Annotated in this window: 45 protein-coding genes and 1 pseudogene (1 of these 46 cut by a window edge); 25 read left to right on the top strand and 21 right to left on the bottom strand. The window is 72.0% G+C overall.

Annotated elements, in window-relative coordinates; all coding sequences use genetic code 11:
* Window positions 1-318: the 3' end of a penicillin-insensitive murein endopeptidase gene (locus tag M1E25_RS01015; RefSeq protein ID WP_251407872.1), read on the top strand. It extends 654 nt beyond the left edge of the window; only the last 318 of its 972 coding nucleotides appear in the window; the start codon falls outside the window, past its left edge; it ends in the stop codon at window positions 316-318.
* A gap of 95 nt (window positions 319-413) precedes the next feature.
* Window positions 414-917, top strand: coding sequence for an NUDIX domain-containing protein (locus tag M1E25_RS01010; RefSeq protein WP_251407868.1), 504 nt, complete (start codon window positions 414-416; stop codon window positions 915-917).
* Between the two features lie 111 nt (window positions 918-1,028).
* Here the strand turns inward: M1E25_RS01010 and M1E25_RS01005 are convergent, their stop codons facing one another.
* Complete coding sequence (locus M1E25_RS01005; protein WP_251407865.1) at window positions 1,029-1,523, bottom strand: hypothetical protein; 495 nt, start codon at window positions 1,521-1,523, stop codon at window positions 1,029-1,031.
* A gap of 363 nt (window positions 1,524-1,886) precedes the next feature.
* Window positions 1,887-2,300: an ATP-binding protein gene (locus tag M1E25_RS01000; protein ID WP_251407862.1), complete on the bottom strand. Its 414-nt coding sequence runs from the start codon at window positions 2,298-2,300 to the stop codon at window positions 1,887-1,889.
* Between the two features lie 408 nt (window positions 2,301-2,708).
* Between M1E25_RS01000 and M1E25_RS00995 the strand changes: the two genes are divergently transcribed.
* Entirely contained in the window at window positions 2,709-4,604 is a 1,896-nt protein-coding gene (locus M1E25_RS00995; RefSeq protein ID WP_251407859.1) for an NAD-binding protein, read from the top strand.
* A 62-nt stretch (window positions 4,605-4,666) separates the two neighbouring features.
* Here the strand turns inward: M1E25_RS00995 and M1E25_RS00990 are convergent, their stop codons facing one another.
* From M1E25_RS00990 to iolC, 6 genes are all read right to left on the bottom strand, one after another.
* The gene (locus tag M1E25_RS00990; protein ID WP_372500489.1) at window positions 4,667-5,527 is read right to left on the bottom strand and encodes an ABC transporter permease; all 861 of its coding nucleotides are present in this window, start codon (window positions 5,525-5,527) and stop codon (window positions 4,667-4,669) included.
* Window positions 5,524-8,256, bottom strand: coding sequence for an alpha/beta fold hydrolase (locus M1E25_RS00985; protein ID WP_251407856.1), 2,733 nt, complete (start codon window positions 8,254-8,256; stop codon window positions 5,524-5,526). Before M1E25_RS00985 ends, M1E25_RS00990 begins: the two co-directional genes overlap by 4 nt.
* 173 nt (window positions 8,257-8,429) lie before the next feature.
* Window positions 8,430-9,923, bottom strand: a complete 1,494-nt coding sequence (locus M1E25_RS00980) for a CoA-acylating methylmalonate-semialdehyde dehydrogenase (protein ID WP_251407853.1) — start codon at window positions 9,921-9,923, stop codon at window positions 8,430-8,432.
* Window positions 9,924-9,953: 30 nt separating this feature from the next.
* Window positions 9,954-11,834, bottom strand: coding sequence for a 3D-(3,5/4)-trihydroxycyclohexane-1,2-dione acylhydrolase (decyclizing) (gene iolD / locus M1E25_RS00975; protein ID WP_251407850.1), 1,881 nt, complete (start codon window positions 11,832-11,834; stop codon window positions 9,954-9,956).
* Window positions 11,831-12,763 (bottom strand): 5-deoxy-glucuronate isomerase, encoded by a 933-nt coding sequence (iolB, locus tag M1E25_RS00970; protein WP_251407847.1) that lies wholly within the window; start codon window positions 12,761-12,763, stop codon window positions 11,831-11,833. The genes iolD and iolB overlap by 4 nt, the downstream gene beginning before the upstream one ends.
* 82 nt (window positions 12,764-12,845) lie before the next feature.
* Window positions 12,846-13,796: a 5-dehydro-2-deoxygluconokinase gene (gene iolC, locus M1E25_RS00965; RefSeq protein ID WP_251407844.1), complete on the bottom strand. Its 951-nt coding sequence runs from the start codon at window positions 13,794-13,796 to the stop codon at window positions 12,846-12,848.
* Window positions 13,797-14,085: 289 nt separating this feature from the next.
* On the opposite strand from iolC, the gene M1E25_RS00960 reads away from it, so the two are divergent.
* Together M1E25_RS00960 and M1E25_RS00955 are read left to right on the top strand one after the other, a co-directional pair.
* Window positions 14,086-15,006, top strand: coding sequence for a sugar phosphate isomerase/epimerase family protein (locus tag M1E25_RS00960; RefSeq protein WP_251407841.1), 921 nt, complete (start codon window positions 14,086-14,088; stop codon window positions 15,004-15,006).
* A 248-nt stretch (window positions 15,007-15,254) separates the two neighbouring features.
* Complete coding sequence (locus M1E25_RS00955; RefSeq protein WP_251407838.1) at window positions 15,255-15,458, top strand: helix-turn-helix transcriptional regulator; 204 nt, start codon at window positions 15,255-15,257, stop codon at window positions 15,456-15,458.
* A 126-nt stretch (window positions 15,459-15,584) separates the two neighbouring features.
* Here the strand turns inward: M1E25_RS00955 and M1E25_RS00950 are convergent, their stop codons facing one another.
* Window positions 15,585-16,355, bottom strand: coding sequence for a DedA family protein (locus M1E25_RS00950; RefSeq protein WP_251407834.1), 771 nt, complete (start codon window positions 16,353-16,355; stop codon window positions 15,585-15,587).
* Window positions 16,356-16,538: 183 nt separating this feature from the next.
* On the opposite strand from M1E25_RS00950, the gene M1E25_RS00945 reads away from it, so the two are divergent.
* Window positions 16,539-16,829 carry a heavy-metal-associated domain-containing protein gene (locus M1E25_RS00945; RefSeq protein ID WP_251407831.1) on the top strand — a complete coding sequence of 97 codons (291 nt, stop codon included), beginning with the start codon at window positions 16,539-16,541 and terminating at the stop codon, window positions 16,827-16,829.
* A gap of 19 nt (window positions 16,830-16,848) precedes the next feature.
* Window positions 16,849-19,245, top strand: a complete 2,397-nt coding sequence (locus M1E25_RS00940) for a heavy metal translocating P-type ATPase (RefSeq protein ID WP_251407828.1) — start codon at window positions 16,849-16,851, stop codon at window positions 19,243-19,245.
* A 547-nt stretch (window positions 19,246-19,792) separates the two neighbouring features.
* Here M1E25_RS00940 and M1E25_RS00935 read toward each other — a convergent pair.
* Entirely contained in the window at window positions 19,793-21,082 is a 1,290-nt protein-coding gene (locus M1E25_RS00935) for a citrate synthase (RefSeq protein WP_251407825.1), read from the bottom strand.
* A 170-nt stretch (window positions 21,083-21,252) separates the two neighbouring features.
* Complete coding sequence (gene recD2 / locus M1E25_RS00930; RefSeq protein ID WP_251407822.1) at window positions 21,253-23,466, bottom strand: SF1B family DNA helicase RecD2; 2,214 nt, start codon at window positions 23,464-23,466, stop codon at window positions 21,253-21,255.
* A gap of 229 nt (window positions 23,467-23,695) precedes the next feature.
* On the opposite strand from recD2, the gene M1E25_RS00925 reads away from it, so the two are divergent.
* The 8 genes and pseudogenes from M1E25_RS00925 (at window position 23,696) to M1E25_RS00885 (ending at window position 33,915) form a co-directional block, all read left to right on the top strand.
* A complete protein-coding gene (locus M1E25_RS00925; protein WP_251407819.1) occupies window positions 23,696-24,703 on the top strand; it encodes a LacI family DNA-binding transcriptional regulator in 1,008 nt (335 codons plus the stop codon).
* 80 nt (window positions 24,704-24,783) lie between these two features.
* Window positions 24,784-26,265, top strand: a complete 1,482-nt coding sequence (locus M1E25_RS00920) for a sugar ABC transporter ATP-binding protein (RefSeq protein WP_251408243.1) — start codon at window positions 24,784-24,786, stop codon at window positions 26,263-26,265.
* Window positions 26,255-28,245: pseudogene (locus M1E25_RS25860) on the top strand (ABC transporter permease/substrate-binding protein). The gene M1E25_RS00920 and the pseudogene M1E25_RS25860 overlap by 11 nt, the downstream one beginning before the upstream one ends.
* 42 nt (window positions 28,246-28,287) lie before the next feature.
* Entirely contained in the window at window positions 28,288-29,208 is a 921-nt protein-coding gene (locus M1E25_RS00905) for a ribokinase (protein WP_251407810.1), read from the top strand.
* On the top strand, window positions 29,205-29,600 hold the full coding sequence (gene rbsD, locus M1E25_RS00900; RefSeq protein ID WP_251407807.1) for a D-ribose pyranase: 396 nt from the start codon (window positions 29,205-29,207) through the stop codon (window positions 29,598-29,600). The genes M1E25_RS00905 and rbsD overlap by 4 nt, the downstream gene beginning before the upstream one ends.
* A 307-nt stretch (window positions 29,601-29,907) precedes the next feature.
* Window positions 29,908-30,732 (top strand): sugar phosphate isomerase/epimerase family protein, encoded by an 825-nt coding sequence (locus tag M1E25_RS00895; protein WP_251407804.1) that lies wholly within the window; start codon window positions 29,908-29,910, stop codon window positions 30,730-30,732.
* A 231-nt stretch (window positions 30,733-30,963) separates the two neighbouring features.
* Window positions 30,964-31,836, top strand: a complete 873-nt coding sequence (locus M1E25_RS00890) for an aldo/keto reductase (protein WP_251407801.1) — start codon at window positions 30,964-30,966, stop codon at window positions 31,834-31,836.
* Window positions 31,837-32,094: 258 nt separating this feature from the next.
* Entirely contained in the window at window positions 32,095-33,915 is a 1,821-nt protein-coding gene (locus M1E25_RS00885) for a glycoside hydrolase family 3 protein (RefSeq protein WP_251407798.1), read from the top strand.
* A 113-nt stretch (window positions 33,916-34,028) separates the two neighbouring features.
* Here M1E25_RS00885 and M1E25_RS00880 read toward each other — a convergent pair whose 3' ends face one another.
* Window positions 34,029-35,447: a S28 family serine protease gene (locus tag M1E25_RS00880; protein ID WP_251407795.1), complete on the bottom strand. Its 1,419-nt coding sequence runs from the start codon at window positions 35,445-35,447 to the stop codon at window positions 34,029-34,031.
* Window positions 35,448-35,639: 192 nt separating this feature from the next.
* Window positions 35,640-39,500, bottom strand: a complete 3,861-nt coding sequence (locus tag M1E25_RS00875; RefSeq protein WP_251408240.1) for an ABC transporter ATP-binding protein — start codon at window positions 39,498-39,500, stop codon at window positions 35,640-35,642.
* Between the two features lie 485 nt (window positions 39,501-39,985).
* Between M1E25_RS00875 and M1E25_RS00870 the strand changes: the two genes are divergently transcribed.
* Together M1E25_RS00870 and M1E25_RS00865 are read left to right on the top strand one after the other, a co-directional pair.
* Entirely contained in the window at window positions 39,986-40,207 is a 222-nt protein-coding gene (locus M1E25_RS00870; RefSeq protein ID WP_251407793.1) for a hypothetical protein, read from the top strand.
* A 72-nt stretch (window positions 40,208-40,279) separates the two neighbouring features.
* Window positions 40,280-40,465 carry a hypothetical protein gene (locus M1E25_RS00865; protein WP_251407790.1) on the top strand — a complete coding sequence of 62 codons (186 nt, stop codon included), beginning with the start codon at window positions 40,280-40,282 and terminating at the stop codon, window positions 40,463-40,465.
* Between the two features lie 79 nt (window positions 40,466-40,544).
* On the opposite strand, the gene M1E25_RS00860 is transcribed toward M1E25_RS00865, so the two are convergent.
* The 3 genes from M1E25_RS00860 to speB form a co-directional block, all read right to left on the bottom strand.
* A complete protein-coding gene (locus M1E25_RS00860) occupies window positions 40,545-40,853 on the bottom strand; it encodes a helix-turn-helix domain-containing protein (protein WP_251407787.1) in 309 nt (102 codons plus the stop codon).
* Entirely contained in the window at window positions 40,850-41,200 is a 351-nt protein-coding gene (locus tag M1E25_RS00855) for a type II toxin-antitoxin system RelE/ParE family toxin (RefSeq protein ID WP_251407784.1), read from the bottom strand. Before M1E25_RS00855 ends, M1E25_RS00860 begins: the two co-directional genes overlap by 4 nt.
* Before the next feature lie 345 nt (window positions 41,201-41,545).
* Window positions 41,546-42,520, bottom strand: coding sequence for an agmatinase (gene speB, locus M1E25_RS00850; protein WP_251407782.1), 975 nt, complete (start codon window positions 42,518-42,520; stop codon window positions 41,546-41,548).
* Between the two features lie 145 nt (window positions 42,521-42,665).
* Here speB and M1E25_RS00845 point away from each other — a divergent pair, with 145 nt between their 5' ends.
* Window positions 42,666-43,463 (top strand): phosphatase, encoded by a 798-nt coding sequence (locus M1E25_RS00845; protein WP_251407779.1) that lies wholly within the window; start codon window positions 42,666-42,668, stop codon window positions 43,461-43,463.
* A 78-nt stretch (window positions 43,464-43,541) separates the two neighbouring features.
* Here the strand turns inward: M1E25_RS00845 and M1E25_RS00840 are convergent, their stop codons facing one another.
* From M1E25_RS00840 to M1E25_RS00830, 3 genes are all read right to left on the bottom strand, one after another.
* Window positions 43,542-44,429, bottom strand: a complete 888-nt coding sequence (locus M1E25_RS00840; protein ID WP_251407776.1) for an acyl-CoA thioesterase — start codon at window positions 44,427-44,429, stop codon at window positions 43,542-43,544.
* 86 nt (window positions 44,430-44,515) lie between these two features.
* Window positions 44,516-45,673 carry an acyl-CoA dehydrogenase family protein gene (locus M1E25_RS00835; RefSeq protein WP_251407772.1) on the bottom strand — a complete coding sequence of 386 codons (1,158 nt, stop codon included), beginning with the start codon at window positions 45,671-45,673 and terminating at the stop codon, window positions 44,516-44,518.
* Window positions 45,674-45,893: 220 nt separating this feature from the next.
* Window positions 45,894-46,496 carry an SACE_7040 family transcriptional regulator gene (locus M1E25_RS00830; RefSeq protein ID WP_251407769.1) on the bottom strand — a complete coding sequence of 201 codons (603 nt, stop codon included), beginning with the start codon at window positions 46,494-46,496 and terminating at the stop codon, window positions 45,894-45,896.
* A gap of 90 nt (window positions 46,497-46,586) precedes the next feature.
* Between M1E25_RS00830 and M1E25_RS00825 the strand changes: the two genes are divergently transcribed.
* From M1E25_RS00825 to M1E25_RS00810, 4 genes are read left to right on the top strand one after another with little or no spacing between them, the layout of a single operon-like run.
* Window positions 46,587-48,218: a carboxyl transferase domain-containing protein gene (locus M1E25_RS00825; protein ID WP_251407766.1), complete on the top strand. Its 1,632-nt coding sequence runs from the start codon at window positions 46,587-46,589 to the stop codon at window positions 48,216-48,218.
* Window positions 48,219-48,250: 32 nt separating this feature from the next.
* Window positions 48,251-50,341 carry an acetyl/propionyl/methylcrotonyl-CoA carboxylase subunit alpha gene (locus M1E25_RS00820; protein WP_251408237.1) on the top strand — a complete coding sequence of 697 codons (2,091 nt, stop codon included), beginning with the start codon at window positions 48,251-48,253 and terminating at the stop codon, window positions 50,339-50,341.
* Window positions 50,341-51,294, top strand: coding sequence for a hydroxymethylglutaryl-CoA lyase (locus M1E25_RS00815; RefSeq protein ID WP_251407763.1), 954 nt, complete (start codon window positions 50,341-50,343; stop codon window positions 51,292-51,294). The genes M1E25_RS00820 and M1E25_RS00815 overlap by 1 nt, the downstream gene beginning before the upstream one ends.
* 5 nt (window positions 51,295-51,299) lie before the next feature.
* Complete coding sequence (locus tag M1E25_RS00810) at window positions 51,300-52,466, top strand: acyl-CoA dehydrogenase family protein (protein ID WP_285830179.1); 1,167 nt, start codon at window positions 51,300-51,302, stop codon at window positions 52,464-52,466.
* Between the two features lie 75 nt (window positions 52,467-52,541).
* On the opposite strand, the gene M1E25_RS00805 is transcribed toward M1E25_RS00810, so the two are convergent.
* Window positions 52,542-54,233, bottom strand: a complete 1,692-nt coding sequence (locus M1E25_RS00805; protein WP_372500487.1) for a beta-N-acetylhexosaminidase — start codon at window positions 54,231-54,233, stop codon at window positions 52,542-52,544.
* A gap of 143 nt (window positions 54,234-54,376) precedes the next feature.
* On the opposite strand from M1E25_RS00805, the gene M1E25_RS00800 reads away from it, so the two are divergent.
* A complete protein-coding gene (locus tag M1E25_RS00800) occupies window positions 54,377-54,652 on the top strand; it encodes a hypothetical protein (RefSeq protein ID WP_251407760.1) in 276 nt (91 codons plus the stop codon).
* Between the two features lie 39 nt (window positions 54,653-54,691).
* Window positions 54,692-56,503: a glutamine--fructose-6-phosphate transaminase (isomerizing) gene (gene glmS / locus M1E25_RS00795; protein ID WP_251407757.1), complete on the top strand. Its 1,812-nt coding sequence runs from the start codon at window positions 54,692-54,694 to the stop codon at window positions 56,501-56,503.
* Between the two features lie 102 nt (window positions 56,504-56,605).
* Here glmS and M1E25_RS00790 read toward each other — a convergent pair whose 3' ends face one another.
* Window positions 56,606-57,130 (bottom strand): universal stress protein, encoded by a 525-nt coding sequence (locus M1E25_RS00790; protein WP_251407754.1) that lies wholly within the window; start codon window positions 57,128-57,130, stop codon window positions 56,606-56,608.
* A 318-nt stretch (window positions 57,131-57,448) separates the two neighbouring features.
* Here M1E25_RS00790 and M1E25_RS00785 point away from each other — a divergent pair.
* Window positions 57,449-57,671, top strand: a 223-nt coding sequence (locus M1E25_RS00785; protein ID WP_251407751.1) for a hypothetical protein, incomplete at its 3' end; no start/stop codon positions are given.

Raw genomic sequence — 57,671 nt, 5'->3', positions numbered from 1 at the left:
TTCGAGCACGGCGGCGACATCCCGGGGCACGGAAGCCACGAGGTCGGCCTGGACATCGACGTGTGGCCCGTCCGCACCGACTCGGCCCAGTGCACGGGCCCGCGCATCACCTGGGAGTCCACGGCCTACGACCGGGCGGCCACCCGCCGGCTCGTCCAGGAGGTACGCGCCGCAGCGCCCGGCCACATCGCGCTCGTCTTCTTCAACGACCCGCAACTGATCGCGGAGGGCCTGACGCAGCAGTACGCGAACCACGACAACCATCTGCACGTCCGATACTGCGAGAAGATCCACCCCAACTCGCTGTACGACTGCTGAACCGGCGCGTTCCCCTCCCGCCGGCAGCGGCCCGCGCTCCTCGCGCGGACCCGCTGCCGGCTCCGGGCGGCCGCCCCGGTGCGGAGAGGACGACTGTGACCCGGCAGCTCACCGATGACCGGAGCGGGGCCCTCGAGCCCGCGACCGCCTCCATGACGCTCCTGGTGGCCGCGGTCATCGTCCACGACACCGCCACCGACCGCGTGGTGCTCCTCCAGCGCGGCGAGAACGCCAAGTTCGGGCAGGGGCTGTGGGATCTCCCGGCCGGCAAGAGCGACCCCGGCGAGCCCGTCACCGCCACGGCCGTTCGCGAACTGCGCGAGGAGACCGGGCTGATCGTCGCGCCGGGGGCGCTGGAGCTCGCGCAGGTCGTGCACGGTGCCTGGGGTGTCGAGTCGCCCGGCGGTTTCCTCACCGTGGTCTTCGTGGCGCGCAGCTGGGAGGGCGAGCTCCGCAACTGCGAGCCGGAAAAGCACTCCCGGGTGTGCTTGGCCGACACCGCCGCCCTCCCGTCCGCGTTCGTTCCCAGCACCGCCCGTGCCCTGCGCCGCTATCTGGACGGCGAGGGTCCGCGTGCGCTGCTCCACGGGTGGGATTAGCGGGTCGCCCCAGGGGAAGGGCCGGGCGGCCACCCACCCGGGTTCCCGGGCAGTGCGAACGCCCCGGAGCAGTGACCCCTCCGGGGCGTTCGTGGGCAGACGTCGTGGCCGTCAGCCGAGCAGGCCGCCCAGCACGCCGCCGACACCGCCGACGACGCCACCCACCAGGCCGCCGCCGTCCTGCTGTCCGTCGCCGCCGCCGGAGGGCGTCGTGGAGGGCTCCGGAGCCGTGGTCGCCGAGGGTTCGCTCGAGTTGCTCTCGCTGGGCGGGGCGACCTCGGTCGGCTGCTGGGTCTGCTCGTGGCCGAAGTTCGCCGAGGACGTGGAGGTGCTGACCGCCTGCTGCTGGACGGCCTCACGCTTCTCCGCAGCGCTCCGGCTGGACCGGATCTGCTCGGCGCGGTCGTCGATCAGCTTCGGCTCCGCGGCGTGCTCCGTGGACATCGCGGTCGGAATGAGGTCGTCGTGCTGTGCGGACGACGCCGACAGGTCCTCGGCCGCAGCCGAAGCCTCACCCGGCACCGCCTCGTCGGACATGGCCTGCGTGTGGACCGGACCGTCGGATGCGGAGTTGATGCCCAGGGCAAGCGTTCCCGCGACCCCCATGACCGCGGCAGCCTTGACCGCTGCCGAGCCTGCCCTGTTCACACGACCGGAACGCCGATGTCTACCCATGTGCACTTCTCCCGTAATCATTTTTTCGGCTGCGCGGATAGTAAAGCTTGTTCATGTCAAGATGCACGAGCCAGGAACGTGTTGGTTCTGTGTAAGTGATGAGACATAGCGGACCCAACGCCAACATGTCGCACCGTCCACGGAGCGCGGGCGACATACGAACGTGCCGAGCGTCACCGTCCACGCGGCGGACCGCACCCTTCCGGAACGGCCCTTCCGCGAGCACCGGTCCCGGCCGAGGGCGTGTTGCGAAAGCCCCGCCCCAGGGGCGGACGACGCTCGTGGGCAATACACCTAGCCAAGGGCCACGCCCAAGGTGACGACCGCGCCGACCGCGCCGACCGCGATCTCCAGCTGGTCGGTGAGCCGGCGGGTGAGCCACAGGCCGCGACCACCCTCCCCGGCCAGCAGCCCCGGCGGCTCCGGAGGGATGACCTCCTCGGTGAACCCCGGGCCGTTGTCCGTGACCCTGCAGTGCAGCGTGCCCTCCTGCCGGTACAGCACCAGACGGCCCATGCCGCCGCCGTGCTCGACCGCGTTGCACGCCACTTCGTGCACGGCGAGCACGAAGTCGCCGAGCCTCGGCTCCTCCAGCCCCGCCCTCGCGGCGCACTCGGCGATCCGACGACGCACCCCGGGCACGTCGCCCAGTCGGAACTTCGCCTCGAGCAGACACCCGTGGGGCGGTGCTTCCGCGTCCGCGTTCATCGAGAACCACCTCCAGCACGACGTGCCCCACCGGACTCCGACCGTCCGCGGCGTTTCCGGACCGCCGGCGGTCACCCCCTCTCGCACGGGAGCCCGGCCACGGCCGGCGGCACCCGGGGACCCTGCGTACGCGACGTGGCCGATACGCACGTGTGAAGCTACTCCGCGTCATCGAACGGCACCCCATGTCACCGGAATTGCACCGGCGCATATGCATTTCGATCGGTTCAGCGAACAGACTGCTCGCGAGTGGCCGATACGCTTTCGCCGATCGATCAATTGCCGTCGGGGGACGAGGACTTGGGGCAGGATGACCGACGGGATCCGCTGCGGAAGCACTCCGTCCCCGGCAGCCGGCCGTGCGAGGCGAGCTCGTACCGGCGACGACGACCGGACCGCGAGGTGGACGTGACGACCCTCCCCAGCCAACTCCCCCGCCCCGTCCGCAACGGCCACCTGGTGGTGGTCGGCGACGACGCCCTGGCCTTCCGGCTGGCCGAGGAGCTCTCCGGCGTCTACGGCATGCCCGTCACCGTCCTGCTGCGCTCCCTGCGCCGCGACCACGGACCCCGGATCGCCGGGCTGATGCAGGAACGCCCCGGCCGGGTCACGGTGGTCGAGGCCGCGCAGCCGGACGACGACGCACTGCGCGAGGCCGGGATCGCCGACGCCGTCGCCCTGGCCCTCCTCCTCCAGGACGACCGGTCCAACATCCACGCCGCCCTGCGCGCCCGCCGCATCAACCCCGACGTACGGCTGGTGCTCCGGCTGTTCAACCGCAAGCTCGGCCGGCACCTCGAGGAAATGCTGGAGCGGGCGGTCGCCATCCGGGCACCGCATCTGCGGTCCTACGAACTGGACTCCTCCACCACCGTGCTCTCGGACGCGGACACGGCGGCCCCCGCGCTGGTCGCCGCCGCCGTCGTGGGTCACAGCAAGGTCGTGCAGGCCGGCGGACTGCTGCTGCGCGCCAAGGAGCGGCCACTCGGCATCGACGGCAGCAGACCCGCCCTGTGCACCCTCGCGTTGCTCTCCGACTCGGCAGCGGACCCGGGCGGGGAGGACACCGAACCGGCCGGCGAAGGCCCCCACCTGCTGCCCGATCAACAGGCCGTCGACCGCGCCGAGGGGATCCGCGGACGGGTCGTGCTGGAGGCCATCACGCGAGGGCCCGGACAGCCGGCCCCCCGGAGAACACCGTCCCGGCTGCCCCTGCGGGAACTCTTCTCCCGCCGACTGCTCGCCACCCTGGCCGTACTCATCGCGCTCCAGGTCCTGTTCGCCCTCCTGACGTGGCGGGTCTCCGGCGGACCTCCGCTGCGGGCCGCCTACATGGCGATGCTCGATCTGCTGAACATCAACGACCCCGCGATCGGCGAGGGCAGGGGACGGCAGGTCCTCCAGTTGCTTTCCGGACTGGCCGGCATGGCCCTGCTGCCGGTGATGTTCGCCATGGTGCTGGAGAGCCTGGGGGCGTTCCGGGCTGCGTCGTCGCTCCGCTCACCGCCCCGGCGCCTGTCCGGGCACCTCGTGCTGCTCGGTCTCGGCAAGGTCGGCTCCCGCGTTCTGGAGCGGCTCAACGAGCTGGGGATGGACGTCGTCTGCGTGGAACAGGACCCGGAGGCGCGGGGCGTGGCCGTGGCCCGGGCGCGCCGGATACCGGTCGTCATCGGGGACGTGACCGAGGAGGGCGTGCTGGAGTCCGCCAACGTGGCCCGCAGCCGGGCCCTGCTCGCCCTCACCAGCAACGACAGCATCAACCTCGAAGCGGCGCTCTACGCCCGCCAGATCGAGCCGCGACTGCGGGTCGTGATGCGGCTGTTCGACGACGAGTTCGCGACGACCGTCTACCGGGCCATGCGCGACTCGTACCCGGAGGCCCGGACCCGGAGCCGGAGCGTGTCCTCGCTGGCCGCCCCCGCGTTCGCCGGAGCCATGATGGGCCGGCAGATCCTGGGGGCCATCCCCGTGGAGCGCCGGGTGCTGCTGTTCGCGGCGGTGGAGGTCGGGGGGCATCCCGCGCTCGAGGGGCGCACGGTCGAGGAGGCGTTCGAGCCGGACGCCTGGCGGGTGCTGGCGCTCGACCTGGCCGGACCGGAGGACCGCCGCCCGGACCTGGCCGCCGCGCCGGAACCCGTCCACCGCCTGAGGTCGCACCCGCCGGAACTGGAATGGGAACTGCATCCCGGCTACGTGCTCCAGCCCGAGGACCGTGTGGTCATCGCCGCCACCCGGCACGGTCTCGCCCGCCTGCTGCGGCAGCCCGACGGCCGCACCGCCTCGCCGGATCCGACCGCCCCCTGACCAACGGCGACGCGCCCGCCCGGACCGGGGCAGGCGCGTGTCCATGGGTCTCCGGGCAGCCGTCAGGAGACGACGTCCTTGTTCCGGAAGTGCCGGAACGCCAGGGCGAACAGAACGAGCGCGAAGGCCACCGAGACCGCAGCACCCTTGATCATGGCCCCGCGCTCCAGCTCCGGCTGGAGCGCGTTGATCCAGGCGAACTGCCAATGGGCGGGCAGCAGTTCACGCCAGTCGCCGAGCGCCGTCACCGCATCCAGCACATTGCCGACGATGGTCAGGCCGACCGCGCCGCCGACCGCGCCCAGCGGGGCGTCCGTGACCGTGGAGAGCCAGAAGGCCAGTCCCGCGGTGACGAGTTGGCCGACGAAGAGGTAGCCGACGACGAGGGCGATCCTGGCCGCAGCCGTGCCCGCCGGGAGCGAACCTCCGGTGGGCAGGATCAGATCCCCCCAGCCGTAGGCGACCGATCCGGCCACCAGCGCGACCAGCGGCAGCAGCACCATCGCCGCCGCGCTGAACACCAGGGCGACGACGAGCTTGCTCAGGAGCAGGCGCGCCCGCGGCACCGGGGCCGCCAGCAGATACCGCAAGGACGACCAGTTCGCCTCCGAGGCGACGGTGTCGCCGGCGAACAACGCCACCGGAACGACCAGGACGAAACCGGCCGAGACGAACAGGCAGGCCGTGGCGAAGTTGAGGCCCGAGGCGGTCGCCGTGTCGATCAGCGTGATCCGGCCGCGCCCCCGCTCGGGGTCGCCGCCGATCGCGAACGCAGCGATGAGGACGAACGGCAGGGCCGCGAGGACCGCCGCCGTGATCAGCGTGCGGCGCCGCTTCAGCTGGCGGACCGCCTCGACGCGCAGCGGCAGGGTGTTCCGGGCGCGGTAGCCGGGCGCGGAGCCGACTGGTGGGAGCGTGCTCACGCGGATCCTCCGATCAGAGTGAGGAACGCGTGCTCGAGGCGGTGCTCGGTGCCCAGGCGGTCGACCGGGATCTCCAGACGGACGAGTTCGGCGAGGAACGCGTGCGCGCTGACGCCGTCGAGACGGACCAGCATGCCCGTCTCGGTGACGTCGGCGGACGCCACCCCGGGCAGCGCTGCCACCTTGTCCAGGACGACCTGCGAGGGTGGCCCCCCGGCCACCCCCACGGCCAGGGTGTCGCCGCCGTCCCCGGTGATGTCGGTGACCGGGCCGGCGGTGACCAGCCGTCCGCGGTCCATGACGACGAGATGGGTGCAGCACTGCTCGACCTCGGCCAGCAGATGGCTGGAGACGATGACGGTCCGCCCGTCCGCCGCGTACCGGACCAGGACCTCACGCATCTCCCGGATCTGCGACGGGTCGAGGCCGTTGGTCGGCTCGTCGAGGATGAGCAGGTCGGGCAGGCCCAGCATGGCCTGGGCGATGGCGAGCCGCTGCCGCATGCCCTGCGAGTACGTACGCACGGGCCGGTCGACCGCGTCGCCGAGCCCCGCGATCTCCAGAGCCTCCTCGACCCGGGCGTCGGCCGCCGGGCGTCCGGTGGCCTTCCAGTAGAGGTCCAGATTGGCGCGGCCGGTCAGATGGGGCAGCGAGCCCGCCCCCTCGACGAAGGCGCCGACCCGGGAGAGCACGGGGGCTCCGGGGACGACCGGGTGGCCGAAGACCCGGATGTCGCCGCCGTCGGGCCGGATCAGGCCCATCAGCATGCGCAGCGTGGTCGTCTTGCCGGCGCCGTTCGGGCCGAGGAGACCGAGGACCTGTCCGCGTTCGACGCGGAAGGAGAGGTCCTGCACGGCGTAGCGGTCCTCCGAGCGGGCGTAGCGCTTGGTCAGGCCGTCGATGACGAGCGGCACGTCGGCGAGTCCGGGATCGGCGCCCGGCGCTGTGATGCGGCGGCGGCCGGTGAGGAGGATCCCGGCGGCGACCAGGGCGCCGCCGGCCGGGAGGCCCCAGACCCACCAGGGCAGCGACGAGGAGGCGGGGTCGGTGCGGACGCCGGGGGCGGTCGGCACGGTCAGCGCGGGACGGTCGAGCGACACGGAGTACGTGGCGGGCTCGGCGGGCGAGCTGTAGGCGAGGTCGGTCGCTGCCAGGGCGAGGCGCATGCGGTGGCCCGCGGCGAACTCGTGGTCGACCGGGGGCAGCCGCAGTTCGAGGGTCCGGCCCTGTTCGGCACCGCTGATCCTCACGGGTGTGACCAGGTGGGACGGCAGCAGTTGCTGTCCGTTGGGACCGACGTCGTAGACCTTGGCGAACAGCACGGCGCCGTCGGGTGCCTTGACGTGGACGCGAGCCGCGGGCGAACCGGTGAGGCGTACCGCCTGCTTCAGCGGGCGGGACTGGAAGGTGGCGGTCTGGCCGGGGTAGTCGACGGCCACGCCGCCGCCGATGGCCGCCAGCCGGTCGAAGCCGCCGGCGCCGGGCATGCCGGAGATCGCGGGCGGGGTGGCGCCTGCCGGGTTCTCGACGTGCTGCTCGCGTCCGGTGAGCGGGATCGTGCGGGTCGCGGTCCCGTCGAGGCCCGGATAGCGGCTGCCGGTGGCACCGCGCAGGCGCGCCCGTCCGTCGGTGGTGTCCACGCCGCCGCTGCGGGAGACGCGGAAGGGCGGGCCGGTGTCCGCGGTCCGGTCGCCCTTGAGGTAGCGGTCGAACCAGTGGGTGACGCGGGCGCGTACCCGGTCGGTCTCCTGGTCGCCGCCGTCGTGGCCGCCGGCGAGCCAGTCGACGGACACGGGTGCGCCGTTGGACTTGATCTTCTTGGCCATCGCGTCGGCGTTGCTGAGCGGGAACAGCGAGTCGCTCTGCCCCTGGAAGATCAGCGTGGGCACGTCGATGCGGTCGCCGACCGCCGACGGGCTGCGCGCCTCGAGCATGCGGCGGGCCTCGTCGTCGGGCTTCCCGGAGGAGGCGACGCGCTGGTACATGGCGCACAGCGGCTTCTCGAACCGGCCGCAGCCGGTGTCGGTGCGGCTGGAAGGGGCCGGTGCGCCGGCCGCGGTGTTGCCGCCGAGAGCGGTCCCGAAGGAGCCGGTGGTGAAGAAGAAGCCCGCCCACATCTTCTTGAAGACGCCGTTCGGGAAGAGGGCGTCGGCGAGGTTCCAGTAGGTGTTCTGCGGAGCGATCGCGTCGACGCGGTCGTCGTATCCGGCGGCGAGCAGTGAGGCGGCGCCGCCGTAGCTGGCCCCGGTGACGCCGACGCGCGGGTCCCCACGGTGGTCGAGCTGCACCTCGGGCTGCCGGGCGAGCCAGTCGATGAGCCGGCGGACGTCGTTGCCCTCGTTGTGCGGATCGTTGATGCCGATCTTGCCGGTGGATCTGCCGAAGCCGCGGGCGGACCAGGTCAGGACGGCGTAACCGTGCTGGGCGAGCCGGCGGGCCTCGGTGTCGAGGTCCTTCTTGCTGCCCCCGAAGCCGTGGCCGAGGAGGACGGCTGGGCGGCGCCCGGTGTCGCCCGCCGTGTAGTAGGAGGTGTCGATCCGTACCCGGTCGTCGCTGCCGGGCGACTGCGGGAGTGCGAGGCGGCGGCTCTCGACGTTCACGCCGGGGTCGCCGTCGGCGGCCTGGGCCGGGGGGACGGCTGCGGTGCCGACGAGGGCGGCGAGCGCCGCGGCACCGGCGGCCAGACGCCATCGGAAGCCGGGCATACGCCGTCGCATACGGATATCCATGCCCCGGATCCTATGCAGCGGGCCGCGAAGCATTCCTCGGCCCGGGCGTGACCCCGGCCACCCGTACCGGAGGTTTACGGCATCCCGGGCGGGGGCGGAAGCCGGCCGGTGAGGTGCCGGGGGAACCGCCGGTCCCCTGCCCCCCGGCGGAGGGCAGGGGACCGGGCCGCAGCTCAGTGGTTGCGGGGGAAGCCGAGGTCCACGCCGCCGTCGCTGGGGTCGGGCCAGCGGGTGGTGACGACCTTGCCACGGGTGTAGAAGTGCACGCCGTCGTTGCCGTAGATGTGGTGGTCGCCGAAGAGCGAGTCCTTCCAGCCGCCGAAGGAGTGGTAGCCGACCGGCACCGGGATCGGCACGTTGACGCCGACCATGCCCGCCTGCACCTCGAGCTGGAAGCGCCGGGCGGCGCCGCCGTCGCGGGTGTAGATCGCCGTACCGTTGCCGAACGGCGAGGCGTTGATCAGCGCCAGGCCCTCCTCGTAGGTCTCGGCGCGCAGCACGCACAGCACCGGGCCGAAGATCTCGTCGCGGTAGGCGTCGCTGTCGGTGGAGACCTTGTCGAGCAGGCTCAGGCCGATCCAGTGGCCGTTCTCGTGGCCCTCGACGGTGTAACCGGTGCCGTCCAGGACGACCTCGGCGCCCTGGGCGGCTGCGCCCTCGACGTAGGAGGCGACCTTGTCGCGGTGCGCCTTGGTGATGAGCGGGCCCATCTCGGAGGACGGGTCGTTGCCGGGGCCGATCTTGATCTTGGCGGCGCGGTCGCTGATCTTCTGCACCAGCGCGTCGCCGGTGTCACCGACCGCGACAACGGCGGAGATCGCCATGCAGCGCTCGCCGGCCGAGCCGTACGCGGCGGATACGGCGGCGTCGGCGGCCGCGTCCAGGTCCGCGTCGGGCAGCACCAGCATGTGGTTCTTGGCCCCGCCGAGGGCCTGGACCCGCTTGCCGTTGGCGGAGGCCGTCGCGTGGATGTAGCGGGCGATCGGGGTGGAGCCGACGAAGCTGACGGCCGCCACGTCGGGGTGCTCCAGCAGCCGGTCGACGGCGACCTTGTCACCGTGGACGACGTTCAGCACGCCGTTCGGCAGCCCGGCCTCGGACATCAGCTGCGCGACGCGGAGGGCGGCCGACGGGTCCTTCTCGCTCGGCTTCAGCACGAACGTGTTGCCGCAGGCGATGGCCAGCGGGAACATCCACATCGGCACCATGGCAGGGAAGTTGAACGGCGTGATGCCGGCGACGACGCCCAGCGGCTGCCGGATCGAGGACACATCCACCCGGCTGGAGACCTCGGTGGACAGCTCGCCCTTGAGCTGGGTGGTGATGCCGCAGGCCAGTTCGACGATCTCCAGGCCGCGCGCGACCTCGCCGAGCGCGTCGGAGTGGACCTTGCCGTGCTCGGCGGTGATCAGCTCCGCGATCTCGTCGCGGTGTCCGTCGAGCAGCGCCCGGTAGGCGAAGAGCACCTTCGTACGGGCGGCGAGCGAGGACGTACCCCAGGTCGCGAAGGCGGCCTTCGCGGCGGCGACAGCGGCATCGACCTCGCCGGCGGAGGCGAGCGCGACCCGCGTGGTCTCGGCGCCCGTGGCCGGGTCGGTCACCGGGCCGTCGTTGCCCGACGCCCCCTGGACGGTCCTGCCGTCGATCCAGTGGTCGATGGTCTTCATGGGTAACGGACCTTTCTCGCGTCGGGAGGTCTACAGGTGCCGGCGCCGGTCGGCGGCGTGCCGGTCGTACTCCTCACGTGCCTTGGCTGCGGCCGGCCGGGTCGCGGTCTCGGCCACCGGGACATCCCACCACGCCTGTGCGGCGAGCGCGCCGGACACTGTGTCGGTTGTTGCCGTCTCCACATAGACACATGTGGGGCGGTCCGAGGCACGGGCGGCCGCGAGTGCCTCCTTCAGTTCCCCGACGGTACCCGCGCGCAGGACGTCCATGCCGAGGCTGGCGGCGTTGGCGGCGAGGTCGACGGGGAGCGGGTCGCCGGTGTAGCTGCCGTCGGCGGCGCGGAAGCGGTAGGCAGTGCCGAACCGCTCGCCGCCGGTGGCCTCGGACAGGCCGCCGATGGAGGCGTACCCGTGGTTCTGCACGAGCACCACGTTGATGCCGATGCCCTCCTGGACGGCCGTGACGATCTCGGTGGGCAGCATCAGGTACGTGCCGTCGCCGACGAGCGCCCACACCGGCCGGTCCGGCGCGGCGAGCCGGACGCCGATGGCGGCCGGGATCTCGTAGCCCATGCAGGAGTAGCCGTATTCGACGTGGTACTGGCGCGGGGAGCGGGCGCGCCAGAGTTTGTGCAGGTCGCCGGGGAGGGATCCGGCAGCGTTGATCACCACGTCCTCGTCACCGACGACCGTGTCGAGGGCGCCGAGGACCTGCGGCTGGGTGGGCCGGGTGTCGTCCGCGGCGTGGAAGGCGCGGTCGACGACCTCGGCCCACGCCTCCTTGCCGGCGCGGTACTCCGCTTCGTACGCGGGATCGACGCGGTGGCCGGCGAGCGCTCCGGTGAGTGCCTCGAGACCGGCGCGGGCGTCGGCGATCAGCGGCAGCGCGCCCATCTTGTGGGCGTCGGAGGCGTCGGCGTTGAGGTTGACGAAGCGGACTCCGGGTGCGGCGAACAGGGTGTTCGAGGCGGTGGTGAAGTCGCTCCAGCGGGTCCCGGCGCCGATGACGACGTCGGCGGTACGGGCCACGTCGTCGGCGACGGCGGTTCCGGTGTGGCCGATGCCGCCGAGGTCGGCCGGATGGTCGTGGCGCAGCGCGCCCTTGCCGGTCTGGGTGGAGGCGACGGGAATGCCGGTGGCCTCGGCGAACGACGCGAGCGCGGCCTCGGCGCCGCTGTGGTGGACGCCGCCGCCGGCGACGACCAGGGGGCGAGCGGCCCCGCGGATGGCTCGGACTGCGGCGGCGAGCGCGGAACCGTCGGGGGCGGGGCGGCCGATGCGCCACACCCGGTCGGTGAAGAACTCCTCGGGCCAGTCGTAGGCCTCGGCCTGGACGTCCTGGGGCAGCGCGAGGGTGACGGCGCCGGTGTCGACCGGGTCGGCGAGCACGCGCATCGCCCTGAGGGCGGCGGGGATCAGGGCCTCGGGTCGGGTGACGCGGTCGAAGTACCGGGAGACCGGCCGCAGGCAGTCGTTGACGGACAGGTCGCCCGCGTACGGGACTTCGAGCTGCTGGAGGACCGGGTCGGCGGGCCGGGTGGCGAAGGTGTCGCCGGGCATCAGCAGGACGGGCAGCCGGTTGACGGTCGCCAGGGCCGCTCCGGTGACGAGGTTGGTGGCCCCGGGACCGATGGAGGTGGTGACGGCGTGCGCGGAGAGCCGTCCGGACTGGCGGGCGTAGCCGACGGCCGCGTGGACCATGGCCTGTTCGTTGCGGCCCTGGAGGTAGGGCAGGCGTTCGTGGCCGGTCTCGAGGAGGGCCTGGCCGATGCCGGCGACGTTGCCGTGGCCGAAGATGCCCCAGCAGGCGGCGATCAGCCGGTGGCGGCGGCCGTCGCGCTCGGTGTACTGGCGGGCCAGGAACTCGGTCAGGGCCTGGGCGACGGTGAGGCGTCGGGTGGGGGCGCTCATCGGTTCTCCTGCGGGTCCGTGGGGTTCTGGGAGTGCAGCGGCAGCCGGGGGTCGACGTCCTGGCCGGGCCAGGTGGAGCGGATCCAGGCGTGGTCGGGGTGGTCGCGGATCAGCCACTGGCGTTCGGCGCCGGGCCCGGCCATCACGTTGAGGTAGTACATGTCGTGGCCGGGTGCGGCGATCGACGGGCCGTGCCAGCCGTCGGGGATGACGACCGCGTCGCCGCTGCGGACCTCGGCGAGGACGTCGGTGGTGCTGCCGGGCCCGGAGGGGGTGACGCGCTGGTAGCCGGTGCCGGGTGTGCCGTGCGCCTCGGCGATCTCGAAGTAGTAGATCTCCTCCAGCCGGGTCTCCTCGCCGGGTCGTTCCTCGTCGTGCTTGTGCGGCGGGTAGGAGGACCAGTTGCCGCCGGGGGTGAGCACCTCGACCGCGATGAGCCGGTCCGCTTCGAAGACCCCGGCGGCGAGGAAGTTGTGGACCTGCCGGGAGCAGGCGCCGCTGCCGCGCAGTTCGACGGGCACTTCCTCGGCCGGGCCGTAACGGGCGGGGAGCCGGCGCTCGCAGCGGGCGCCGGTGAGTGCGAACCGGCCGCCGGCCTCGGAGCTGACGGACACCCGGGTGTCGCGAGGCACGTAGGCGAAGTCGGTGACGCCGGCGAACACACCCTCCCGGCCCGCGAGTTCGAACGTCTCGCCGTCGGCGGTGACGGTGCAGGACCCGGCCAGCGGGAGTACGGCCCATTCGCTGTCGCCGGTGCCGAAGTCGTGCCGCCCGCCGGGCGGAAGGACGAGGGTCCGCAGGGAGCAGTACTCCCATCCGGCTCCTTCCGGGTCGATGTCCAGGGCGTACGCGCCGCCGGCGGTGGTGCCCGCGGGCCGGTGGTGACGGCTGCGGCGGTGGTGGTCGGACGGTTCGTCGGGGGCTGTCATCGGGCCTCCTGGAGGGTGCGGACGTTCGGGGAAAGGCGGGTGTCCACGGGATGTGCCGCGGGCCGGCCCGGGGGCCAGCGGGTCACCGTTCTCGGAGGAGTTCCTCGACCTCGGCCCGGGTGGGCATGGCGGAGGAGCAGGCGAGGCGGGAGGCCACGATGGCGCCGGCGGCGTTGGCGTACCGCATGGTCCGTTCGAGGCCCCAGCCCTCGCGCAGGCCGAGGCACAGCGATCCGCCGAACGCGTCGCCCGCGCCGAGTCCGTTGACCACCTCGACGGGTACCGGTGGCACCTCGGCGACGGTGCCGTCCCGGTGCACCGCGAGCACGCCCTTCGGGCCCTGCTTGACCACGGCCAGTTCGACGCCTGCGGCCAGCAGTGCCTCGGCGCAGGCACGGGGACGGTGCTCGCCCGTGGCGACGGCGCATTCCTCGGTGTTGCCGACGGCGACGGTGACGTGCGGGAGGGCCGCGGCGTAGTGCGGGCGGGCCTCGTCCGGGCCGCCGTTCCAGAACATGGGCCGCCAGTCGAGGTCGAAGACCGTGGTGCCGGCCTCGGCACGGGCCTCGAGGGCGGTGAGGGTGGCGGTCCGGCTGGGTTCGGCGCACAGGCCGGTTCCCGTCATCCAGAAGATGCGGGCGGCGCGGACGGCGTCCAGGTCGAGTTCGTCCGCCGCGATCTCCAGGTCGGGCGCCTTGGGCTGCCGGTAGAACCAGAGCGGGAAGTCGTCGGGCGGGAAGATCTCGCAGAACGTGACGGGCGTGGGGTACTGCGGAACGGGCGTCACCCAGCGGTCGTCCACTCCGAAGTCGCGCAGGGCCCGGTGGATGTAGTCGCCGAAGGGGTCTGCACCGGTGCGGCTGATGACGGCGGCGTCCAGGCCGAGCCGGGCGGCGGCGACGGCCACGTTGGTGGCCGTCCCGCCGAGGAACTTCCCGAACGTCTCGACCTGCGCGAGCGGCACCCCGGCCTGGAGGGGGTAGAGATCCACCCCGATGCGGCCCATGGTGATGAGGTCCCGTGACCGGCGCATGCGAGCCCTTTCGTTCGGCGGACGGGCGGGCTGTCCGATGGGGACGTGCCCGGCGGAACCCTTCTCGTACCCGCTCCGGGGCCCGCACTCCCCCGGAAACCGTCCGCCCGGGGGAGGGAAAAAGGGCCGGGCCCCTTCCCCGCCCACCGGTCAAGGCGATGTCCCGATCTGCCGATGTCGTTCTTGACAGCGGGTCGAAACGGTGGTCACGCTGCCGCAGACGACGGTTCCTCTCCCCACGGCATCCGGTGCCGCGCCGCGGCGCAGCCCGGCACAAGGAGATCGACGCATGACCGACGGCCGCACTCCCGCCCCCGTTCTCGACCGCATCCGGGTCGGCTCGGCACCCGACTCCTGGGGCGTCTGGTTTCCCGAGGATCCGCTGCAACTGCCCTGGTGGCGCTTTCTCGACGAGGTCTCCGAGGCCGGCTACGACTGGATCGAACTCGGCCCGTACGGCTACCTGCCCACCGATCCGGCCCGGCTGGCCGACGAAACCGGGCGGCGCGGTCTGCAGGTCTCGGCCGGCACGGTGTTCACAGCGCTGCACCGCGGCCCGGACGTCTGGGACGCCACCTGGGAGCACGTCTCACGGGTGGCCGCCCTGACCCGGGCGATGGGTGCCCGCCACCTCGTGGTGATTCCCTCCTTCTGGCGCGACGACAAGACCGCGAAGGTGCTGGAGAGCCCCGACCTGACACCTGAGCAGTGGCGCCATCTGACCGGTGGTACGGAGGAGTTGGGCAGACGCGTGCGGGAGGAGTTCGGGCTGGACATCGTGGTGCACCCGCACGCGGACACCCACATCGACGGCGAGGCGAACGTCGCCCGGTTCCTCGACGGCACCGATTCCGGCCTGGTCTCGCTCTGCCTGGACACCGGCCACTACGCCTACTGCGGCGGCGACAGCGTGCAGCTGATCGAGACCTACGGCGACCGCATCGGCTACCTGCACCTCAAGCAGGTCGATCCGCAGATCCTCGCCGAAGTCGTGCGCGACGGCGTGCCGTTCGGCCCGGCGGTGGCACGTGGAGTGATGTGCGAGCCGCCGCACGGCGTGCCCGCGCTGGAGCCGGTGCTGACCGCGGCCCAGGGACTGGGCGTCGACCTGTTCGCGATCGTCGAGCAGGACATGTACCCGTGCCCGCCGGACCGGCCGCTGCCCATCGCGCGGCGCACCCGGCGGCTGCTGCGCGGTTGCGGCGCCTGAGCAGCCGCCGGGGCGGGTTTGCGGCGGCAGGACGGGCAGAGGTCCGTCCCGCCGCCGTCCCCTGTCACGGCCCGGCCACAGTTGTCACGGTTGCGCGAGTTGCGCGTCACAGAGGCTCGACAGCCCCTGCCCGGCCCCGGGCGGCGTCGTTGGAGCGGGCACAGGCCGAAAGATCATCAGTGGCCCCACCGCGGCTCCCTCGCCGGCTCCACCGGGCCGCTGCCGCGGCGGGCGAGGAGGTTCGTCCCATGACCGACCGGAGTCTGTGGTCGTACAAGGAGATCGCCGCGCACATCCGCGTCCAGCCGGAAACCGTCCGCTCCTACCGGAAGCACGGACTGCTCCCGGCGCCCGATCTCGTCGAGGGCGGCAGGCCGTTCTGGTTCGCGGACACCATCCGCACCTGGGTCACCCGCAGACCGGGCAACCGGGGCCGCCCACCGCTCAGTTGAGACCCTCCGAGTCGGCAGGGGGTGTTTTCCCGCCGCCTGCCGTCGCCCGGCAGCGGGCGGGGAGCGTCGCGGGTCCCGCCGACTGTCCCCGGTGACGCCTTCCACCGGGGCGGCCGACGGCCCGTCTCAGTCGTCCGCCGCCCCGCCGCGCTCGCCGATGCCGAGGGGACGGGCTCCGCCGGGGCCCCGGGAGGGGCCGCTCGCTCCCGGGCCGTCGTCGCGCTTCCGGTCACCGGCGTTCCCGGCGGCTCCGCCCCCGGTGCCTGCGTTCCCCGGGCCGGAGCTCCCCGTACCGGCCCGCCCGGGCGCAGCGTTCTCGGCCGCGGCGGCTTCGGCGGCCTCCCGGCTGCTCACCCGGCGACGAGCGGAGCGCTGCACCAGGAGGCCGGCCCCGGCGACCACCGCCGAAATCGCGAAGCCGATGGACGCAGCGTAGAACCGGTTCTCGGCGACCGCGCTGCCGAGATAGCCGAGGAACACCGAGTACGACGCCCAGATGCTCTCGGCGATCACGGCGCCCACCAGGTAGCGCCGCCGCGGGTAGCCGGTGACGCCTGCGGCGAGACCGCCGATGAGCCGCCCGCTGGGGAGGAACCGCACGGCGATGACGAAGGGCACCCCGTAGCGGTGTATCTGCTCGGTGGTCCAGGCCAGCAGCGTCCGGCGGCGCGTAGTGCGCCGCGCCCATCCGTGGACCGGGCGCCGGAAGCGGCTGCCGAACCAGTGGATGGCCAGATCGCCGAGGACCGCGCTGCCGGCGACGACCAGCAGGACGACGACGATGTTCAGCCGTCCGTGCGACGCGAGGACTCCCGCAGCGACGAGGATTCCGGCGTTGGGCACCAGCGGCGGGGCCGTCGTCGCCGCCAGCACCAGGTACGTCCCGAGCGTCTGCATGGCGGCCGCCCCTCGTCGGTGCGGCGCCGGGCGGTGCCGCGATCCGTATTCCGAGGCTGTCACGGGGGCCACGCCGCAGCAACGCGCATCACGGGAATACCCCCAAGGGGTATAACGTTGAGAGGGTGGAGGCCGCCGGGGAGGCACCCTGGTGGCAGTCGGAACATCCCGAGGAGGACGACCATGACGGCCGAGACGAACGGAACCTGCTGCGGCTCCGGCCAGGGGGAGACCGAGTCCCCCGAGAGCGTTGGCACCGGCAAGGTCCGGGCCGTGTACCGCGTGGCCGGCATGACCTGCGGGCACTGTGAGGGAGCCGTACGGGAGGAACTGGCCGCGGTGGCCGGGGTCAGCGCGGTCGACGCCGTTGCATCCACCGGTCTGGTGACCGTCACGTCCGCCGCGCCCCTGGACGATGCGACCGTGCAGGCCGCGGTCGACGAAGCGGGCTACGAGTTCGTGGGCCGGGGCTGACCCGAGAGGAGGACATCGGATGACCAGCACGATGCCCGGCACGGGCGGGACGAAAAGCGCTGACCGCCCCCGGGTGGAACTTGCCATCGGCGGGATGACCTGCGCGTCCTGCGCCGCCCGGATCGAGAAGAAGCTGAACCGGTTGGACGGCGTGGACGCCACGGTCAACTTCGCCACCGAACGGGCGCGGGTGTCGTTCACGGCACCGGTCGCCGTCGCCGACCTGATCGCCACGGTGGAGAAGGCCGGTTACACCGCCGCCGAACCGGAGCCGGAACCGCAGCCCGAACCCGGCCCCGGGACGGCACCCCGGCCCGGCGGTCCGGTCGCCGAATCCCGGCCGCCGGCCGAGCCGGACGACACGGCCTCCCTGCGGCAACGCCTGCTGGTCTCGTTCGCCCTGTCACTTCCCGTCGTGCTGCTCGGCATGATCCCGGCGCTGCAGTTCGACAACTGGCAGTGGCTGTCACTCACCCTCGCCGCACCGGTCGCCGTCTGGGGCGGGCTGCCGTTCCACCGCGCGGCCTGGGCCAATGCCCGGCACGGCGCCGCCACGATGGACACCCTGGTCTCCGTGGGCACCCTCGCCGCATTCGGCTGGTCCCTGTGGGCGCTGTTCTTCGGCGACGCCGGCATGACGGGCATGCGGCACGGCTTCGACCTGTTCCCGGGGCTCGACGGACGCGCGCAGGGCTCGTCGGCGATCTATCTCGAAGTCGCCGCCGGAGTGATCACGTTCATCCTGCTCGGCCGCTACCTGGAGGCGAAGTCCAAGCGTCGGGCGGGCGCCGCGCTGCGCGCGCTGCTCGAACTCGGCGCCAAGGACGTGGCCGTGCTCCGGCCGGACGGGCGCGAGGAACGCATCCCCGTGTCCCGCCTCGACACCGGGGTGCGGTTCGTCGTCCGCCCCGGGGAGACGATCGCCGCGGACGGCCATGTCGTCGAGGGCGGCTCCGCCGTGGACGCCTCGATGCTCACCGGCGAGTCGGTGCCGGTGGACGTGGCGGCCGGGGACGGCGTGACCGGCGGGACCGTCAACGTCTCGGGCCGGCTGGTCGTGGAGGCCACGCGGGTCGGCTCGGACACCCAGCTGGCGCGGATGGCGCGGATGGTCGAGGAGGCCCAGAACGGCAAGGCCCAGGTGCAGCGGCTGGCCGACCGCATCTCCGCGGTCTTCGTGCCCGTCGTCCTGGTGCTCGCCGCCGCCACGCTGGCCGGATGGCTGCTGGCCACCGGTGAGGCGACGGCCGCGTTCACCGCCGCGGTGGCTGTGCTGATCATCGCCTGCCCGTGCGCTCTCGGTCTCGCGACCCCGACGGCCCTCATGGTCGGCACCGGCCGCGGTGCGCAGCTGGGCATCCTCATCAAGGGTCCGGAGGTCCTCGAATCGACCCGGCGGGTGGACACGGTCGTCCTCGACAAGACCGGCACCGTGACGACGGGGACGATGCACCTGCAGGACGTGATCCCGGCGCCCGGGGTCACGGAGCGCGAACTGCTGCGGTTCGCGGGCGCGTTGGAGCACGCGTCGGAGCATCCGATCGCCCGGGCCATTGCGGCGGGTGCCGCCCAGCGGCTCGCCGCGGGAGACACAGCGCGCTTCGCCGGGGACAACGGCCACGAGTCCGGAACGGGGAACGGCCTGCCCGCCCCCGAGCATTTCGAGAACGTCTCCGGTCTCGGGGTCCGCGGCACCGTCGACGGCCGGAGGGGGCTGGTCGGCCGCCGCGCGCTGGTGACCGGCGACCACGACCCGGCGACGGACACCGGGGCCGCCGCACTGCCCGCCCGGACGGCCGAGGCCTGCGCCGCCGCCGAGCGGGAGGGGCGCACGGCGGTGCTCGTCGCCTGGGACGGCGAGGTGCGCGGTGTGCTGACGGTGTCGGACTCGGTGAAGGACTCCAGTGCCGAGGCGGTCTCCCGGCTGCGCGGCCTGGGCCTCGACCCGGTGCTGCTGACCGGGGACAACCGTGCGGTGGCCGAGTCGGTGGCGCGCGAGGTGGGGATCGAGGAGGTCGTCGCCGAAGTGCTGCCGCAGGACAAGGTGGCCGTCGTCCGCCGGCTGCAGCAGGAGGGCCGGGTGGTCGCGATGGTCGGGGACGGCGTGAACGACGCCGCGGCGCTGGCGGTCGCGGATCTCGGCCTGTCCATGGGCACCGGGACGGACGCCGCGATCGAGGCGGGCGATCTGACGCTGGTCCGGGGCGATCTGCGGGTCGCGGCGGATGCCATCCGGCTGTCGCGCCGGACCCTCGGCACCATCAAGGGCAATCTGTTCTGGGCGTTCGGCTACAACGTGGCGGCGCTGCCGCTCGCGGCGGCCGGTTTGCTCAACCCGATGATCGCGGGGGCCGCGATGGCCTTCTCGTCCGTGTTCGTGGTGACGAACAGTCTGCGCCTGCGAACATTTACATGATCCACATCAATGGCACAACATCCTCACCCAAGGGCCTCGATCTCCCAATCGAGGCCCTTGCCCTCATTGGGGCCCGTATGGCATGAGACGCAGATCACATCGATCCGAACGTAACCATCGTGGGGGGTCGTGAGTCTAACCATGCGGTACCAGGCTCCGGAGGAGTCCGGTACCGGCCAAGCCGGAGTCGTCTTGGGGGACGGCGCCGACTCGCGTGGCCGGGACACGTGCCCGGGGAGCTTTGAGCGGCCCTCCCGCACGCACGCGTCCCGGCAGATCGCAGTGGGCTGCGACCGAAAAGCCCCCGGCCGGATCCCGTGGGGGGAATCCGAACCGGGCCTGGAAGGCGCCTTGCTCCGACCCGTGGGGGGATCGGACGCGAGGCGCCTTCTTCTTGGTGCGCACGCCTCGTCCACCGACCGCACGGCACGACGCGCAGCTCCGCGTTCATCGCGGACCTGCGCGCCCGCGCGCCACTCGGTGCGGACGCGCAAGGGCCCCGGGGCAAGAAGCAAGCCCCGGGGCCCTGGGAGATGCGGTGCGGCAGTCAGCGCTTCTCGACCGGCACGAAGTCGCGCTGGACGACGCCCGTGTAGATCTGGCGCGGACGGCCGATGCGGGAACCCGGCTCCTTGATCATCTCGTGCCACTGGGCGATCCAGCCGGGAAGCCGGCCGAGCGCGAACAGCACAGTGAACATCTCGGTCGGGAAGCCCATCGCCCGGTAGATCAGACCCGTGTAGAAATCGACGTTCGGGTAGAGCTTCCGCTCGACGAAATAGTCGTCCGCCAGCGCGTGCTCCTCGAGCTTCAACGCGATGTCGAGCAGCTCGTCGGACTTGCCGAGGGCCGAGAGGACGTCGTGCGCCGCCGCCTTGATGATCTTCGCCCGGGGGTCGAAGTTCTTGTAGACCCGGTGCCCGAAGCCCATGAGCTTCACGCCGTCTTCCTTGTTCTTCACCTTGCGGATGAAGGTGTCGACGTCGCCGCCGGCGTTGCGGATGCCCTCGAGCATCTCCAGCACCGACTGGTTGGCCCCGCCGTGCAGCGGGCCCCACAGGGCGCTGATGCCGGCCGAGATCGAGGCGAACATGTTCGCCTGCGAGGAGCCGACCAGGCGCACGGTCGAGGTCGAGCAGTTCTGCTCGTGGTCGGCGTGCAGGATCAGCAGCTTGTCGAGGGCGTTCACCACGACCGGGTCGAGGTGGTACTCCTCGGCCGGCACGGAGAACGTCATGCGCAGGAAGTTCTCGACGTAGCCGAGGTCGTTGCGCGGGTAGACCACCGGGTGGCCCACGGACTTCTTGAACGCGTACGCGGCGATCGTCGGCAGCTTGGCCAGCAGGCGGATCGTCGAGAGGTGGCGCTGCTTCTCGTCGAACGGGTTGTGGCTGTCCTGGTAGAAGGTCGAGAGGGCGCTGACGACCGAGGAGAGCATCGCCATCGGGTGCGCGTCACGCGGGAAGCCGTCGTAGAAGCGCTTGACGTCCTCGTGCAGCAGGGTGTGCTGGGTGATCTCGTTCTTGAACGCGTCCAGCTCGTCGGCCGTGGGGAGCTCACCGTTGATCAGGAGGAACGCGGTCTCGAGGAACGTGCTGCGCTCGGCGAGCTGCTCGATCGGGTAACCGCGGTAGCGCAGGACGCCCTGTTCGCCGTCGAGATACGTGACGGCGGACTGGTAAGCGGCCGTGTTGCCGTACCCGCTGTCCAGGGTCACCAGCCCGGTCTGCGCCCGGAGCTTGCCGATGTCGAAGCCCTTGTCGCCGACGGTGCTGTCGACCACCGGGTAGGTGTACTCGCCGTCCCCGTACCGCAGTACTACAGAGTTGTCGCTCACGTCATCCCTCACCGACGTTGTGCCTCTACCTAGAGGTGCCCTGACTGTCTCCAGCTTCCCCCATTCGGCACTCGCGCGTGCACTCGGGGTCGGCCACTGCCGTCATTTCTGGCACGCAGTGCCGCTGTGCGCCTCCCATCCTGCTCCTCCCGGGCCCGATACAGGAAATCTCACGGCCGGACGGCCCCGCCGAGACGGTGGTCGAGAGCCGTGCAGCGGCGGCCTGCGGAGACCGTGCGCACCGCCTGGCCGAGCGCCCGACGCGACCCGACCAGCACGACCAGGCGCTTCGCCCGCGTCACGGCGGTGTAGAGCAGATTGCGCTGCAGCATCATCCAGGCGCCCGTGGTGACGGGGATCACCACCGCCGGGTACTCGCTCCCCTGAGACCGGTGGATGGTGACGGCGTAGGCGTGCGTCAGCTCGTCGAGCTCGTCGAAGTCGTACGGCACCTCCTCGTCCTCGTCGGTGAGGACGGTGAGCCGCTGCTCGTCGTTGTTCAAGGACGTCACGACGCCGACGGTGCCGTTGAAGACGCCGTTCGCCCCCTTCTCGTAGTTGTTGCGGATCTGGGTGACCTTGTCCCCGACCCGGAAGACCCGTCCGCCGAAGCGGCGTTCGGGGAGGTCGGGACGCGCGGGCGTGACGGCCTGCTGGAGCAGCCCGTTGAGGGTGCCGGCGCCGGCGGGACCACGGTGCATCGGCGCCAGCACCTGCACGTCGCGGCGCGGGTCCAGCCCGAACCGGGCGGGGATGCGGCGGGCGGCGACGTCCACCGTCAGACGGCCCGCCTCCTCGGTGTCCTCCTCGGCGAACAGGAAGAAGTCCGGGAGCCCCCGAGTGAGGGGCGGGACGCCGGAGTTGATGCGGTGGGCGTTGGTCACCACCCCCGACTGCTGCGCCTGCCGGAAGATCCTGGTGAGCCGGACCGCGGGCACCGGGCTGCCGTCAGCGAGGAGGTCGCGCAGCACCTCCCCCGCGCCGACGGACGGGAGTTGGTCGACGTCCCCGACGAGCAGCAGGTGGGCCCCCGGCGGGACCGCCTTGACCAGCTTGTTCGCGAGCAGGAGATCGAGCATGGACGCCTCGTCGACCACCACCAGGTCGGCGTCCAGCGGCCGGTCCCGGTCGTAGGCCGCGTCCCCGCCGGGCTTGAGTTCCAGCAGCCGGTGCACGGTGGACGCTTCGGCGCCGGTGAGCTCCGAGAGCCGCTTCGCGGCCCGCCCGGTCGGCGCGGCCAGCACCACTCTGGCCTTCTTGGCACGGGCGAGTTCGACGACCGACCGCACGGTGAAGGACTTGCCGCAGCCCGGTCCGCCGGTGAGGACGGCGACCTTCTGTGACAGCGCCAGCTTCACCGCCTCGCGCTGCTCGGGGGCCAGGTCGGCGCCGGTACGCCCGGCGAGCCAGGTCAGCGCGGCCTCCCAGTCCACGTCGCGGAAGGCGGGCAGCCGGTCCTCCTCGGTACGCAGCAGCCGCAGCAGTTGCCCGGCCAGGGAGATCTCGGCGCGGTGGAAGGGCACGAGGTAGACGGCCGGGACGGTACCGCCGCCCTCGGGGCCCGGGACGTGCTCGCGGACCACGCCCTCCTCCTCGGCGGCGAGTTCGGCGAGGCAGTCGATGACGAGTCCGGTGTCGACCTGGAGCAGTTTCACCGCGTCGGCGATGAGCTGTTCCTCGGGCAGGTAGCAGTGGCCCGCGTCGGCGGACTGCGAAAGGGCGTACTGGAGACCAGCCTTGACGCGTTCGGGGCTGTCGTGCGGGATGCCGACCGCCTGGGCGATCCGGTCGGCGGTGAGGAAGCCGATGCCCCAGACGTCGGCGGCCAGCCGGTAGGGCCGGTTGCGGACGACGGAGATCGAGGCGTCCTCGTACTTCTTGTAGATGCGCACGGCGATGGAGGTGGAGACGCCGACGCCCTGGAGGAAGACCATCACCTCTTTGATGGCCTTCTGTTCCTCCCAGGCGGCGCCGATGAGTTTCGTGCGCTTGGGTCCGAGCCCGGGGACCTCGATGAGGCGCCCCGGCTCCTTCTCGATGATGTCGAGGGTGTCGATACCGAAGTGGTCGACGATGCGCTCGGCGATGCGCGGGCCGATGCCCTTGATCAGACCGGAGCCCAGATAGCGGCGGATGCCCTGGACGGTGGCGGGCAGGACCGTCGTGTAGTTCTCGACCGTGAACTGGCGGCCGTACTGCGGGTGTGAGCCCCAACGCCCTTCCATGCGCAGCGATTCGCCGGGCTGGGCGCCGAGCAGCGAGCCGACGACCGTCAGCAGGTCGCCGCTGCGCCCCGTGTCCACCCGGGCGACCGTGTAGCCGTTCTCCTCGTTGGCATAGGTGATCCGCTCCAGGACTCCCTCGAGCACCGCGACTTGCACCATGTCGTGACGGTACCGCTGTCCTCCGACAGAACGGCGGGCGCCGACGGGGCCGGAACGGCAGCCGCCGGCCCGTGACGTGCGGGCCCCGTGGGGGGCCGGGCCGGGCACAGCGCCTACACGGCCCGCAGGCAGCATCCGGAAGATAACGATCCGGTCAACCGGTCTTGCTCTTCTGCGTGTAATCGATTCCAATCGAGCGCTGTAATCGTTTCCACAAGGGAGTGCGGCGATGGTCGGCATCAAGGACGTGGCGTCCCTGGCTGGGGTCTCCGTCGCGACCGTGTCGCGCGTGCTCAACCAGCACCCCGCCGTTCGCGCCGAGACGCGGGCCCGTGTCCTGACCGCGGTCGACCGGCTGGCCTACCGGCCGAACGCCGTGGCCCGTTCGCTGCGCACCCACCAGACCCGCACCCTCGGGCTGGTCATCAGCGACGTCCTCAACCCCTTCTTCACCGAGCTGGCCCGCTCGGTCGAGGACGAGGCACGGGCCCTCGGCTACAGCGTGATCATCGGCAACGCCGACGAGCAGCCCGAACTCCAGGACCACCACGTCCGCACCCTGCTGGACCGCCGCATCGACGGACTCCTCGTCAGCCCGACCGACGGCGGCTCTCCGCTGATGCTGGGCGCCGCCCGCACCGGTACCCCCATGGTGTTCGTCGACCGCTGGATCCCCGGCGTGGACGTTCCCGTGGTCCGCGCCGACGGGCGGGACGCCATCCGTGATCTGGTCGCCCACCTCCATGCCCTCGGCCACCGGCGGCTGGCCATCATCAACGGCCCCGCCGCAACCACCACCGGCAGCGAACGCGTCGAGGCTTTCCGCGACGCCCTGCACGCGTACGGCCTCTCGCTGCCCGCCGAGTACGTCGGCCAGGGCGACTTCCAGGCGGACAGCGGCCGGAAGGCCACCGGGCGCTTCCTCGACCTGCCCCGGCCGCCCGACGTGGTCTTCGCCGCGGACAACCTGATGGCCCTCGGCGCAATGGACGAGATGTACGCCCGCGGGCTGCGCGTGCCCGAGGACGTGGCGCTCGCCGCCTTCGACGACATCCCCTGGTTCGTCCACACCGATCCGCCGATCACCGCCATCGCCCAGCCCACCGGCGAACTCGGCCGCACCGCCGTGCGGGCGCTGATCGACGTCGTCGAGGGGCGGACCGCCGCGTCCGTCACCCTCTCCGCCCGCCTCGTGGCCCGCCGTTCCTGCGGCGAACGAAGGGAGCAGACCTCGTGAGTATCCCGTGCACCCCCGGCACGTCGCCCGGTTCGCCGGAGCCGGCGAAGAGCCCGGCGCCGCCGGGTGAGCTGCTCCGCATGGAGGGCGCGCGCAAGGCGTTCCCGGGCGTGGTGGCGCTCGACAGCGTCGATTTCGACCTGCGCGCCGGCGAAGTGCACGTCCTGCTCGGCGAGAACGGCGCCGGGAAGAGCACGCTGATCAAGATGCTGTCCGGCGTCCACACCCCGGACGCCGGGCGGATCCTGGTGGACGGCCGCGAGGTCCACATCCGGACCGCGCAGGACGCCGAGCGGTTCGGCATCGCCACCATCCACCAGGAGTTCAACCTGGTCCCCGACCTGAGCGTGGCCGAGAACATCTTCCTCGGCCGTCAGCCGCGGCGGTGCGGCATGATCGACCGCAAGCGGATGAACGCCGAGGCCGCGGAGCTGCTGGCGCGCGTCGGGGTCGACGTCCCCCCGCAGGCGCGGGTCCGGGACCTCGGCATCGCCCGGCTCCAGATGGTCGAGATCGCCAAGGCGCTCAGCCTCGACGCCCGGGTTCTGATCATGGACGAGCCGACTGCCGTCCTGACCACCGGAGAGGTCGAGAAGCTCTTCGGGATCGTCCGCAGGCTCCGCGAGGACGGCGTGGGCATCGTCTTCATCACCCACCACCTCGAGGAGATCGCCGCCCTCGGAGACCGGGTCACCGTGCTGCGCGACGGGCGCAGCGTCACCCAGGTCCCGGCGGACACCGACGAGGACGAGCTCGTCCGGCTGATGGTGGGCCGCAGCATCGAGCAGCAGTACCCGCGGGAGAGCCCCGACACCGGGCCGGTGCTGCTGAAGGTCTCCGGGCTGACCCGGAACGGCGGGTTCGACGACATCTCCTTCGAGGTGCGGGCGGGCGAAGTCGTCGGGCTTGCCGGGCTGGTGGGCGCCGGGCGCACCGAGGTCGTCCGGGCACTGTTCGGCGCCGACCCCTACGACGCGGGCAGCGTCGAGGTCCTCGGCCGGAAGCTGCCGCGGCACGACGTGATCGCCGCGCTGGAGGCCGGACTCGGCCTCGTCCCGGAGGACCGCAAGGGCCAGGGGCTCGTCCTGGATGCGTCCGTCCAGGAGAACCTCGGTCTGGTGACCCTGCGCAAGGCCACCCGCGGCGGTTTCGTCGACCGGGCCGGACAGCGCACCGCCGCCGAACGCGTCGCCGGGCAGCTGGGCGTCCGGATGGCCGGGATCGACCAGCGGATCCGCACGCTCTCCGGCGGCAACCAGCAGAAGGTCGTCATCGGCAAGTGGCTGCTCGCCGAGTCCAAGGTGCTGATCCTCGACGAGCCGACCCGCGGCATCGACGTGGGCGCCAAGGTCGAGATCTACCAGCTCGTCAACCGGCTGACGGAGTCCGGCCACGCGGTCCTGATGATCTCCAGCGACCTCCCGGAGGTGCTCGGCATGAGTGACCGGGTGCTGGTGATGTCCCAGGGCCGGATCACCGGCGAACTGACCCGACAGGAAGCAACCCAGGACGCCGTGATGGCGCTGGCAGTCAAGGATGTGGAGGGCTCCCGTGGCCACTGACACGCTCAAACGCGACACCGGTCCGGGCACGGACCCCGGCAGGGGCGCGGCCGGACGGGCCCTCGTGCGCCGGGTCCTGCTCGACAACGGTGCGCTGAGCGCACTGGTGGTGCTCGTCGCGGCGCTCTCGCTGCTGTCCGGGGACTTCCTGACGACACAGAACCTGCTGAACGTCGGCGTCCAGGCTGCGGTCACCGCCATTCTGGCGTTCGGTGTCACCTTCGTCATCGTCTCGGCCGGCATCGATCTGTCCGTGGGCTCGGTGGCCGCGCTCTCGGCGACCGTCCTCGCCTGGTCCGCGACCTCCGAGGGGCTGCCGGTGTGGCTGGCGGTGCTGCTGGCCGTCGGCACCGGCACAGCCTGCGGCCTGGTCAACGGTGCCCTGATCTCGTTCGGCAAACTGCCGCCGTTCATCGCCACGTTGGCGATGCTGTCGGTCGGCCGCGGTCTCGCGCTGGTCATCTCGCAGGGCAGCCCGATCACGCTGCCCGACTCGGTCTCCGCGCTCGGCGACACCCTCGGCGGCTGGCTGCCGGTCCCGGTGATCGTCATGGTCGCCATGGGCGTCGCCACGGCCGTGCTCCTCGCCCGTACCTATCTCGGGCGTTCGATGTACGCCATCGGCGGCAACGAGGAGGCGGCGCGGCTGTCCGGCATCCGCGTCAAGCGCCAGAAGCTCGTGATCTACGCCCTCTCCGGCGGCTTCGCGGCGGTGGCGGGCATCGTCCTGGCCTCGCGGCTGGCGTCGGCGCAGCCGCAGGCCGCCATGGGCTACGAGCTCGACGCGATCGCAGCCGTCGTCATCGGCGGCGCGAGCCTGTCCGGCGGAGTCGGCAAGGCCTCGGGGACGCTCATCGGCGCCCTCATCCTCGCCGTGCTGCGCAACGGACTGAACCTGCTGTCCGTGTCGGCGTTCTGGCAGCAGGTCGTCATCGGCGTGGTCATCGCGCTGGCCGTACTGCTCGACACCCTGCGCCGCCGCACCGCCTGAGACGCACCCTGCCCGCCCGTCATCACCTGACCATCCCGACTGCAAGGAAGCAGCCCATGAACACCATGAAGACCACGGTCGCCTTCGCCACCGTCGCCGCCCTCGCCCTCACCGGCACCGCCTGCAACTCGGCCTCCGGCGGCGGCTCGGACCTGAAGATAGGCATGTCGGTCTCGACCCTGAACAACCCCTTCTTCGTCCAGCTGAAGGAGGGCGCACAGGCCGAGGCGAAGGCCGCCGGGGCGGAACTCACCGTCACCGACGCCCAGAACGACGCGTCGCAGCAGGCCAACCAGTTGCAGAACTTCACCAGCCAGAACGTGAAGTCGGTCATCGTGAACCCGGTGGACTCCGACGCCGCCGGCCCGGCGGTGAAGGCCGTCAACAACGCGAACATCCCGGTCGTCGCGGCCGACCGCGGGGTGAACAAGGCGGAGATCGCCACCACCGTGGCCTCCGACAACGTCGCCGGCGGCAAGCTGGCGGCGAAGGAACTGGCCGCGCAGCTCGGCGGCAAGGGCAAGGTCGTGGTCCTGCAGGGGCAGGCCGGCACATCCGCCGCCCGTGAGCGCGACCGGGGATTCACCCAGGGCATCAAGGAGTTCCCGGGCATCAAGGTCGTCGCCAAGCAGCCCGCGGACTTCGACCGGGCCAAGGGCCTGGACGTCATGACCAACCTGATGCAGTCCAACTCCGGTGTCACCGGCGTCTACGCGCAGAACGACGAGATGGCGCTCGGCGCGGCCAAGGCCCTCGGCAGCAAGGCCGGCAAGTCCGTCAAGATCGTCGGTTTCGACGGCACCCCGGACGGGCTGGCCGCCGTGAAGTCCGGCAAGCTCGCGGCCACCATCGCGCAGCAGCCGAAGGAGCTGGGGAAGCTCGCCATGCAGAACGCCCTGAAGCTCGCCAAGGGCAAGAAGGTGAACAGCGAGGTCAAGGTTCCGGTCAAGGTCGTCACCGAGAAGAACGCCGCCGAATTCTCCTCCTGACCGCCCGCCACCGCTGCGAGGCTTCGGAAAGGAGAACCGCGGATGCAGGACTACGACCTGGTGGTCGTGGGCTCGGCCAACGCCGATCTCGTGGTCGGCGTCGAGCGACGCCCGGGAGCCGGTCAGACGGTGCTGGGCTCGGACCTGGCCGTCCATCCCGGCGGCAAGGGCGCCAACCAGGCCGTCGCCGCCGCCCGGCTCGGCGCCCGGACGGCGCTGCTGGCCCGGATCGGCGACGACGCACACGGGCGGATGCTGCTGGACGTCCAGCGCCGCGCCGGCGTCGACACCGCCGGTGTCCTGGTCGGCGGGGCCCCGACCGGTGTGGCGCTGATCGTGGTCGACCCGTCGGGGGACAACAGCATCGTGGTCTCCCCCGGGGCGAACGCCCGTCTCGGCCCCGGCGACGTCCGGGCGGCCGGTGCGATGCTGCGTGCCGCCCGGGTGGTGTCGCTGCAACTCGAGATCCCGCTGGAGAGTGTCGCCGAGACGGTGCGGACGGCTGCGGCGGTTGATACCCGGGTGGTGCTCAACCCGTCGCCGCCGGCCCCGCTGCCGGACGACGTCCTCGCCGCCTGCGATCCGCTGGTGGTCAACGAGCACGAGGCGAAGGCGCTGCTCGCCGGAGATCCGGCCTCGGACGACGACTCTCCCGAGGCGTGGGCCGAGGCCCTGCTGGCCCGGGGCCCTCGCTCCGTCGTGGTCACCCTGGGCGCGGCGGGCGCACTGGTCGCACGGGCGGACGGCGGCGCCGGCACGGTGACGGTGCCCAGCCCCGCCGTCCGGGCGGTGGACACCACGGGTGCGGGCGACGCCTTCACGGGCGCGCTGGCCTGGCGGCTGGGCGCCGGTGACGACCTCGAGACGGCCGTGCGGTTCGCAGTCCGCGTGGGTGCGGCCGCGGTGAAGCGGACGGGGGCGCAGCAGTCCTTCCCCACGCTCGACGAACTGGAGGACCGGTGAAGAGGACCGGAATTCTCAACCGCCACCTGTCCGGTGCGCTGGCCCTGCTGGGGCACACCGACCGCGTGATGGTGTGCGATGCGGGGCTGCCGATCCCGGACGGCCCGGTGGTCGTGGACCTCTCGTTCCGCTCGGGGGTGCCGTCCTTCTCCGAGGTGCTGGACGGGTTGCTCGACGAGCTGGTGGTGGAGGGCGCGACCGCCGCCCGGGAGATCACCGGCCGCAACCCCGAGGCCGCCGCTCTGCTGGCGGGCCGTTTCCCGGACGGGCTGCTCGAGCTGGTCCCGCACGAGGAGCTCAAGGCGTCGACGCGCGGCGCCCGGCTGGTGGTGCGGACGGGGGAGACCCGGCCGTACGCGAACGTGCTGCTGCGCTGCGGCGTGCCGTTCTGATCCGCCACCGTGGCGGAAGCCGTTCGGGGCCCGGTCCGTGGACCGGGCCCCGCGGCGTCCCCCAACCTTGCAGGCCATCCCTGGATCCCCCCCCGGGACTCCCCCACGGAGTGCCTGACTCCCCCTGTACGACACAGGCCGGGACGGAAGGGTTGCATCCGGTTTCGCGACGTTACCGATCCGTTACCGAAGGTGCGACGTTGCAGCACAGACGGCCGCCGGCCTCCCCGTCGTGGCCCGCATGCGGATCGGTTCCGCGGGTACCACTTGTCCCAAGCGAAACGTGAGGCAACGTGAGGCAGGGCACATGAAACTCGCCTTCTCCACCCTGGGAATGCCCGGAACGCCGGCCGACGAGGTGGCACGCCTGGCCGCCGCCACGGGCTACCACGGCGTCGAGCTGCGCGCCCATCCCGACGAGCCCGTGCACGTGGGCCTCTCCCCCGACGAACGCCTCGAGGTGACGGCCGCCTTCAAGTCGGCCGGCGTCGAGATCCTCGCCCTCGCCGGGTACACCCGGGTCGGGGCCCCCGGTCCCGACGACGAGGTGATCGAAGACCTGCACGAACACCTGGCACTCGCCCACGACTTGGGCGCGCGGTACGTGCGGGTGTTCGCCGGCGGCGGCGACGCCCCGGCCGAGGATGTCGACGTGATCGCCGCACGCCGGCTCGCCGCCGCCGCGCCCCGTGCGACCGACCTGGGCGTGCGGCTGCTCCTCGAGACGCACGACTCCCACAGCCGGGGAGTCGACGTCGCCCGCGTCCTCGGACTGGTCGGGCACCGCGCCGTGGGCGCCCTCTGGGACGTGATGCACCCGTGGCGATCCGGCGAGGACCCCTCCGCGACGTACGCGGTCCTGGCCCCGCACCTCGGCTACGTGCAGGTGAAGGACATCGCGTCGGCCGACGACACCACCCCGCTGCCGCTCGGCTCGGGCGTCCTGCCGCTGGCCGAGTGCGTGGAGCTGCTCAGCAGGGCGTTCTACGGCGACAATCCCACGCCGGAGCCGCAGGAGGGCTGGCTCAGCTGGGAGTACGAGAAGGCGTGGTACCCCGAGGCGCCCGCGCTGGCGGACCTGCTGGGGCCCGCCCGCGAGCACCTGTCCCGGCTGATCGCCGAGTCCGCCTGACGCCGGAAACCCCTGGCGCCGCGGGACCCGGAGGGGTCGTCGATCACGGGTCGTGCGGGGACAGGCCCCGCACGACGTCGTCCGGCGATGCCCCTCGGGCGAACCTGTGCCGCCATCCGGCTCAGCTCGGGGTGGTACCGCTCCTTCCAAGGGGCACCCTGGTCCGCCGGGGCCGATGAGTCGCAGGCGATCCGATGTCTGCGCACCCCGGGGACGAGTGGGGCCGAGCGGATGGACTGGACAGCCGTCGGGAGCGTGCGGATCGGACCGGATCGGAGGGTGCGGCGCGTCGGGTTCGGCGGCGCCTGGCTGACGGGCCCGGGAACCCACGGGCCGCCGCCCGACCGCGCCGCGGCGCGCGAGGTCGTGCGCCGCGCGGTCGACGCCGGCGTTCAGCTCGTCGACACCGCCGACTGCTACGGCCCCGGAATCAGCGAGACGCTCATCGCCCAAGCCCTCTTCCCGTATCCGGAGGACGTGGTGGTGTCCACCAAGGGCGGGCGCATCGCGCTCGGTGGCAACAGGTGGCGGGCCGACGGGCGTCCCGAGCACCTGCGCGAGGCGTGCGAGGGCAGTCTGCGGAGACTGCGGCGGGAGGCGATCGACCTCTACCAGTTGAACGCCGTCGACCCCACCGTGCCCCTCGAGGAGTCGCTGGGCGCGCTCGTCGACCTGCGGGACGCCGGGAAGATCCGGGCGATCGGCGTGTGCAACGTCTCCGTGAGCGAGTTCGTCCGGGCCCGCGCCGTCACCGCCATCGCCTCGGTGCAGGACCGCTACGACCTCCTGACCCGCGAGAACGAGGACGTCCTCGACGTTTGCACGGCCGAGGGGACCGTCTTCCTCCCTTGGTTCCCACCCGCGAACGAGCTGCGCGCCCGGCCGGACTCGGTGCTCGACCGGATCGCCTCGCGCCACGGTGCCTCGGCCGCGCAAGTGGCCCTGGCCTGGTTGCTGCGGCGTTCGCCGGTCACCGTGCCGCTGCCGGGAACCTGGAACCCCGAGTGGTGGGAGGAGGACCTGAGTTCCCTGCACCTGCGCTTGACGGAGGCCGAGGTGCGCGAACTCGGCGGCAGCACGCGCCGTTCTCCGCGCCGCGGCTGAGGCTCGCAACGGTCCGGCGCAGCATGCGGCGCCGGAGTGTTCAGGAGCGGCTGAACGACGATCAGACCGCTGTGACCACGGCTCCGACGAGGGCGCGGCGATCCGGCGCACACCATTGACTGGCATTTACTTTCCGGATATCCGTTGCCCGTTGGAAGTTTTTTTCAGTTCCCCGACCGGAAGAGCACGGGCGCCGACCCCGAAGGACGACCCCGGCACCCGCCGCTCCACGGCCCTTCCGCACGGTAAGGAGCGCAAGTGCACTACCCGACCTCGCGCAGATCCCTGCTCACCGCAGGTGCGGCCCTCGTCGCCGCGGCTGCCGTCACCGGCCAGGCGCACGCCGCGCCCGCACGGCCGGACCGCGACCGACTCCGCGGGCTCATCTCCCGGATGAGCCTGGAGGAGAAGGTCGGCCAGCTGTTCGTGATGCGGGTCTACGGCCACTCCGCCACCGACCCGGACCCGGCCGACGTGGCCTCCAACCAGCAGGAGATCGGCGTCGCGAACGCCGCCGAGCTGATCGAGAAGTACCACGTCGGCGGCATCATCTACTTCGCCTGGGCACACAACACCCGCGACCCGCACCAGATCGCCGATCTGTCGAACGGAATCCAGCGGGCGGGCCTCGCCCAGCCGACCCCCCTGCCGCTGCTGATCTCCACCGACCAGGAGCACGGCATCGTGTGCCGGGTGGGCGAGCCCGCCACGCTGCTCCCGGGCGCGATGGCCCTGGGCGCCGGCGGCTCCCGGTCCGATGCCCGGACCGCCGGGCGGATCTCGGGCGCCGAACTCGCCGCGATGGGCATCAGGCAGGACTACGCGCCGGTGGCCGACGTCAACGTCAACCCGGCCAACCCCGTCATCGGCGTGCGCTCGCTGGGTGCCGATCCGCAGGCCGTCGCCGGTCTGGTGGCCGCCCAGGTGCAGGGCTACCAGAGCTCGCAGGTCGCCGCGACCGCCAAGCACTTCCCCGGGCACGGGGACACCGCGACCGACAGCCACTACGGCCTGCCGAAGATCACCCACACCGCCGAGGAGTGGGAGCGGCTCGACGCCCCGCCGTTCCGCGCCGCCATCGAGGCCGGCATCGACTCGATCATGACGGCACACATCCTCGTCCCGTCCCTCGACCCGGCCGAGGACCCCGCCACCCTCTCCAAGCCGATCCTCACCGGCATCCTGCGCGAGAAGCTCGGCTACGACGGCGTCGTCGTCACCGACTCGCTCGGTATGGCGGGCGTCCGCCAGAAGTACGGCGACGAGCGGGTCCCGGTACTGGCCATCAACGCCGGCGTCGACCAGCTGCTCAACCCGCCGGACCTGGCGGTGGCCTGGAACGCGGTGCTCGACGCGGTCAAGGGCGGCGAGATCAGCGAGGAGCGGATCGACGAGTCGATCCTGCGCATCCTCGAACTCAAGTGGCGCCGGGGCCTGTTCAGGGCTCCCTACGTCACCCACGCCGGGGTGGACCGCACGGTGGGCACCGCCTCGCACCGGGCGTCGGCGGCACGGATCGCCGAACGCACCACGACCCTGCTCGTCAACGACGGCGACCTGCTTCCCCTGTCGCGGCGCAGCCACGGCAACCTGCTGGTCGTCGGCGTCGATCCTGCCGCCCCGTCGGGCACCGGCGGCCCGCCGACCGCCGTGCTCGCCGCCGCCATGACCGAACTGGGCTTCGCCGCTACGGCGTTGCCGACCAGCACCGGTGGGCAGCCGAACCCGACCCAGGCGAAGATCGACGAGGCGGTGGCGGCTGCCGAGGGCCGCGATGCGGTGATCGTCACCACGTACAACGTGAGCGCCACGTCCTCCCAGCGCACCCTGGTCTCGTCGCTGGCCGCGACCGGTGTGCCGGTGATCCACCTGGCGATCCGGAACCCGTACGACATCGCCCGCCTGCCGGGGGTGGCCGCCTCCCTTGCGAGCTACTCCTGGACCGACGTCGAGGTTAGGGCGGCCGCCCGTGTCATCGCCGGGAAGGCCGACCCGCGTGGCCGGCTGCCCGTCCCGGTCCAGCGCGCGGACGATCCCTCGCAGGTCCTCTATCCGATCGGCTACGGCCTGCGCTACTGATCGGCCTCTGCGACGGCGGCACCCGGCGCCGCGACGCGCACGGCCCCCGCGGGAGCGATCCCGCGGGGGCCGTGCGCGTGTCCGCCGGGCGGCGGTGTCACCGGGTCAGGAGGTCACGGCCGGACGCCGATCCGCTCGAGGCGGTCCTTGTCCAGCCCGGCGTCGTAGGCGGCCAGCGGCCTCGGGGCGGTGTCCCCGCGACGGACGGCGGGCGGCGTGACGCCGGCCCACTCCAGCACCCTGGCGGTGGCCGCGGCGCGCTCCTCCGCCGTCAACTGGTCGATCTTGGCACCGTGGTTGGCGCCCGGGGCGGTGTAGACGTAGGAGTCCTCGCTCCCCTTTCCGAGGCGGAACGGCTCGGCGCCCCACGGGTCGTTCTCCCCGTAGACGAACAGCATCCGCTCGCTCTTGTGCCGCACCCAGCGGTCGACGTCCTTCATGACGCCCTGACGCCACTTCATCGGGATGTCGCGCGGCACGTACGAGCGCGGCTGGTAGATCCCCGGGTAGCGCAGCAGCCCGTCCAGGTGCGGGGTCGCGAACTCCGGCGAACCCAGTTCGGTACCGGCCTGGTAGTAGTACGGCGTGTACGGCGACAGGCCCTGGTCGGTGTAGAAGGAGAACCCGGAGATCGAGTCGACGTAGTCGTAGATCTCGTCGGTGGTGGCGGTCGGCTTCGGCACCTCGGCGCAGTCGGCCTCCGGGCTGTACTGCCAGAACGCCCACACGAGGTCGAGGACGACGTTCTCGTAGGCCTTGTCGGCGCTGCCGACGGTGCGGAACGTCGAGCCGGTCTCGCGCGCCCAGGCCTCGTACCGGTCCACGATCTCGTCGCGGCGCACCAGGGCCTCGCGCTGGATCGCGTTCAGGGCCGAACGGCACTCCTTCGTCGAGACGTGGGCGAAGAACTCGTCGTAGGCGGAGTCCTCGCGGTTGTCCACGTCGTTCGGGGCGACGTACGCGACGGTGGCGTCCATGTCCTGCGGGTGGAAGCGGCGGTAGTACGTGGCCGTCATGCCGCCCTTGCTGCCGCCGGTGGCCAGCCATTTCTGCCCGTAGATGCGCTTGAGGGCCGTGAAGATGCGGTGCTGGTCGTCGGCGGCCTGCCGGATGTCGAGCTTCGACCAGTCGGCCGGCTGCGGCCGGGACGGTGTGAAGAACCGGTACTCCAGGGAGACCTGGTTGCCGTCGACGATCCGGGTCGGCTCACTGCGGCTCGGGTTCGTGGAGACGTTGTACCCGGAGGTGAAGAAGACCGTGGGCCGGTCCGTGGACTTGTGCAGCAGCGTCAGACGCTGCTGGAAGGTGCCCTTGGACGGATGCCGGTGATCGACCGGCTGGGTGTACGCGAGAACGAAGTAGCGGTAGCCGTCGACCGGCTTCTCCTCGATCAGACTCATCCCCGGGATCGCGAGGATGCGGTCCTTGATGTCCGGATCCGTTGCGGTGGCGGCACCGGCGGACGCGCCGCCGACGCCGATGGTGCCTATCAGCAACGCGAATGACAGCAGCCATCTGAGCACCTTGCGCATCAGTTCTCCCCTGCTCAGGCAAAGTTGCCGCGAACCTATCCGCAGGGATCGGGCGCCCGCCAGCCCCGGGCGCCCATTGGGGTCAGTGGAACATCAACCGTTACGAAGCGGGGAGCGGCGGGCGGCGCGAGGCCCGAACGGGCGGGCCGGCCGCCGGGAGGACCCCGCGACCGGCCGTGGCCGTACCTGCCGTCAGACCGCGCCCGCCACCGTCTCCTCCTCCTGTTCGCCGGAGAACGTCCGCCACAGCTTCGCGTACGTACCGCCCGCCGCGAGGAGTTCGGCGTGGGTGCCGTCCTCCACCACCCGGCCGTGGTCCATGACCACCACCCGGTCGGCGCGGGCGGCGGTCGTCAACCGGTGGGCGACGACGAGCGTGGTGCGCCGGCCGGCCAGCCGGTCCGTGGCCCGGTTGACGAGGGACTCCGTCGCCAGGTCCAGCGCCGCCGTCGCCTCGTCGAGCAACAGGATGTCGGGGTCGACGAGTTCGGCCCGCGCCAGGGCGATGAGCTGACGCTGGCCCGCGGAGAGGTTGCGCCCGCGCTCGGCGACCTCGTGCAGGTAGCCGCCCTCCAGGGACGCCACCATGTCGTGGGCCCCCACGGCCCGTGCCGCGGCCTCGACCTCGGCGTCCGAGGCGTCCGGGCGGCCGTAGGCGATCGCGTCCCGGACCGTCCCCGGGAACAGGTACGACTCCTGCGGGACGACGCCCAGCCGGTGCCGGTAGCCGGCCAAGTCCAGGTCGCGCAGGTCCTCGCCGTCCACGCGGACGGCGCCCGACGTCGGGTCGTAGAACCGGGCGACCAGCTTGACCAGCGTGGACTTGCCCGCACCGGTCTCCCCCACGAACGCCACGGTCTGCCCGGCGGGGATGCTCAGGTCGACCCCGTTCAGCGCCGCCTCCCCTTCGCCGTTGTAGTGGAAGCGGACGTCGTCGAACGCGATGTGCCCCTTCAGGGACCCGACCTCACGCGGACGTTCGGCGACCTCAGTCGTCGTCGGCTCCCGCAGCAGCTCCTGGATACGGCCCAGCGACACCGTCGCCTGCTGGTAGCCGTCGAAGACCTGCGACAGCTGCTGCACCGGGGCGAAGAACAGGTCGATGTAGAGCAGGTATGCGACGAGGGCGCCCGCCGTCAGCGTGCCCTCGTTGACCCGGCCGGCCCCCACCACCAGCACCAGGGCCGCGGCGACGGACGAGAGCAGCTGCACGAACGGGAAGTAGACCGAGATCAGGAACTGGCCGCGCACCCGCGCCTGCCGGTAGCTGTCGCTCCGCTCGGTGAACCGGCTGGTCCCCATGCCCTCGCGGCGGAACGCCTGCACGATCCGCAGCCCGGCGACGTTCTCCTGCAGGTCGGCGTTGACCACGCTGATCCGCTCCCGGGCCAGCTCGTACACCTTGACGCTGCGGCGCCGGAAGAAGACCGTGCCGATCACCAGCACCGGCAGGGTGGCGAAGACCACCAGGGCCAGCTCCACGTCGAGGACCAGCAGCGCGACGAGGATGCCGAAGAACGTCAGGACCGAGACCACGGCGGTCACCAGTCCGGTCTGGAGGAACGTCGACAGCGCGTCCACGTCCGTCGTCATCCGGGTCATGATCCGCCCGGTCAGCTCCCGCTCGTAGTAGTCCAGACCGAGCCGCTGCAACTGGGCGAAGATCTTCAGGCGGAGGCTGTAGAGGATGCGCTCGCCGGTCCGGCCCGTCATCCGCGTCTCACCGATCTGCGCCGCCCACTGGGTGAGGACGACCAGCAGCGCGAACACCGAGGCCGTCCACACGCCGCTGAGCGCGACCCGCTGCACACCGTCGTCGATGCCGTTGCGGATCAGGATCGGCAGCAGCAGGCCGGCCACGGCGTCGGCGGCCACCAGCGACAGCGCGACCAGCAGCGGCCTGCCGAAGCCGTGCAGCAGCCGCTTCAGTCCGTACTCGCTCTCCGGCCGGGCCGCCTGCTGTTCGTCCACGTCCGGGGTGTCGGTGGCGGGTGGCAGCGCCGCAACCTTGGCGAGCAGTTCCGGCGTGGCGGGCATCCCGGCCAGCGCCCCGGCCATACCCGGACCGGGCGGCCCGGACGGCGGGCCGGCCAGGGCTCGGGGCCCGGTGACGGCCGCCTCCTCCTCGGCGTCCTCGGAGCGGCGCCGCCACAGCTCGGGCGTGATGCCGTCCACCACCCGGCGGCGGACGCTGACCGGCTCGGTCTCGATCTCCGCCTCGACCTCGAGGTCGGCGTCGAAGCACGCGTCGTCTGTACGTCCGTCCGCGGTGTGGGGCCCGGCCACCGCTCCGGCCGGGTCTCGGACCACTCCGCCGAGTTCGTCCGGGTCCGTCAGCAGCCGCCGGTACAGCGCGCAGCGCTCCTGGAGCTCCTCGTGCGTGCCGATGTCGGCCAGGCGCCCGGCGTCGAGGACGGCGATGCGGTCGGCCAGGGCGAGTGTGGAGCGCCGGTGCGCGATCAGCAGGGTGGTGCGTCCGGCCATCACACCGCGCAGCGCCTCGTGGATCTCGTGCTCGACCCGGGCGTCGACCGCGGAGGTGGCGTCGTCCAGCAGCAGCAGCCGGGGGTCGGTGAGGATCGCGCGGGCCAGCGCCACCCGCTGCCGCTGCCCGCCGGAGAGGGTCAGCCCGTGCTCGCCGACGGTGGTGTCGTAGCCGTCGGGCAGATCGCGGATGAAGCCGTCGGCCTGGGCGGCGCGGGCAGCGGCGAGCACCTGCTCGTCGGTGGCGTCCGGGGCGCCGTAGGCGATGTTGGCGCGCACGGTGTCGGAGAACAGGAAGCTGTCCTCGGGGACCAGTCCGATGGCGGCGCGCAAGGAGTCCAGCGTCAGGTCGCGGACGTCGTGCCCGCCGACCCGGACGGCCCCGGACGTCACGTCGTAGAACCGGGGCAGCAGCATCGAGACGGTGGACTTGCCGCTGCCGGACGCGCCGACCAGGGCGAGGGTCTCGCCGGGTTCGATGCGCAGCGAGAAGTCCGCGAGCACCGGGCGCGGCGGGCGGGTGTCGTGCCCCTCGTCGCCGTCGTCCCCGGCGCGGGAGTAGCCGAAGCCGACCCGGTCGAACTCGACGGTCGCCTCGGCGTCGGCGGGCAGTTCGTGCGCGTCGGGCCGCTCGGTGATGGACGGCTCGGTGTCGATGAGCTCCAGGACGCGCTCCACGCCGGCCCGCGCCTGCTGCCCGACGGTGAGCACCATGGTGAGCATCCGCACCGGGCCGACCAGCTGCGCCAGGTACGTGGAAAAGGCGACGAACGTGCCGAGGGTGATCTGCCCGCGGGTGGCGAGCCAGCCGCCGAGGGCCAGCATGGCGACCTGGCCGAGTGCGGGTACGGCCTGCAGGGCCGGGGTGTAGACCGAGTTCAGCCGTACGGTGCGCAGCCGGCCCGCGAACAGCCTGCGGCTGACCTCGCGCAGCTTGCCGGCCTCCTGCTCCTCCTGGCCGAAGCCCTTGACGACGCGCACCCCGGTGACCGAGCCGTCCACCACCCCGGCGACCGCGCCCGCCTGGCCCTGCGCCCACCAGGTGGCGGGGAAGAGCCGGGTCCGGCTGCGCTTGGCGATGATCCAGAGAGCAGGGGCGATGACCAGGGCGATGAGGGTGAGCACCGGCGACAGCCAGGCCATCACGACGAGCGAGATGACGAAGAGCAGCACGTTGCCGATCATCATGGGCAGCATGAACAGCAGGCCCTGGATGAGCTGGAGGTCGCTGGTGGCGCGGCCGATGACCTGACCGGTGCTGAGTTCGTCCTGTCGTTTGCCGTCCAGTCGGGCGAGCGAGCCGAACATCTCGGTGCGCAGGTCGTGCTGCACGTCGAGGGCGAGCCGGCCGCCGTAGAAGCGGCGCACGTAGGTGAGGGCGTAGACGCCGACTGCCGCGACGACGAGAAGCAGCGCCCAGGGGGCGACGGGGCGGCGGTGGCCGACCACGACGTCGTCGATGATCAGCTTGACGACGAGCGGGACGAGGGCCATGACGCCCATGCCGGCCAGCGAGGAGCCGAGCGCGAGCAGCACGTTGCGGCGGTAGCGCCAGGCGTATGCGGTCAGCCGCCGGGCCCAGCCGGGCTCGTGCGGACGGACGGTGCGTTCGCCGCCCGTCGGCGCCTTCGTCCCGTGGTCTGCGGCCCGCCCGTCCTCGGCTCGATCGTCGCGGATCGTCTCGCTCACCCGTCACCCCTCTGTCGGTACGCGCCTGCGGCCGCAGGCGCGTACGGCGGCGTGTGTCCACGGCGCCACGAGTCACAACATCCGAGGTTCCCTGTTTTGTTTCGCGGCCGCATACGCAGAAAGTCGCAAGTCCTCCTCGGCCTCGCGCCCCGGGTCGGACGTCCCGGAACGGCCGGGGCGGCGGGGTCCCGGCACCCGGGTGAGCGGCCGGCCCGCTGTGCGTGGAGCGGGCCGCGCCGCGGGCCCCGACGGACGGCTCCGGGCTCCGTTCGCAGGGGGCGGCCGGTGCGGCCCAACCGGGTGGTACGCGATCGTGATCGGCAGAGTGTGCTCTGCACGGGCCCGGCGGGCGCATACTGAGCACAATGACAAAGCCAACGATGGTCAGACGTCATCTGCCCACCAGCCCCTTCAAGGCACCCGCGGAACCGACGTCGAAGAGCTTCGCCCTCGGTGACCGGGTGACCCATGACGTGTACGGCCTCGGCCGCGTGACCGGCGTCGAGCAGGGGGTCGCGGTGCTCGTCGACTTCGGCTCGCAGCAGAAGCGCATCCTGAGCCCGTACCCGAAGATGACCGCCCTCTGAGGCGTCAGCAGTTGTCCGGTCTCCACCGGGCACCCCGGGCGGCACCTCTTGGTGCCCCCTCTCGTCAAACCCTTGCGCACCGAAAGGCAGACGCTCGTCGACACGACCGCGTTGTTCTCCGATCCCGAACCGGCCCCCTTCCGCCGCATCGTGAAGGGGTCCCCGCCTCCGACGGGCGGCCTGTTCCAGGCCCCGCCGGACTTCGAGGAGGCGGACCGGGACGACCCTTCCACCGCTGCTGATCTCGTCGCCCCGTGAGCGAGGCTGCCCGGCGGACGGCACGGGTCTCCTGAGCGTCTGACGCGCGAAGGACCTCCTCCCCGCCGGGAAGACCTCTTCAGGCTGTGTCCGAGTGCGGCGTGAATTCCACGCGCAGGTCGAGATCCAGCGCACGGGCCAGTCGGTCGAGGACCGGGATGGTCGGAATGGTTCCGCCGCCCTCGAACCGCGCCACCGCGGACTGGGTCATGGCACAGCGCCGCCCGAGTTCGGCCTGCGAAAGGCCGAGGTCCAGCCGACGCCGGCGTACCGCCTCTCCGAGTTCGAACCGCAGTCGTGCTGCGGCGTACTCCGCCTCGATCTCCGGCGTGACGGCGCGGGCCCCACGCGCCTGCTCAAGTCCGGTCCGGCCGGTCTCCGACGTCATGCGTCCTCCTCATCCACGGTGTGTTCCTCCGCCTGGCATTGCTTGAGCGCACGCCTGGCCCGATCCACCTCCGCGAACTCGCGCATCCGGGTCTTGGGGAAAACGGTCAGCGTGATGATGCGGCGACCTGGCGCGATCCAGTACGTGACACGAATGCGTTCCCCGCCGCAGTAGAAACGAAGTTCTCGCAACTTCCCGTCGAGCTGCCGCGTGTACGGCTCGCCGAGGTGGACACCCCGCTCTTCCAAGAGGTCCAGGTGCATGACTGCTTGCGCCCAACGCCTGTCGTCCAAGCCGGCCAGCCAGGCCTCGACTTCTGGTTCAAGTTCGACGGTACCCCAGCTCATAGCATCGACGCTATAAGCGTTCCGAGGCTTCGATCGCCGGGCCGGAACGAGTCCACTCGGACGGGTGAGTCTCATGCCGAGTCCTCGTAGGGGCAGGAATGACCGGTCCGCCTGCCCCGGCGCCCCCCAGGTGGAACTTCTCGGAGGCGAAGGACTGCTCCCCCCGGCGACTTGCCAGGGCGGCGAGGTGGACACCCTTGCGGATGATCTCAGCCTCCGGGACGCCGTCACGAGCGGCGGATTCCTTGATCAGAGCCGGATCGTCGGGGTCGACGTGCACCCTGATGCGTCGCAGGGCCATGAAGGGCATGCAGACGCCCACCCCTCATGGCCTCCACAAGCGTGTCACTCCCCGCCGCGGGCCTGCGCGATCTGCCGGGACATGAGCGTGGTCAGCTCGTACGCGGTGTGCGAGGCCGCCACCGAGGTTATCTCCGCGTGGTCGTAGGCCGGCGCGACCTCGACCAGGTCGGCCGAGACCAGGTGGCAGTCGGCCAGCCCGCGCAGGATCTCCAGCAGCTCGCGCGAGGTCAGGCCTCCGGCCTCGGGGGTGCCGGTACCGGGGGCGTGGGCCGGGTCGAGCACGTCGATGTCGATGGAGATGTACAGCGGCCGGTCGCCGATGCGCTCGCGCAGCTGCTGGGCCACCTCGTCCACCCCGCGGCGCATGACGTCGGCCGAGGTGACGATGCCGAAGCCCATCTTCTCGTCGTCGTCGAGGTCCTTCTTGCCGTACAGCGGACCGCGGATGCCGACGTGCGAGAGGGCGGAGGTGTCGAGGATCCCCTCCTCGACGGCCCGCCGGAACGGGGTGCCGTGGGTGTACTCGGCGCCGAAGTACGTGTCCCAGGTGTCCAGGTGCGCGTCGAAGTGCAGCAGCGCGACGGGCCCGTGCTTGCGCGCGACCGAGCGCAGCAGCGGCAGGGCGATCGTGTGGTCGCCGCCGAGTGTCATCAGCCGGGCGCCGGTGTCGAGGAGGTCGTCGGCGGCGGCCTGGACGGTCTCGACGGCCTCCTCGATGTTGAACGGGTTCGCGGCGATGTCACCCGCGTCGGCGACCTGGGCCAGCGCGAACGGGGACGCATCCTGCGCCGGGTTGTACGGGCGCAGCAGCCGCGAGGCCTCACGGATGGCGTTGCCGCCGAAGCGCGCGCCGGGCCGGTAGGACACGCCGCTGTCGAAGGGCACGCCCACCACGGCCACGTCGGCGGAGCCGACCTCGTCGATCCGGGGCAGCCGGGCGAACGTCGCCGGTCCGGCGTAGCGCGGGATCCGCGACGAGTCGACGGGGCCTTGCGGGCGGCTGTTGGCGGTGCTCATGGGACGGCCTTTCGGCGGGTGGCGGACGGGACGCGTCCGAGCGTAGGCAGGCCGGGGCGCTGCGCACATGTACGCGGTGCAGGAGCAGCGCGCACCATTTGGACACGGCGTCCACCGGTGCACCGCCGGGGTCCACAATGGCGGCATGCCGATATCGCGTCCGACCCCCAGCCGTGCCGAACTGATCGACCACCTCGTCCGTACGCGCATCGCGGGAGACGTTGCGACACCCCGGGAGAACAACCTCTCCCACTACCGCAAACTCTCCAACGGTGACCGCCACTTCTGGTTCGGCCTGGAGTTCGGTGACCGGTGGACCGACGAGCAGGACGTGCTCGCCGTGATGGCGGAGCGCTGCGGCGTGCTGGACGACCCGGACCACCGCTCGGGGCAGGACACGATCGACCCCGAGCTGACCGTCGCGGGCCTGGAACGGGCGGCGACCGTGCTGCGCAAGGCCGCTTCCCAGGAGCAGCGGGTGCTGTTCGCGACCGGCCACCCGGGCGGGCTGATCGACGTGCACCGGAGCATCGCGGCGGCGCTGCGCGAGGCGGGCTGCGAGATCATGGTGGTGCCCTCGGGGCTGCACGCCGACGGCGGCTACGTCTTCCAGTTCGCCGACGTGGCGATGCTCGAGCGCGGTGCGACCCTGTGGCACACGCACTCCCCCGAGCCGATGGCGGCGGTTCTCGACGGCCTCGCCCGCGAAGGCCGGCCGCTGCCGGACCTCGTCGTCGCCGACCACGGCTGGGCGGGGTGCGCCGCGCAGCGGGGGATCACGGCGGTCGGTTTCGCGGACTGCAACGACCCGGCGCTGTTCCTCGGCGAGGCGGAGGGCACGGTGGCGGTGACCGTGCCGCTGGACGACCACGTCAGGGATCCGCGGTTCTACGACCCGATGACGGCCTACCTGCTGGACGCGGTCGCGTCGCCGCCGGCGTGAGAAACGGCGTTCCCCGCGCGGGCCGGCCGGCGCGGGTGGTGCGGCGGGGCGCTCCCTGACGACGCCCCGCCGCAGCTCTCAGCCGCGCGGGACGCGGACCACGCCCTCCTGGATCACGGACACGGCCAGCTTCCCGTCGGCGGTCCAGATCCGCCCCTGGGCGAGTCCGCGCCCGTTGGTGGACGACGGGGACTCCTGGTCGTACAGCAGCCATTCGTCGGCCCGGAACGGGCGGTGGAACCACATGGCGTGGTCGAGGCTGGCCCCGACGACGTCGCCCACCGCCCAGCCGCCGCGCCCGTGCGCGAGGAGAACGGAGTCGAGCAGCGTCATGTCGGAGACGTAGGTGGCGAGGCAGACGTGCAGCAGCGGTTCGTCGATCGGGCCGTCGAGCTTGCCGTTGGCCCGGAACCACACCTGGGACCGGGGCTCGCGCGGTCCCTGCGCGGCGGTGGCGTAGGGCGGCTCCTCCACGTAGCGCAGGTCGACCGCCGCGCGGGCCTCCAGCAGTCGCTCGGCGACACCCGGATGGCTGAAGAGGTGCGCGTGGCGCGGCAGGCACTCGGCCGCGGTCGGCAGGGTTTCGGGGTCCGGCGCGTCCGGCATCCCCTCCTGGTGCTCCAGGCCCTCCTCGAATGCCTGGAAGGACGCCGAGAGGTGGAAGATCGGCTGGCCGTGCTGGACGGCCACCACCCGGCGGGTGGTGAAGGAGCGGCCGTCGCGGATGCGGTCGACCGTGTAGACGATGGGCGCGCCGGGGTCGCCCGCCCGGAGGAAGTAGGCGTGCAGCGAGTGGGCGTCCCGGTCGTCGGGGACGGTGCGGCCCGCGGCGACCAGCGCCTGGGCCGCGACCTGGCCGCCGAAGACGCGCGGGACGACGGAGGCCTGGCTGTCGCCCCGGAAGATGTTCTCCTCGATCCGCTCCAGGTCGAGCAGGTCGATGAGGTGGTGCAAGGGGGTAGTCATGTCCTCGATGTTCTCGATGTTCTGCGTGCTGGGGATGTGCGCAGGGTTTCCGTCCGGTGTCGTCCCGGCCGCGTCACGGCACTGGCTCAGAGCCCCATCGATTTGGCGATGATGGAGCGCATGACCTCGCTGGTGCCGCCGTAGATCCGGTTGACGCGGTTGTCGGCGTACAGGCGGGCGATCGGGTACTCCATCATGTAGCCGTAACCGCCGTGCAGCTGGAGGCACTTGTCGATCACGCGGGATGCGGCGTCGGTGCAGAACAGCTTGGCGGACGCGGCGTCGGCGGCGGTGAGCTCGCCGGCGTCGTGGGCCTCGAGGGCGCGGTCGACGACTGCCTGGGCGGCGTCCACCTCGGCCTTGCAGTCGGCGAGGACGAACTTGGTGTTCTGGAACTCGGCGACGGTGCGTCCGAAGACCGTGCGCTCGCGGACGTACTCGGTGGCGAACCGCACGGCGGCGGCGGCCTGGGCGTAGGCGCCGACGGCGATGCCGAGGCGCTCCTGCGGCAGGTTGTGGGCGAGGTAGGAGAAGGCCTTGCCCTCCTCGCCGAGCAGGTCCTCGACGGGCACCTTGACGTCCGTGAAGGACAGTTCGGCGGTGTCGGAGGTCTTCAGGCCGAGCTTCTCGAGCTTGCGGCCGACCGCGTAGCCCTCGCTCTTCGTGTCCACGACCAGGATGGATATGCCGCCGCGGCGGTCCTCCGGGGTGGGGGCGGCGGTGCGGGCGCAGACCAGCACGCGGTCGGCGAGGACGCCGCCGGTGATGAAGGTCTTGGCGCCGTTGAGGACGTAGTGGGTGCCGTCCTCGGACAGCTTGGCGGTGGTCTTCATGCCGGCCAGGTCGGATCCGGTGCCCGGCTCGGTCATGGCGATGGCGGTCATCATGTCGCCGGAGACGAAGGACGGCAGCCAGCGCTTCTTCTGCTCCTCGTTCGCGTACGCGAGGAGGTAGGGCAGGCACAGCGCGGTGTGCACGCTGCTGCCGCCGAAGCTGACGCCGGCCCGGGCGCACTCCTCGGTGATGACGGCGTTGAACTTGAAGCTGGTCTCGCCGGCGCCGCCGTACTCCTCGGGCACCTCGATGCCGAAGACGCCCAGCTCGCCGAGCTTCTTGTAGAAGTCTCGGGGCGCCTGCCCGGCCTCGGCCCATTCGGGGTAGACGGGGACGACCTCGGTGGCGATGAAGTCGCGGATGGTCTCGCGGAACGCCTCGTGGTCCTCGTTGAACACCGTGCGACGCATCGTGTGTGCCTCCTGTCGTGATCGTCGTCCGAACTCTGCCCACTGCACTGTCTAAGCGCTTGCTCAGCGCAAGTTACCCGGCAGTCGGGGAAGGTGTCCAGACGAGGACCGGGACCGAGACGACCCTCACGTCCCGGCCGCCCGCGCACACGGCGGCACCGCCCGGGCGCCGGACGGCGGCCCGGGCCGGAGTGAGGAAGGGCCCCGGCCCCTCCGACCGCTAATCCGCCGCGGCCGCGAAGGCGCCGCGCGCCAGCCGGTGCAGCAGCGCCCCCGTGGCCTCCCGGCGCGGGAGCTGCCCCGGCCCGGACAGGTGCGGCGTGGAGTTGAGGAGGCCGAACACCGCATGCACACAGGCGCGGGCCTCTGCCTCCGGGAGCCCCTGGTAGACGTCGCGGACCACCTGCACCCACAGCTCGACGTACCGCCGCTGGAGCTGGCGGACGAGCTTGCGGTCACTGTCGCGCAGCCGGTCCAGTTCGCGGTCGTGCAGCGTGATCAGCGACCGGTCGTCGAGCGCGAAGTCGATGTGGCCGTCGATGAGCGAGTCCAGGACTGCGTCGGCGGATCCGTCGGCCGCGGCCACCCGGCGACGCCCGCCCTCCAGCAACCGCTCGCTGATGCCCACCAGCAGTTCGGCGAGCATCGCGTCCTTGCCGGGGAAGTGCCGGTAGAGGCCGGGGCCGCTGATGCCCACCGCGGCGCCTATCTCGTCCACGCCGACACCGTGGAAGCCGCGCTCGGCGAAGAGCCGGGCGGCCTCCCGGAGGATCTGTTCCCGGCGGGTCGGGGCCGCGGCACGCGCGGCGGCGTTGGCAGTCATGACCGTCCATTCTAGACAGAGTCGTTAGCGCTCGTTAACCTGAGGACAAAGCGTTAACGCTCATTAACCGAGCAAGGGGGCTCGAGGACCATGCAGCAGGCACCAGTGCTGGGGAGCGCCGCCGATCCGGCGTCCGACGCCTGGCGGGCCAACGAGGCAGGACACCGCGAGCTCGCGGCGGCCCTGCGGGAGAAGCTCGCGACCGCCCGGCTGGGCGGAGGCGAACGGGCCCGCGAACGTCACACCGCGCGCGGCAAGCTGCTGCCCCGGGACCGGGTGGACGCCCTGCTCGACCCGGGCTCGCCGTTCCTGGAGCTGGCCCCGCTGGCGGCCGACGGGATGTACGGCGGCCAGGCGCCCGCCGCGGGCGTCATCGCCGGCATCGGCCGCGTCTCCGGACGCGAGGTGGTGATCGTCGCCAACGACGCCACGGTCAAGGGCGGCACGTACTACCCGATGACCGTCAAGAAGCACCTGCGGGCGCAGGAGGTGGCGCTGGAGAACCGGCTGCCGTGCCTGTACCTGGTGGACTCCGGCGGCGCGTTCCTGCCCATGCAGGACGAGGTCTTCCCCGACCGCGAGCACTTCGGCCGCATCTTCTACAACCAGGCCCGGATGTCCGGCGCCGGCATCCCGCAGATCGCGGCCGTGCTCGGCTCGTGCACCGCAGGCGGCGCGTACGTCCCGGCGATGAGCGACGAGGCGGTCATCGTCCGCAACCAGGGCACCATCTTCCTGGGCGGCCCGCCGCTGGTGAAGGCCGCGACCGGCGAGGTCGTCACCGCCGAGGAACTGGGCGGCGGCGAGGTCCACTCGCGGGTCTCCGGCGTCACCGACCACCTGGCGGAGGACGACGCGCACGCGCTGCGCATAGTCCGCACCATCGTCTCGACGCTGCCCGGGCGCAGCGAGCTGCCGTGGGCCGTCGAACCCGTCGAGGAGCCCAAGGCCGACCCGGCCGGGCTGTACGGCGCGGTGCCGGTCGACTCCCGGACTCCCTACGACGTCCGCGAGGTCATCGCCCGTGTCGTCGACGGCTCCCGCTTCGCCGAGTTCAAGGCGGAGTACGGGCAGACCCTGGTCACCGGCTTCGCCCGGATCCACGGCCACCCGGTCGGAATCGTCGCCAACAACGGCATCCTCTTCGCCGAGTCCGCCCAGAAGGGCGCGCACTTCATCGAGCTGTGCGACCAGCGCGGCATCCCGCTGGTGTTCCTCCAGAACATCTCCGGCTTCATGGTCGGCCGCGACTACGAGGCCGGCGGCATCGCCAAGCACGGCGCGAAGATGGTGACGGCCGTCGCCTGCACCCGGGTACCGAAGCTGACGGTGGTCGTCGGCGGCAGCTACGGCGCGGGCAACTACTCGATGTGCGGCCGCGCGTACTCGCCCCGTTTCCTGTGGATGTGGCCCAACGCCAAGATCTCGGTGATGGGTGGTGAGCAGGCCGCCTCGGTGCTGGCGACCGTCAAACGCGACCAGATGGAGGCGCGCGGCGAGGAGTGGAGCGCCGAGGACGAGGAGGCGTTCCGGTCGCCGATCCGGGAGCAGTACGACACCCAGGGCAACGCCTACTACGCCACGGCCCGGCTGTGGGACGACGGCGTCATCGACCCGCTGGAGACCCGCCAGGTGCTGGGTCTCGCACTCACCGCGTGCGCCAACGCGCCGCTGCCGCACAAAGACCCGACCGCCCCCGGCTACGGCGTCTTCCGGATGTAAGGGGGGACCCTCTGATGACACACGTGGCAAAGATGTTCGACACCGTTCTGGTGGCCAACCGCGGCGAGATCGCGGTCCGGGTGATCCGCACCCTGCGCCGGATGGGCGTCCGCTCGGTCGCCGTCCACAGCGAGGCCGACGCCGGCGCGCTGCACGTCCGCGAGGCCGACACGGCCGTCTGCATCGGTCCGGCGGCCGCTGCCGAGAGCTATCTGTCGATCGGCAGCCTGATCGAGGCCGCCCGGCGGACCTCGGCCCAGGCCGTGCACCCCGGCTACGGCTTCCTCGCCGAGAACGCGGCGTTCGCCCGGGCCTGCAAGGACGCCGGACTGGTCTTCATCGGCCCGCCCGCGGACGCCATCGAGCTGATGGGCGACAAGATCCGCGCCAAGGAGACCGTGCAGTCGGCCGGCGTGCCGGTGGTGCCCGGTTCCTCGGGCAGTGGCCTGTCCGACACCCAACTGGCCGAAGCCGCACGGGAGATCGGCATGCCGGTGCTCCTCAAACCCTCGGCGGGCGGTGGCGGCAAGGGCATGCGCCTGGTGCGCGAGGAGTCGGCGCTGGCGGAGGAGATCGCCGCCGCCCGACGGGAGGCCCGGGGCTCGTTCGGCGACGACACCCTGCTGGTGGAACGCTGGATCGACCGGCCGCGCCACATCGAGATCCAGGTGATGGCCGACGCGCACGGCAACGTGGTGCACCTCGGCGAACGCGAGTGCTCGCTGCAGCGCCGCCACCAGAAGATCATCGAAGAGGCGCCGAGCCCGCTGCTCGACGCGGCCACCCGGGAGGCCATGGGCGAGGCCGCCGCGCAGGCCGCCCGCTCCTGCGGCTACACCGGCGCGGGAACCGTGGAGTTCATCGTCCCGGGCGGCGAGGACGTGCCCACCGGTGCGGACGGCGCCTCCCGGCCCTACTACTTCATGGAGATGAACACCCGGCTCCAGGTGGAGCACCCGGTCACCGAGCTGATCACCGGCCTCGACCTGGTCGAGTGGCAGCTGCGGGCGGCGGCCGGCGAGCGGCTGGGATTCGCTCAGGAGGACGTCGTCCTCGACGGCCACGCCGTGGAGGCCCGGATCTGCGCGGAGACCGCACGGGTGGGTACGGACGGCCGGGTGAACTTCCTGCCATCGGCCGGCACCGTCCTCGCCCTGAGCGAGCCGGGCGGCGAGGGCGTGCGGGTCGACTCCGGGCTCGCCGAGGGCACCGAGGTCGGCACCACCTACGATCCGATGCTCGCCAAGGTCATCGCCCACGGCCCGGACCGGCCGACGGCCCTGCGCCGGCTGCGCGCCGCTCTCGCGGACACCACCGTCCTCGGTCTGGACACCAACATCGGCTTCCTGCGCGAGCTGCTGAGCCACCCGGACGTCGAGGCCGGCCGGCTCGACACCGGACTGGTCGACCGGGATGCCGCCGGCCTCGTCACCACGCAGGTCCCGGACGAGGTGTACGCCGCGGCAGCCCTGTTCCGGCACGCGACTCTCGGCCCGGGAGACGCCGACGGCGGCGCACCGGCGTGGCAGGACCCGTTCGCCGTACCCACCGGCTGGCGTCTGGGCGGCAGTCCGGCCTGGACCGTCTATCAGCTGCGCGCCTCCGGTGGGGAGCCGGTGGAGGTGCGCGTCCGCGGCCTAGCCGACGCCGCCGAGGTGCGGGTCGGCGCCCTGGACGACCCGGACGCACGCGAGGTGTCCGCCGGTCTGCTGCTGCCCGCCGGCGGCGGGACCACCGGCACCGCCCAGCTGCGCTGGGGCGGGACCACCCGGGCTGTCCGGCACGCCGGCGACGCCACCGGGCACTGGCTGACCTGGGACGGCCACAGCAGGCACATCCGTGTCTTCGACCCGGTCGAGGCCGCCCTGCAGGGCGGCGCCGCCGGCGCCCACGCCGGCACCCTGACCGCACCGATGCCCGGCACGGTCACCGTCGTCAAGGCCGCCGTCGGCGACGAGGTGACCGCCGGGCAGAGCCTGCTGGTCGTCGAGGCGATGAAGATGGAGCACGTCATCGCCGCCCCGCACGACGGCGTCGTCGCCGAGCTGGACGTGACCCCTGGCAGCACGGTCGCCATGGACCAGGTGCTGGCCGTGGTCGCCCCGCGCGAGGAGGAGGCGTGATGGACGGCGCACTACCCATGACGGTCCCGATGGACGGCCTGCCCGCCCGCGTCCGCATCCACGAGGTGGGCGCCCGGGACGGCCTGCAGAACGAGCAGACCGTGGTGCCGGTCGAGGTGAAGGCGGAGTTCGTGCGCCGTCTCGCGGAGGCCGGACTGCGGACCATCGAGGCGACCAGCTTCGTGCACCCCAAGTGGGTGCCCCAACTGGCGGACGCAGAGCAGCTGTTCCCGCTCGTCAGCGACCTCGGCGGCGTACGTCTTCCGGTACTGGTGCCCAACGAGCGCGGCCTCGACCGCGCCCTGGCGCTCGGTGCCCGTGAGGTCGCCGTCTTCGCCAGCGCCACCGAGTCGTTCGCCAGGGCCAACCTCAACCGGACGGTCGACGAGGCGCTCGCCATGTTCGAGCCGGTCGTCGCCCGGGCCCGGGAGGAGGGCCTGCGGGTGCGCGGCTATCTGTCGATGTGCTTCGGTGACCCGTGGGAGGGCGCCGTCCCGGTCGGGCAGGTGGTGCGGGTGTGCCGCAGCCTGACCGACATGGGCTGCGACGAGCTCAGCCTCGGTGACACCATCGGCGTGGCCACCCCCGGCCACGTCCTCGCCCTGCTGACCCAGCTCAACCAGGCGGGTGTCACCACCGACCGGCTTGCCGTGCACTTCCACGACACCTACGGGCAGGCCCTGTCGAACACCCTGGCCGCGCTCCGGCACGGCGTCGGCGTCGTCGACGCCTCCGCGGGCGGCCTGGGCGGCTGTCCGTACGCGAAGAGCGCCACCGGGAACCTCGCCACCGAGGACCTCGTGTGGATGCTGCACGGCCTCGGCATCGAGACCGGGGTCGACCTCGGCCGTCTCGTCGCCACCAGCGCGTGGATGGCGGACCGCCTGGGCCGCCCCAGCCCGTCCCGAACCGTTCGTGCCCTCGCGGGCACCACTCCCCGTCAGGAGCAGTGACCACCATGTCGATCGATCATCGTCTGTCGTCCGAGCACGAGGAACTCCGCCGCACTGTCGAGGAGTTCGCGCACGACGTCGTCGCGCCCAAGATCGGGGAGTTCTACGAGAACCACGAGTTCCCGTACGAGATCGTCCGTGAGATGGGCCGCATGGGCCTGTTCGGGCTGCCCTTCCCCGAGGAGTACGGCGGGATGGGCGGCGACTACCTCGCGCTCGGCCTCGCCCTGGAGGAACTGGCCCGCGTCGACTCGTCGGTGGCCATCACCCTGGAGGCCGGCGTCTCGCTCGGCGCCATGCCGATCTTCCGCTTCGGCACCGAGGAGCAGAAGCGCGAGTGGCTGCCGCGCATGTGCTCCGGCGAGATCCTCGGCGCCTTCGGTCTGACCGAGCCCGACGGCGGCTCGGACGCGGGCGGCACCCGCACCACGGCCCGCCTCGACGAGGCCACGAACGAGTGGGTCATCAACGGCACCAAGTGCTTCATCACCAACTCGGGCACGGACATCACCGGGTTGGTGACCGTCACCGCGGTCACCGGCCGCAAGGAGGACGGGCGTCCGAAGATCTCGTCGATCCTGGTCCCGTCCGGAACACCCGGGTTCACGGTCGCCGCCCCCTACTCCAAGGTCGGCTGGAACGCCTCGGACACCCGGGAACTGTCGTTCAGCGACGTCCGGGTGCCGGCCGCCAACCTGGTCGGCGAGGAGGGCCGGGGCTACGCCCAGTTCCTGCGGATACTGGACGAGGGCCGGATCGCCATCGCCGCACTGGCCACCGGTCTCGCGCAGGGCTGTGTCGACGAGTCGGTGAAGTACGCCAGGGAGCGCCACGCGTTCGGCAAGCCGATCGGCAGCAACCAGGCCATCCAGTTCAAGATCGCGGACATGGAGATGCGGGCCCACACGTCCCGGATCGCCTGGCGTGACGCCGCGTCCCGGCTGGTGCAGGGCGAGCCGTTCAAGAAGGAGGCTGCCATGGCGAAGCTGTACTCCTCCGAGATCGCCGTCACCAACGCCCGCGAGGCCACGCAGATCCACGGCGGCTACGGGTTCATGAACGAGTACCCGGTGGCGCGGATGTGGCGCGACTCGAAGATCCTCGAGATCGGCGAGGGCACCAGCGAGGTGCAGCGGATGCTGATCGCCCGGGAGCTGGGCTTCACGGACTGACCTCGGCGCACCGGTCGTCCCCGCTGCGGCCCGGCTCCCCGGAGAGGGGGGAGCCGGGCCGCACGGCGTGCGGGGTCATCCGGCCGGCCAGGGCACCTGCGGCGAGCGGTAGTAGTCGATGCCGAGCGCCGACCAGCGCGGGCCCTGCGCCGCGAGGCGCAGCCGGTAGGCGTCCCAGTCCAGCGCGGACGCGGGCGACCAGCCGAGCTCCGCGATGCCCGCCACCCGCGGGAAGGCCAGGTACTCGATGTGGTCGCTGGTCGAGATGGTCTCCGACCAGAGCGGCGCCTCCACCCCGAGCACCGCGGAGGACGGGGCGCCCTGGACGAACGTCCCCGGGTCCCAGTCGTAGGACTTCTGCACCTCGACGTAGCCGGCCCAGCTCAGGCCCAGCGGCGTGTTCTTGTCGTACTTCATGTCGAGGTACGCGTGGTTCGCGGGCGAGAGGACCAGCCGGGTGCCGGCCTTCGCCGCGTCCACCACGGCCTGCTCGGTGCCGGACGTCCCCCAGTACTGGGCGACGGCGCCCTCGGCCGGCCGCGCACCGGTCAGCTGGTGCCAGCCGACGACCGTCTTGCCGTACTTCTGCACGACGGCCTGGGCACGGTCCATGAACGCGACGTAGTCCTCATGGCCGGTCGCATGGGCTTCGTCGCCGCCGATGTGGAGGTAGCGGCCGGGGGTGAGAGCGGCGAGTTCGCGGACCACGTCGTCCACGAACTCGTAGGTGATCTCCTTGGGCACGCACAGCGAACTGAAGCCGACGGCGGTACCGGTGTAGAGCGGCGGCGCGACCCCGTCGCAGTTCAGCTGCGCGTACGAGGCGAGCGCGGCGTTGGTGTGTCCCGGCATGTCGATCTCGGGGACCACCTCGAGGAAGCGGTCCGCGGCATAGCGGACGATCTCCCGGTAGTCCTGCTTGGTGTAGTGACCTCCGGGGCCGCCGCCGACCTGGGTGCTGCCGCCGTACGTGGCCAGCCGCGGCCAGGAGTCGATCGCGATCCGCCAGCCCTGGTCGTCGGAGAGGTGCAGATGCAGTTTGTTGATCTTGTAGAGGGCGAGTTGGTCGATGTAGCGCTTGACCTGCTCGACGGTGAAGAAGTGCCGTGAGACGTCCAGCATCGCGCCGCGGTAGGCGTAACGCGGGGAGTCGGTGACCGAGCCGCCCGCGACCGTCCATGGCCCGGGCTGCGGGGAGTTCCGCTCCACGGCGGCGGGCAGAAGCTGGCGCAGGGTCTGCACCCCGTGGAAGAGGCCGGCGGGCTTCGGGGCGCGGATGCTGACGCCGCCCGCCGTGACGTCGAGCCGGTAGCCCTCGCTGCCGAGCCGGTGCTCCCCCTCGGTGAGCCGGAGGACGATGCCGCGGCCGGGGCGGGCGGTCACCGGCAGTTCGTAGCCGGTGGAGGGACGCAGCACGCCGGCGAGGTACTCGCCGACCCTGCGGGCCTCGCCCGAACGGGCGGGGACGCGGATGGCCGTCGCTGCGTCGATCGTGTAGGGGCCGTCGTGGGTCTCGGTGGCCGCCGGGGCGGGGACGATCCGGTCGTAGGGGCCGGGCTCGCCGGCCGATGCGCGCGCCGGCCCCGGGGAGGCGGCGGTGGCGGTGCCGGCGGCAGCAGCAGCGGTTGCCACGAGCGCGAGCGAGCACAGGAGGGCGGGCAGGATTCGGCGACGTCTGCCGGGGCGGTCCGGGGCGCTGGGGCTGGTCACGAGCAATCCCTTCGACGGACTTCGTGCATGGGGGCCGAGCGACCGAGCGGTCACCATGCGTACTCCTCGGGTGCGGCCGGGTCAAGGTCCGGGACACCGGCCGGCCGCTTCGGGGCCGGTCTCACCGCCAGGATGCCGATCTCCTGCCCGATATCGGGCAGGAATTTGCGAAACTCGGGACCGCACCGCAATATCGTCAGGTGCTCGATCGCCCGACGTCCCCCGACGATCTCGTCGACCACCTGGTCCGCAGCACCTCGCTCCAGCATGGCGAGGCGGCCCGCGTGGTACTCGACGTCCTGGCGTATTTCGACGAGACGACCGAGGAGTTCGTCCGGCGCCGTCACCGCGAACTGCAGTCGCGGGGGCTGCACAACCCGGAGATCTTCGAGCGGATCGCGGGTGAGCTGCCGCACCGCGCGGTGGCACCGCCCGCGCTCTCGTTGCGGCAACTTCGCCGCATCGTCTACGGCTGAGCGGGCCGTCCACCGTCAACGACGCGAAGGAGACCACGTATGTGCGGGATCGTCGGCTACATCGGCAAGCGGGACGTGGCGCCTCTGCTGCTCGAGGGGCTGCAGCGGCTGGAGTACCGGGGTTACGACTCCGCCGGCGTCGCAGTCTGCGGCAAGAGCGGCCTGAAGACGGTCAAGGCCAAGGGCCGGGTCCGCGAGCTCGACGCCAAGCTGCCGAAGCGCTTCGCCGGCAGCGTCGGCATCGCCCACACCCGCTGGGCCACCCACGGCGCGCCGAACGACGTCAACGCCCACCCGCACCTGGACTCCGAGGGCAAGGTCGCCGTCGTCCACAACGGGATCATCGACAACGCCTCCGAGCTGCGCGCCAAGCTGACCGCCGACGGCGTCGAGTTCGCCTCCGAGACCGACTCCGAGGTCCTCGCCCACCTCGTCGGGCGCTCCGAGGCCGAGACGCTGGAGGAGAAGGTCCGGCACGCGCTGCGCAGCATCGAGGGCACCTACGGCATTGCCGTGCTGCACGCCGACTTCCCGGACCGGATCGTCGTCGCCCGCAACGGCTCCCCGGTGGTGCTGGGCATCGGCGAGAAGGAGATGTTCGTCTCCTCCGACGTCGCGGCGCTGGTCAGTCACACCCGCCAGGTCGTCACCCTCGACGACGGCGAGATGGCCACGATCAAGGCCGACGACTACCGCACGTACACCACCGAGGGCAGCCGCACCTCCGCCTCGCCGACCACCGTGGAGTGGGAGGCGGAGTCGTACGACATGGGCGGCCACGACACGTACATGCACAAGGAGATCAGCGAGCAGGCCGACGCCGTGGACCGCGTGCTGCGCGGCCGCATCGACGACCGTTTCTCCACCGTGCGCCTCGGCGGTCTCAACCTCGACGCGCGGGAGGCCCGCGCGGTGCGCCGGGTCAAGATCCTCGGCTGTGGCACGTCCTACCACGCCGGCCTGATCGGCGCCGGGCTCATCGAGTCCCTCGCCCGGGTCCCCGCGGACTCCGAGCCGGCCTCCGAGTTCCGCTACCGCAATCCGGTCGTGGACCCCGATACCCTCTACATCGCCGTCTCCCAGTCCGGTGAGACCTACGACGTGCTCGCCGCCGTCCAGGAGCTCAAGCGCAAGGGTGCGCGGGTCCTGGGCGTGGTGAACGTGGTCGGTTCGGCGATCGCCCGCGAGACGGACGGCGGCGTCTACGTGCACGCCGGCCCCGAGGTCTGCGTCGTCTCCACCAAGTGCTTCACGAACACGGTGGTCGCCTTCGCGCTGCTCGCGCTGCACCTGGGCCGCACCCGTGACCTGTCGGTCGCCGACGGAAAGCGGATCATCGAGGGCCTGCGCAGGCTGCCCGCCCAGATCTCCGAGATCCTCGAGCGTGAGGACGAGATCGAGAGGCTGGCGCACGAGTACGCGGACGCCAGGTCGATGATGTTCATCGGCCGGGTGCGCGGCTACCCGGTGGCGCTGGAGGCCTCCCTGAAGCTCAAGGAGATCTCGTACATCCACGCCGAGGCGTACCCGGCCTCCGAGCTGAAGCACGGCCCACTGGCGCTCATCGAACCGGCCATGCCGACGGTGGCCGTCGTGCCGGACGACGACCTGCTGGAGAAGAACCGTGCGGCCCTGGAGGAGATCAAGGCCCGCAGTGGCCGGATCCTTGCGGTGGCACACCGCGAGCAGGAGAAGGCCGACCACACGATCGTCGTGCCCCGCAACGAGGTCGAGCTGGACCCGATCCTGATGGGTATTCCGCTGCAACTCCTCGCCTACCACACGGCGTTGGCACTGGGCCGCGACATCGACAAGCCGCGAAACCTCGCCAAGTCCGTGACGGTGGAGTGACGTTCATCCGCTGACGCACGACGGCCCCGGCCCGGCGACGATCGCCGCGCCGGGGCCTTGCGCATCCGCCGGCGACCCAAGGGCCCCGCGTCGCCCGGGAGTTCAGGGAATGACGATGACCGGGCGCTGCGCCCGCTTCGCGAGCCGCCCGGCGACCGAGCCGAAAACCCGGCCGACCAGGCCGTGCGTGGAGCCCACCACGATGGCGTCCGCCGAGTACTCGCGGCCCACCTCCTCGAGTTCGTGGCAGATGTCGCCGCCCCGCTCGACCAGGATCCACGGGACCTCGCCGAGATGGTCCGCGCAGGCCAGCTCCAGGCCGAGCACCTCGGTGCGGTGGTCGGGAACGTCGACGAAGACCGGGGGTTCGCAGCCGGCCCACACGGTGGTCGGCAGCCGGTTCGCCACGTGCACGATGATCAGGCCCGAGGCGGCGCGCCGGGCGATGCCGATGGCGTAGGCGAGCGCACGCTCGCTGGAGGTGGAACCGTCGAAGCCGACGACGACGCCGTGCCGGAAGGCGGGGTCGCACGGAGGGCGCGCCTCGGCCGAGGCCGCCTCGAGGTCTGCCGTGGTGTCGGCTACCTGCTTGCGGTCCGCGGGTTCGGGAGTCTCATGACCTGCCATCGGCGTCTCGGGGAAAAGTGTCCTCTTGAGAGGGAACGGCGTTCTGGATTACGGCTGTCGGGCTCCGGATCGTCCGGGAATCGTCTTCCCGGACTCATACCCACAAGGGTACGGCGACACTCCGCCTCTGCCCAGAGCCCGCCTGTCCCGCCGGTCACCGCGCCGCGGCTCCCGCCGGTGGGGTTCCCGGGAGCATGCCGGAGCGGAGCCCGTCACGCAATGCCCCCGTCCGGCCGGAGCATCGTGCGGGCGGTGACCCGGAGGGCCCGGGAGCGTTGTACGAGTGCCCGTCCCACCTCGTCCTCCGGGGAGCAGACCGTGCCCGCACCGACCGCCGCCCGCGCCGCCGGCGCGGACTCCGCACGCGACGTCGTCCGCTGGGGGGCCTTCTGCTGCGTGCTCGTCCCCCTGGTGCTGCTGGCCTGCGGATCCTCGGCGGCGGCCGCTGCCGGAACCGGCGGCGCGCTCACCGCGCTGACGGCGCTGTGCTGGGCCCTTCTGACGGCGGCCCGGTCCGCGTCCGATGCCGGCCGGTGCCTGC

It is taken from the genome of Streptomyces meridianus (assembly GCF_023703325.1).
Taxonomy (GTDB): Bacteria; Actinomycetota; Actinomycetes; order Streptomycetales; family Streptomycetaceae; genus Streptomyces; species Streptomyces meridianus.
This window is presented reverse-complemented; position numbering and strand designations above follow the sequence as displayed.

Coding starts and splice junctions, on each gene's coding strand:
- M1E25_RS00960 (WP_251407841.1), top strand. CDS start 14,086: ATGACCGACGGCCGCACTCCCGCCCCCGTTCTCGACCGCATCCGGGTC.
- M1E25_RS00920 (WP_251408243.1), top strand. CDS start 24,784: ATGGAGGGCGCGCGCAAGGCGTTCCCGGGCGTGGTGGCGCTCGACAGC.
- M1E25_RS00855 (WP_251407784.1), bottom strand. CDS start 41,200: ATGAGCTGGGGTACCGTCGAACTTGAACCAGAAGTCGAGGCCTGGCTG.
- M1E25_RS00870 (WP_251407793.1), top strand. CDS start 39,986: ATGACAAAGCCAACGATGGTCAGACGTCATCTGCCCACCAGCCCCTTC.
- M1E25_RS00840 (WP_251407776.1), bottom strand. CDS start 44,429: ATGACTACCCCCTTGCACCACCTCATCGACCTGCTCGACCTGGAGCGG.
- M1E25_RS00895 (WP_251407804.1), top strand. CDS start 29,908: ATGAAACTCGCCTTCTCCACCCTGGGAATGCCCGGAACGCCGGCCGAC.
- M1E25_RS00985 (WP_251407856.1), bottom strand. CDS start 8,256: ATGGATATCCGTATGCGACGGCGTATGCCCGGCTTCCGATGGCGTCTG.
- iolB (WP_251407847.1), bottom strand. CDS start 12,763: ATGACAGCCCCCGACGAACCGTCCGACCACCACCGCCGCAGCCGTCAC.
- M1E25_RS00905 (WP_251407810.1), top strand. CDS start 28,288: ATGCAGGACTACGACCTGGTGGTCGTGGGCTCGGCCAACGCCGATCTC.
- M1E25_RS00890 (WP_251407801.1), top strand. CDS start 30,964: ATGGACTGGACAGCCGTCGGGAGCGTGCGGATCGGACCGGATCGGAGG.
- M1E25_RS01000 (WP_251407862.1), bottom strand. CDS start 2,300: ATGAACGCGGACGCGGAAGCACCGCCCCACGGGTGTCTGCTCGAGGCG.
- M1E25_RS00805 (WP_372500487.1), bottom strand. CDS start 54,233: ATGGTGACCGCTCGGTCGCTCGGCCCCCATGCACGAAGTCCGTCGAAG.
- iolC (WP_251407844.1), bottom strand. CDS start 13,796: ATGCGCCGGTCACGGGACCTCATCACCATGGGCCGCATCGGGGTGGAT.
- iolD (WP_251407850.1), bottom strand. CDS start 11,834: ATGAGCGCCCCCACCCGACGCCTCACCGTCGCCCAGGCCCTGACCGAG.
- glmS (WP_251407757.1), top strand. CDS start 54,692: ATGTGCGGGATCGTCGGCTACATCGGCAAGCGGGACGTGGCGCCTCTG.
- recD2 (WP_251407822.1), bottom strand. CDS start 23,466: ATGGTGCAAGTCGCGGTGCTCGAGGGAGTCCTGGAGCGGATCACCTAT.
- M1E25_RS00950 (WP_251407834.1), bottom strand. CDS start 16,355: ATGCAGACGCTCGGGACGTACCTGGTGCTGGCGGCGACGACGGCCCCG.
- M1E25_RS00835 (WP_251407772.1), bottom strand. CDS start 45,673: ATGCGTCGCACGGTGTTCAACGAGGACCACGAGGCGTTCCGCGAGACC.
- M1E25_RS00980 (WP_251407853.1), bottom strand. CDS start 9,923: ATGAAGACCATCGACCACTGGATCGACGGCAGGACCGTCCAGGGGGCG.
- M1E25_RS00845 (WP_251407779.1), top strand. CDS start 42,666: ATGCCGATATCGCGTCCGACCCCCAGCCGTGCCGAACTGATCGACCAC.
- M1E25_RS00790 (WP_251407754.1), bottom strand. CDS start 57,130: ATGGCAGGTCATGAGACTCCCGAACCCGCGGACCGCAAGCAGGTAGCC.
- M1E25_RS00940 (WP_251407828.1), top strand. CDS start 16,849: ATGACCAGCACGATGCCCGGCACGGGCGGGACGAAAAGCGCTGACCGC.
- M1E25_RS00825 (WP_251407766.1), top strand. CDS start 46,587: ATGCAGCAGGCACCAGTGCTGGGGAGCGCCGCCGATCCGGCGTCCGAC.
- M1E25_RS00830 (WP_251407769.1), bottom strand. CDS start 46,496: ATGACTGCCAACGCCGCCGCGCGTGCCGCGGCCCCGACCCGCCGGGAA.
- M1E25_RS00880 (WP_251407795.1), bottom strand. CDS start 35,447: ATGCGCAAGGTGCTCAGATGGCTGCTGTCATTCGCGTTGCTGATAGGC.
- M1E25_RS00925 (WP_251407819.1), top strand. CDS start 23,696: ATGGTCGGCATCAAGGACGTGGCGTCCCTGGCTGGGGTCTCCGTCGCG.
- M1E25_RS00945 (WP_251407831.1), top strand. CDS start 16,539: ATGACGGCCGAGACGAACGGAACCTGCTGCGGCTCCGGCCAGGGGGAG.
- M1E25_RS00815 (WP_251407763.1), top strand. CDS start 50,341: ATGGACGGCGCACTACCCATGACGGTCCCGATGGACGGCCTGCCCGCC.
- M1E25_RS00820 (WP_251408237.1), top strand. CDS start 48,251: ATGTTCGACACCGTTCTGGTGGCCAACCGCGGCGAGATCGCGGTCCGG.
- M1E25_RS01005 (WP_251407865.1), bottom strand. CDS start 1,523: ATGGGGGTCGCGGGAACGCTTGCCCTGGGCATCAACTCCGCATCCGAC.
- M1E25_RS00955 (WP_251407838.1), top strand. CDS start 15,255: ATGACCGACCGGAGTCTGTGGTCGTACAAGGAGATCGCCGCGCACATC.
- M1E25_RS00860 (WP_251407787.1), bottom strand. CDS start 40,853: ATGACGTCGGAGACCGGCCGGACCGGACTTGAGCAGGCGCGTGGGGCC.
- speB (WP_251407782.1), bottom strand. CDS start 42,520: ATGAGCACCGCCAACAGCCGCCCGCAAGGCCCCGTCGACTCGTCGCGG.
- M1E25_RS00810 (WP_285830179.1), top strand. CDS start 51,300: ATGTCGATCGATCATCGTCTGTCGTCCGAGCACGAGGAACTCCGCCGC.